52 protein-coding genes and 2 pseudogenes (1 of these 54 only partly in view) are annotated in these 57,549 nt (G+C 58.3%); 20 read left to right on the top strand and 34 right to left on the bottom strand.

The genetic code is table 11. The features are described 5' to 3' along the window. Positions 1 to 47 precede the first annotated feature (47 nt). From C1719_RS16000 to C1719_RS04865, 10 genes and pseudogenes are all read right to left on the bottom strand, one after another. A pseudogene (locus tag C1719_RS16000) lies at positions 48 to 449 on the bottom strand (type IV secretory system conjugative DNA transfer family protein); the annotation flags it as partial. A 61-nt stretch (positions 450 to 510) separates the two neighbouring features. Continuing rightward, positions 511 to 732 (bottom strand): annotated as a pseudogene (locus C1719_RS16180) (PrgI family protein); the annotation flags it as partial. Between the two features lie 12 nt (positions 733 to 744). Then, a complete protein-coding gene (locus C1719_RS04920; protein ID WP_245874370.1) occupies positions 745 to 936 on the bottom strand; it encodes a hypothetical protein in 192 nt (63 codons plus the stop codon). 968 nt (positions 937 to 1,904) lie between these two features. Then, a complete protein-coding gene (locus C1719_RS04905) occupies positions 1,905 to 2,420 on the bottom strand; it encodes a hypothetical protein (protein WP_102374114.1) in 516 nt (171 codons plus the stop codon). A 439-nt stretch (positions 2,421 to 2,859) separates the two neighbouring features. Continuing rightward, entirely contained in the window at positions 2,860 to 3,108 is a 249-nt protein-coding gene (locus tag C1719_RS04895; RefSeq protein WP_102374113.1) for a MerR family transcriptional regulator, read from the bottom strand. A gap of 78 nt (positions 3,109 to 3,186) precedes the next feature. Continuing rightward, on the bottom strand, positions 3,187 to 3,405 hold the full coding sequence (locus C1719_RS04885; RefSeq protein WP_102374112.1) for a helix-turn-helix domain-containing protein: 219 nt from the start codon (positions 3,403 to 3,405) through the stop codon (positions 3,187 to 3,189). Between the two features lie 349 nt (positions 3,406 to 3,754). Continuing rightward, on the bottom strand, positions 3,755 to 4,210 hold the full coding sequence (gene tnpA, locus C1719_RS04880) for an IS200/IS605 family transposase (RefSeq protein ID WP_102374111.1): 456 nt from the start codon (positions 4,208 to 4,210) through the stop codon (positions 3,755 to 3,757). Between the two features lie 548 nt (positions 4,211 to 4,758). Next, a complete protein-coding gene (locus C1719_RS04875) occupies positions 4,759 to 5,175 on the bottom strand; it encodes a hypothetical protein (protein ID WP_180963481.1) in 417 nt (138 codons plus the stop codon). 273 nt (positions 5,176 to 5,448) lie between these two features. Next, positions 5,449 to 6,063 (bottom strand): L-2-amino-thiazoline-4-carboxylic acid hydrolase, encoded by a 615-nt coding sequence (locus C1719_RS04870; protein WP_219717807.1) that lies wholly within the window; start codon positions 6,061 to 6,063, stop codon positions 5,449 to 5,451. Beyond that, positions 6,044 to 6,286 carry an AbrB/MazE/SpoVT family DNA-binding domain-containing protein gene (locus C1719_RS04865; protein WP_097770648.1) on the bottom strand — a complete coding sequence of 81 codons (243 nt, stop codon included), beginning with the start codon at positions 6,284 to 6,286 and terminating at the stop codon, positions 6,044 to 6,046. The genes C1719_RS04870 and C1719_RS04865 overlap by 20 nt, the downstream gene beginning before the upstream one ends. A gap of 171 nt (positions 6,287 to 6,457) precedes the next feature. Between C1719_RS04865 and C1719_RS04860 the strand changes: the two genes are divergently transcribed. Next, positions 6,458 to 6,676 carry a hypothetical protein gene (locus C1719_RS04860; protein WP_003828964.1) on the top strand — a complete coding sequence of 73 codons (219 nt, stop codon included), beginning with the start codon at positions 6,458 to 6,460 and terminating at the stop codon, positions 6,674 to 6,676. 515 nt (positions 6,677 to 7,191) lie between these two features. On the opposite strand, the gene C1719_RS15845 is transcribed toward C1719_RS04860, so the two are convergent. Continuing rightward, on the bottom strand, positions 7,192 to 7,761 hold the full coding sequence (locus C1719_RS15845; protein ID WP_219717804.1) for a radical SAM protein: 570 nt from the start codon (positions 7,759 to 7,761) through the stop codon (positions 7,192 to 7,194). Continuing rightward, positions 7,733 to 8,122 carry a hypothetical protein gene (locus tag C1719_RS15840; protein ID WP_219717802.1) on the bottom strand — a complete coding sequence of 130 codons (390 nt, stop codon included), beginning with the start codon at positions 8,120 to 8,122 and terminating at the stop codon, positions 7,733 to 7,735. Before C1719_RS15840 ends, C1719_RS15845 begins: the two co-directional genes overlap by 29 nt. A 130-nt stretch (positions 8,123 to 8,252) precedes the next feature. Between C1719_RS15840 and C1719_RS04845 the strand changes: the two genes are divergently transcribed. Beyond that, the gene (locus C1719_RS04845) at positions 8,253 to 8,561 is read left to right on the top strand and encodes a winged helix-turn-helix transcriptional regulator (RefSeq protein ID WP_245874367.1); all 309 of its coding nucleotides are present in this window, start codon (positions 8,253 to 8,255) and stop codon (positions 8,559 to 8,561) included. 336 nt (positions 8,562 to 8,897) lie between these two features. On the opposite strand, the gene C1719_RS04835 is transcribed toward C1719_RS04845, so the two are convergent. Further along, positions 8,898 to 9,155 carry a hypothetical protein gene (locus C1719_RS04835; protein ID WP_102374106.1) on the bottom strand — a complete coding sequence of 86 codons (258 nt, stop codon included), beginning with the start codon at positions 9,153 to 9,155 and terminating at the stop codon, positions 8,898 to 8,900. Between the two features lie 573 nt (positions 9,156 to 9,728). On the opposite strand from C1719_RS04835, the gene C1719_RS15835 reads away from it, so the two are divergent. From C1719_RS15835 to C1719_RS04820, 3 genes are all read left to right on the top strand, one after another. After that, a complete protein-coding gene (locus C1719_RS15835; RefSeq protein ID WP_219717800.1) occupies positions 9,729 to 10,103 on the top strand; it encodes a hypothetical protein in 375 nt (124 codons plus the stop codon). Positions 10,104 to 10,668: 565 nt separating this feature from the next. Next, the gene (locus tag C1719_RS04825; RefSeq protein ID WP_102374104.1) at positions 10,669 to 11,304 is read left to right on the top strand and encodes a GyrI-like domain-containing protein; all 636 of its coding nucleotides are present in this window, start codon (positions 10,669 to 10,671) and stop codon (positions 11,302 to 11,304) included. A gap of 175 nt (positions 11,305 to 11,479) precedes the next feature. Continuing rightward, the gene (locus C1719_RS04820) at positions 11,480 to 11,734 is read left to right on the top strand and encodes an AAA family ATPase (RefSeq protein WP_180963480.1); all 255 of its coding nucleotides are present in this window, start codon (positions 11,480 to 11,482) and stop codon (positions 11,732 to 11,734) included. Positions 11,735 to 11,852: 118 nt separating this feature from the next. On the opposite strand, the gene C1719_RS04815 is transcribed toward C1719_RS04820, so the two are convergent. Further along, complete coding sequence (locus C1719_RS04815; protein ID WP_102374103.1) at positions 11,853 to 12,161, bottom strand: TfoX/Sxy family protein; 309 nt, start codon at positions 12,159 to 12,161, stop codon at positions 11,853 to 11,855. A 124-nt stretch (positions 12,162 to 12,285) separates the two neighbouring features. Further along, positions 12,286 to 13,134 (bottom strand): Abi family protein, encoded by an 849-nt coding sequence (locus tag C1719_RS04810; protein WP_245874570.1) that lies wholly within the window; start codon positions 13,132 to 13,134, stop codon positions 12,286 to 12,288. 594 nt (positions 13,135 to 13,728) lie between these two features. Between C1719_RS04810 and C1719_RS04805 the strand changes: the two genes are divergently transcribed. Then, complete coding sequence (locus C1719_RS04805) at positions 13,729 to 14,400, top strand: hypothetical protein (RefSeq protein WP_102374101.1); 672 nt, start codon at positions 13,729 to 13,731, stop codon at positions 14,398 to 14,400. 1,477 nt (positions 14,401 to 15,877) lie between these two features. Here the strand turns inward: C1719_RS04805 and C1719_RS04795 are convergent. The 9 genes from C1719_RS04795 to C1719_RS04750 form a co-directional block, all read right to left on the bottom strand. Next, positions 15,878 to 16,795, bottom strand: a complete 918-nt coding sequence (locus C1719_RS04795) for a formate dehydrogenase accessory sulfurtransferase FdhD (protein WP_180963479.1) — start codon at positions 16,793 to 16,795, stop codon at positions 15,878 to 15,880. Positions 16,796 to 16,965: 170 nt separating this feature from the next. After that, entirely contained in the window at positions 16,966 to 17,571 is a 606-nt protein-coding gene (locus C1719_RS04790; RefSeq protein WP_102375927.1) for a 4Fe-4S dicluster domain-containing protein, read from the bottom strand. Positions 17,572 to 17,583: 12 nt separating this feature from the next. Beyond that, positions 17,584 to 20,331 carry a molybdopterin-dependent oxidoreductase gene (locus C1719_RS04785; RefSeq protein WP_102374098.1) on the bottom strand — a complete coding sequence of 916 codons (2,748 nt, stop codon included), beginning with the start codon at positions 20,329 to 20,331 and terminating at the stop codon, positions 17,584 to 17,586. Between the two features lie 261 nt (positions 20,332 to 20,592). Beyond that, entirely contained in the window at positions 20,593 to 23,214 is a 2,622-nt protein-coding gene (locus C1719_RS04780; RefSeq protein WP_180963478.1) for a winged helix-turn-helix domain-containing protein, read from the bottom strand. Between the two features lie 226 nt (positions 23,215 to 23,440). Then, the gene (locus C1719_RS04775) at positions 23,441 to 24,907 is read right to left on the bottom strand and encodes a helix-turn-helix transcriptional regulator (protein WP_102374096.1); all 1,467 of its coding nucleotides are present in this window, start codon (positions 24,905 to 24,907) and stop codon (positions 23,441 to 23,443) included. Between the two features lie 147 nt (positions 24,908 to 25,054). Next, positions 25,055 to 26,644 (bottom strand): FAD-binding protein, encoded by a 1,590-nt coding sequence (locus C1719_RS04770; RefSeq protein ID WP_180963477.1) that lies wholly within the window; start codon positions 26,642 to 26,644, stop codon positions 25,055 to 25,057. Between the two features lie 13 nt (positions 26,645 to 26,657). Further along, entirely contained in the window at positions 26,658 to 27,239 is a 582-nt protein-coding gene (locus tag C1719_RS04765; protein WP_102374094.1) for a cytochrome c3 family protein, read from the bottom strand. Between the two features lie 327 nt (positions 27,240 to 27,566). After that, positions 27,567 to 27,902 carry a hypothetical protein gene (locus C1719_RS04760; protein ID WP_102374093.1) on the bottom strand — a complete coding sequence of 112 codons (336 nt, stop codon included), beginning with the start codon at positions 27,900 to 27,902 and terminating at the stop codon, positions 27,567 to 27,569. A gap of 597 nt (positions 27,903 to 28,499) precedes the next feature. Further along, positions 28,500 to 30,194, bottom strand: coding sequence for a DUF2075 domain-containing protein (locus tag C1719_RS04750; protein WP_102374091.1), 1,695 nt, complete (start codon positions 30,192 to 30,194; stop codon positions 28,500 to 28,502). Positions 30,195 to 30,550: 356 nt separating this feature from the next. On the opposite strand from C1719_RS04750, the gene C1719_RS04745 reads away from it, so the two are divergent. From C1719_RS04745 to C1719_RS04735, 3 genes are all read left to right on the top strand, one after another. Next, positions 30,551 to 30,970: a peptide deformylase gene (locus tag C1719_RS04745; RefSeq protein WP_102374090.1), complete on the top strand. Its 420-nt coding sequence runs from the start codon at positions 30,551 to 30,553 to the stop codon at positions 30,968 to 30,970. A 309-nt stretch (positions 30,971 to 31,279) separates the two neighbouring features. Next, the gene (locus C1719_RS04740; protein ID WP_102374089.1) at positions 31,280 to 32,419 is read left to right on the top strand and encodes an aromatic amino acid transport family protein; all 1,140 of its coding nucleotides are present in this window, start codon (positions 31,280 to 31,282) and stop codon (positions 32,417 to 32,419) included. A gap of 9 nt (positions 32,420 to 32,428) precedes the next feature. Then, a complete protein-coding gene (locus tag C1719_RS04735) occupies positions 32,429 to 33,994 on the top strand; it encodes an amidohydrolase (RefSeq protein WP_102374088.1) in 1,566 nt (521 codons plus the stop codon). Between the two features lie 526 nt (positions 33,995 to 34,520). On the opposite strand, the gene C1719_RS04730 is transcribed toward C1719_RS04735, so the two are convergent. Beyond that, on the bottom strand, positions 34,521 to 35,003 hold the full coding sequence (locus C1719_RS04730) for a flavodoxin (RefSeq protein ID WP_102374087.1): 483 nt from the start codon (positions 35,001 to 35,003) through the stop codon (positions 34,521 to 34,523). A gap of 131 nt (positions 35,004 to 35,134) precedes the next feature. Here C1719_RS04730 and C1719_RS04725 point away from each other — a divergent pair, with 131 nt between their 5' ends. Continuing rightward, positions 35,135 to 35,575, top strand: a complete 441-nt coding sequence (locus C1719_RS04725) for a peptide deformylase (protein WP_245874365.1) — start codon at positions 35,135 to 35,137, stop codon at positions 35,573 to 35,575. Between the two features lie 17 nt (positions 35,576 to 35,592). Here the strand turns inward: C1719_RS04725 and C1719_RS15660 are convergent, their stop codons facing one another. After that, positions 35,593 to 35,760 carry a hypothetical protein gene (locus C1719_RS15660; protein WP_180963476.1) on the bottom strand — a complete coding sequence of 56 codons (168 nt, stop codon included), beginning with the start codon at positions 35,758 to 35,760 and terminating at the stop codon, positions 35,593 to 35,595. Between the two features lie 239 nt (positions 35,761 to 35,999). On the opposite strand from C1719_RS15660, the gene C1719_RS16370 reads away from it, so the two are divergent. From C1719_RS16370 to C1719_RS04680, 8 genes are all read left to right on the top strand, one after another. Next, complete coding sequence (locus tag C1719_RS16370) at positions 36,000 to 37,391, top strand: DUF2130 domain-containing protein (protein WP_102374085.1); 1,392 nt, start codon at positions 36,000 to 36,002, stop codon at positions 37,389 to 37,391. Positions 37,392 to 37,681: 290 nt separating this feature from the next. Then, complete coding sequence (locus C1719_RS04710; RefSeq protein WP_102374084.1) at positions 37,682 to 39,094, top strand: helix-turn-helix transcriptional regulator; 1,413 nt, start codon at positions 37,682 to 37,684, stop codon at positions 39,092 to 39,094. 262 nt (positions 39,095 to 39,356) lie between these two features. Continuing rightward, positions 39,357 to 41,144: an FAD-dependent oxidoreductase gene (locus C1719_RS04705; RefSeq protein ID WP_102374083.1), complete on the top strand. Its 1,788-nt coding sequence runs from the start codon at positions 39,357 to 39,359 to the stop codon at positions 41,142 to 41,144. Positions 41,145 to 41,508: 364 nt separating this feature from the next. Continuing rightward, positions 41,509 to 42,129, top strand: coding sequence for a hydrolase (locus C1719_RS04700; protein ID WP_102374082.1), 621 nt, complete (start codon positions 41,509 to 41,511; stop codon positions 42,127 to 42,129). A gap of 38 nt (positions 42,130 to 42,167) precedes the next feature. Further along, positions 42,168 to 43,730: a glycine betaine ABC transporter substrate-binding protein gene (locus tag C1719_RS04695; RefSeq protein WP_102374081.1), complete on the top strand. Its 1,563-nt coding sequence runs from the start codon at positions 42,168 to 42,170 to the stop codon at positions 43,728 to 43,730. Between the two features lie 97 nt (positions 43,731 to 43,827). Continuing rightward, positions 43,828 to 44,592 carry an ABC transporter ATP-binding protein gene (locus C1719_RS04690; RefSeq protein ID WP_102374080.1) on the top strand — a complete coding sequence of 255 codons (765 nt, stop codon included), beginning with the start codon at positions 43,828 to 43,830 and terminating at the stop codon, positions 44,590 to 44,592. After that, positions 44,589 to 45,257 carry an ABC transporter permease gene (locus tag C1719_RS04685; RefSeq protein WP_102374079.1) on the top strand — a complete coding sequence of 223 codons (669 nt, stop codon included), beginning with the start codon at positions 44,589 to 44,591 and terminating at the stop codon, positions 45,255 to 45,257. Before C1719_RS04690 ends, C1719_RS04685 begins: the two co-directional genes overlap by 4 nt. Beyond that, entirely contained in the window at positions 45,254 to 46,147 is an 894-nt protein-coding gene (locus C1719_RS04680; RefSeq protein ID WP_102374078.1) for a DUF5996 family protein, read from the top strand. Before C1719_RS04685 ends, C1719_RS04680 begins: the two co-directional genes overlap by 4 nt. A 78-nt stretch (positions 46,148 to 46,225) precedes the next feature. Here C1719_RS04680 and C1719_RS04675 read toward each other — a convergent pair whose 3' ends face one another. After that, on the bottom strand, positions 46,226 to 47,566 hold the full coding sequence (locus tag C1719_RS04675; RefSeq protein ID WP_102374077.1) for a dihydrolipoyl dehydrogenase family protein: 1,341 nt from the start codon (positions 47,564 to 47,566) through the stop codon (positions 46,226 to 46,228). 203 nt (positions 47,567 to 47,769) lie between these two features. On the opposite strand from C1719_RS04675, the gene C1719_RS04665 reads away from it, so the two are divergent. Further along, a complete protein-coding gene (locus tag C1719_RS04665; RefSeq protein ID WP_146007839.1) occupies positions 47,770 to 48,186 on the top strand; it encodes a hypothetical protein in 417 nt (138 codons plus the stop codon). 30 nt (positions 48,187 to 48,216) lie between these two features. Here C1719_RS04665 and C1719_RS04660 read toward each other — a convergent pair whose 3' ends face one another. The 4 genes from C1719_RS04660 to C1719_RS15530 all read right to left on the bottom strand — a co-directional run bounded on the left by C1719_RS04660 (position 48,217) and on the right by C1719_RS15530 (position 50,760). Further along, positions 48,217 to 48,993, bottom strand: a complete 777-nt coding sequence (locus C1719_RS04660) for a rhomboid family intramembrane serine protease (protein ID WP_245874364.1) — start codon at positions 48,991 to 48,993, stop codon at positions 48,217 to 48,219. A 125-nt stretch (positions 48,994 to 49,118) separates the two neighbouring features. Further along, entirely contained in the window at positions 49,119 to 49,538 is a 420-nt protein-coding gene (locus C1719_RS04655; protein ID WP_245874362.1) for an MGMT family protein, read from the bottom strand. 151 nt (positions 49,539 to 49,689) lie between these two features. Then, positions 49,690 to 50,118, bottom strand: a complete 429-nt coding sequence (locus tag C1719_RS04650; RefSeq protein WP_102374074.1) for a DUF3788 domain-containing protein — start codon at positions 50,116 to 50,118, stop codon at positions 49,690 to 49,692. Positions 50,119 to 50,175: 57 nt separating this feature from the next. Continuing rightward, complete coding sequence (locus C1719_RS15530; RefSeq protein WP_180963475.1) at positions 50,176 to 50,760, bottom strand: helix-turn-helix transcriptional regulator; 585 nt, start codon at positions 50,758 to 50,760, stop codon at positions 50,176 to 50,178. A 111-nt stretch (positions 50,761 to 50,871) separates the two neighbouring features. On the opposite strand from C1719_RS15530, the gene ettA reads away from it, so the two are divergent. Next, positions 50,872 to 52,551 carry an energy-dependent translational throttle protein EttA gene (ettA, locus tag C1719_RS04635; protein WP_102374073.1) on the top strand — a complete coding sequence of 560 codons (1,680 nt, stop codon included), beginning with the start codon at positions 50,872 to 50,874 and terminating at the stop codon, positions 52,549 to 52,551. Positions 52,552 to 52,732: 181 nt separating this feature from the next. Here the strand turns inward: ettA and C1719_RS04630 are convergent, their stop codons facing one another. The 3 genes in view from C1719_RS04630 to C1719_RS04620 are tightly spaced (at most 4 nt apart) and all read right to left on the bottom strand, a layout consistent with a single transcriptional unit that may run on beyond the window. After that, complete coding sequence (locus C1719_RS04630; protein WP_102374072.1) at positions 52,733 to 53,791, bottom strand: nucleoid-associated protein; 1,059 nt, start codon at positions 53,789 to 53,791, stop codon at positions 52,733 to 52,735. A gap of 4 nt (positions 53,792 to 53,795) precedes the next feature. Further along, on the bottom strand, positions 53,796 to 56,510 hold the full coding sequence (gene fdhF / locus C1719_RS04625; RefSeq protein ID WP_102374071.1) for a formate dehydrogenase subunit alpha: 2,715 nt from the start codon (positions 56,508 to 56,510) through the stop codon (positions 53,796 to 53,798). Further along, positions 56,503 to 57,549, bottom strand: partial view of an NAD(P)-binding protein gene (locus tag C1719_RS04620; protein WP_102374070.1) — the 3' portion only. It continues 792 nt past the right edge of the window; only the last 1,047 of its 1,839 coding nucleotides appear in the window; the start codon falls outside the window, past its right edge; it ends in the stop codon at positions 56,503 to 56,505. The genes fdhF and C1719_RS04620 overlap by 8 nt, the downstream gene beginning before the upstream one ends.

Here is a 57,549-nt window from a genome sequence, read left to right as displayed (position 1 = left end):
AACACCATGTCGAGCGGGCTCATGTAGCCCGGGTCGTCGCGTGCGTCGGCGAGCGAGAGCAGCGTGAGCAGCCCGTCGAGGTTTCGGTCGGCGGGCTCGCAGTGCATGACGAGGTAGGCCGTGAGCGCGGTGTAGACCAGGCGCTCGGCCTTCTCCCAGTAGGGGTCGCCCTTGTGGTCGGCCTCGCCCTCGGTGTTGGCGACGATGCCGCGGGCGAAGCGGATGACGCCCGCCTCGTCGCGTATGTAGGCTATGGGGTTGAAGCGCATGGAGCGCGTGAAGTCGATGGTGTCGAACGCGCGGATCTCGTAGCCGAGCTCCGCCAGCGCGCCGCCCATCTCGCGGATGAGCGTGCCCTTCGGGTCGGTCACGAAGAAGCTGGCGTTGGCCTGCAGGAGGTTCGGCTTGACGTAGTAGCGCGTCTTGCCGGTGCCGGGTCCTCCAACCACGAGCACGTTGTCGTTGGTGTCGGTGGAGAGGTCGAACCTGCGGCTCACGAGGCGGATGCGCGCGTTGTCNGAACCCGGCGAGCCAGAACGGCATGCTGCAGAGCATGATCGGGAAGGCCGCGTCCGCGACGTCTGCGTGCAGGCCCAGGTGGACGAAGGCAGCCGCCCCGACCGCGTTGCCGAAGCCGAGCGACACGCATGCGAGCGTGCGCAGGCTCATCTTCCCGACGATCTTCTCCTCGTACTCCCCGATGTCCTTCTGCACCGGTATCCGGAGCGCCATCCGCGACGCCCCCTATGCCGGCAGCCAGGACGTGTCCAGCTGCCCGAAGTAGACCGACGCGGCGATGATGATCGCGCCGCCGGCGATGGTGGATATGGCGGTCGCGATCTGCGGGCCGCCCTGCTGCTCCCTGATGGCCAGGCCGAGCGAGACCGCTCCCCACACGACCAGGAAGCCGCCGAGGAAGGTCACGCAGCCCGACACGAGCTTGANGCTGCGCCAGCGGCTCGGGAGCCTTCTCGTGCAGATGGGCCCACTCGCCGCTGCGGCACTGCTCCGGCGTCGCCTCGCACATGTCGCGCATGGCGCGCTCGAACCTCTCGGGCTCCTGGGCGATGGCACCGAAGCTCCAGCTCTCGAAGCCGGTCCACGCGTCGCCGTCGCGCTTGAGCGTCCACCACTCGTCGCCGCCGTTCACCTGCTGGATGAACGCGAGGTCGCGGTAGCAGAACCCCTGGCGTATGGCCCAGTTGCCCGAGCCGAGCGCCTCGCGGAGCCTGTCAACGCTGTCCGTGCGGGAGAACTCGTAGGGGTACCCCTCGAGGAACGGGTCGTCCTGCCAGTCGAAGCCGCCGACCTTGAGCCAGCCGTTCTCCTGGCACTTCTCCACGAGCTCTTCGTGCTCGCGGCCGGTTATCCTTTCGAAGCCGTCCATGGGCCCTCCGCCTTTCGTTTGTTGCTTGGCGGGCGGCGTCCTCGCGATGGGGGCACGGTGCGAGTCGGAGCAGGCGTGCGTGCTGGCGCGCCGGCGCCGCCCAAGACGTGTATAGCGATTTCGATTGCGGCGGCGACCGGGGCCGCCCGCGATGGGTCGAGCTGGGTCGAGCCGTCCGCGCCTCCACGGGAAGCGCACAAGCTAGCCGCGCCGGCGCCTGTCCCTTCCGCCGAGGTAGACGGGCCTGCAGGTCTGGGAGATTCTGCTCGCGATCGCCTCTGCCGTTACGCGCTCGCCGCGCCTTGCGAGCCTGTCCGCCAGCGCGCCCGGCGCGTAGTTCGACGTGACGATGGTCGGGCGCATGTCCTCGTAGCGCGCGTCGAGCACGCTGAACACGGTGCCNGGGCGGCGCCGCAGTGCGGGCACGTCCTCGGCTCCGGCTCGTCGAAGGAGAGCCCGGCCGCCCGGGCCTGCTCCAGGGTGATGAGTCCCGCTCGGTCCATCGGGCGCCCCTTCCTTATCTTCTGAAGTCTTCGTTATCCCTTTTTGATATTGGGTGGCATATCGTCAGGGGTTTGCCTGACATCTCGTCAGGGGTTCGGGCTGCGAACCCTGACGGTTCGTCACCCTTGTTCGCGGCGAACCCTGTCATTTCGTCACCCTTTCGCGCCGGGAACCCTGACGAATCGTCAGGGGTTGCCAGCGCTCCGGGCGGCAGCCTCTCGCGCACGATGCGGTACCGCTTGGTGGCGTGCCCGCGCGCCGGGGCGTGCACGCCGCATTCCTCGATGAGGCCCCGGTCGAGCAGGTCGCGGATGGCGCGGTGGGCGCTGCGCTCCTGCACGCTGAGGAAGCGGGCCAGGCCGCCCTTGCTCTCGAAGTAGTCGCACCCGGCGTCGCAGAAGCCGAAGATGCGCGCGTAGACGAGCAGGGGAAGGCCGGAGAGGCCCAGGTCCGCCATCATGAAGTGCCGTACCGCCGTGAACTCGCGCGGGGAGGGGCCGTCGCGCCCCCTCGGGCCTGCGGCCGCCATCGGCGCTAGCCCCTTCTGGGTGAGCCGACGACNTTCGCGGCGAACCCTGTCATTTCGTCACCCTTTCGCGCCGGGAACCCTGACGAATCGTCAGGGGTTGCCAGCGCTCCGGGCGGCAGCCTCTCGCGCACGATGCGGTACCGCTTGGTGGCGTGCCCGCGCGCCGGGGCGTGCACGCCGCATTCCTCGATGAGGCCCCGGTCGAGCAGGTCGCGGATGGCGCGGTGGGCGCTGCGCTCCTGCACGCTGAGGAAGCGGGCCAGGCCGCCCTTGCTCTCGAAGTAGTCGCACCCGGCGTCGCAGAAGCCGAAGATGCGCGCGTAGACGAGCAGGGGAAGGCCGGAGAGGCCCAGGTCCGCCATCATGAAGTGCCGTACCGCCGTGAACTCGCGCGGGGAGGGGCCGTCGCGCCCCCTCGGGCCTGCGGCCGCCATCGGCGCTAGCCCCTTCGGGGTGAGCCGACGACGCTGTTTCGCTCGCCCCATGCGACGAGCTCGTCGTGCAGCACGATGCCGTCGCGCGTCTTGCCGCCGATGTAGCGGATCGGGAACGGGTCGTCGGGGTCCTTGGCGAGCCGGTACATTGCGTCGCGGCTGATGCGCAGCATCGCGCACGCCTCGTCGGCGCCGAATATCGCGTTGGTCGATGCGATGAGCCTCACCTGGCTCCTGCTAATGCTCTTGGTCATGGTCGTCCTCGAGCTCCTTTCGTCTCGAGGCTTTCTCGCATGCCCGGCCGCGGTCGGCTCCCGGGGCGGTCGCCGCCGTCATTTCCTGCCGCTCCTCGACTCGATGTAGGCGTCCACTGACGCCCTCGACACCAGGAGCTTCCTGCCGAGCCTGTACGAGTCGACCTCTCCCGACCAGATGAGGTCGTATGCCTTGTTTCGGCTTGCCCTCATGTACTCCTGCATCTCGATTACCGTCATCCATTCGCCGCGATCTTGGTTGCCCTCGGGCGCGGCGCATTCGGCTGTGCGTGCCATGGTTCCTCCAATCTTCCCGTGCGGCACCGCGCGAGCACACCGCACGGCACCGTGTCCCTTTTCGTCTGCGCGACGATTGAACCGCCTGATGGCGATTGGTGGGCACGGCGCGAGCGGAGACGGGTCGAGGTGGGTCGAGCTGGTCGGGCCTTCACGAAACGGCCATGAGCCGCATGCCTTAGCTCGCGGCTAAGTCCTTGAAAAATCAGGGCCACCCGCATAGCGGGTGGTTTGCTCTTAGGGCATAACCCGTGGAAGGCCGGCGCGCGCCTAAAGACGCCGGCCTTCACGCTGTTCAGGCCCTATTGCCCTTGACCCGTGGCGAGCCGGTCGAACCGGCGGGCCCCGGCTACTTCTTGAACGGGTCGGAGTACTCCTTGACGCTCAGCTTGTCCAGCGCGATGTCGGCGGCCTCCTGCTCCCTGATGTACTTCGCGATGGCCGCCTCGTTGAGCCCGACGGTGGAGACGTAGCAGCCCTCCGCCCAGAACCTCCTGTTGCCGAACTTGTACTTCAGGTTGGCGTGCTTGTCGAAGATCATGAGCGAGCTCTTGCCCTTCAGGTAGCCCATCACGCTCGACACGCTGTACTTCGGCGGTATCGCCAGCAGCATGTGCACATGGTCGGGCATGAGGTGCCCCTCTATTATCTCGACGCCCTTGTACACGCAGAGCCTCCTCAGGATCTCCCCTATGTCGGACCTGATTTGGCCGTAGATGGCCTTTCGCCTATACTTCGGCGTGAACACGATGTGGTACTTGCACATCCACTTCGTGTGCGAAAGGCTGTAGGCTTTGTTGGCCATAGCCGAACACCACCCTTCCTTCTCGGATTCTTGACGGCCTGAACAATCGTCAATATCCGGCGGGAGGGTGGTTTTGTAAAGCAGGTTGTCGTCCGCCCGCATAGCGGGCGGTTTACTCGGCGCGGCTACGCGCGCGCCAGACTGAAGTCATTAAGTAAAAGGCGCCCATGCGGGCGCCTGCCTAGTGGCTGGAGTTGTTCGGTTGTGGTTGGAATGCCTCTCTTCCGCGGTGCTGTCGTCCGGGGTCCGGCATCTGTCGTTCGCCTCTTCTGTCGTGTTTGCTGTTGCGTGTTCTGCGAGCGACCTTGCGCGGGCCTGCCGGCCCGTTGCCCCAGGTGCACCCGGGTAAATGGTACCCATGCGTTGAGACATAATGTGGCTAATAGGATGATTATGCTGCAAAGGGATGGGTGGGCGGTGAAACTGGTTTTGCGCCACCAGCCTAAGCAGTTGTGGGTAAATCAATCAGCGTTTCAACGATGTCCTGCATTCATGTGAATACAGGCGAATGCAGGCCAATGCAGGACGATCTTTGCGCCAAATAGAGCCTACCCATTGAACTTGATGCCGAAATCAGCGACTTTCGACAAGAATCTCTCGTTATCGCGATTGGTGAGAAGCTTCTTTTGCATATATCCTATATATTCAATATTATTAATTCCTTCACGCCCGCGATATTTTCCAACTTCCTCACCCTTCAAGGTAGCACTGAAAATAACCTGATTAGGGAGATCGATAAACAGGGGGAGCACACGCTCCTCCCTTCCCGTCGATAGTTCTTCGGCGCGAAAAGAGTCAATAACAATAGGTAAACCGTGATGTATGTGCTTGGCAAGTGAATAGGTTTTTGCGAGAAAGAACTCGGTAGCTTCGCTTCCAATATAGGGACTGTTGTTGGTAGTAAAAAGGTCCGCGTAATCTTCGACGGAATCACTTTCATTAATTGTGCGGCGCACATCCTTCATAGTGGCTAGCACGGCCGCATTGAAAGCCGCTCTGTCCTCGCTAAGCTCTTTATCAATTGTTTTTGCATCTTTGAGCTGTTCGTCGATACCGTCGATTTGGTCCGAGATATTGGTTATCTCTCGATCAATTGCTTCAAGGTCGGCATAGTCCTGACGTGCAGCAAAATATCCTCCAGGGTTATTTCCCTGGAATCCGCAAGCTTATTGAATTGATTTTGGAGTTCGCGAATCTCCAGGTCGAGCTCTTCGATCTCCTTTTGATATGCGTCGATCTTACCTCACTTTTAGAAAATGAAAATCGCAATATGGCGAACCATTTCCTAATGTGCCAGTTCGTTCAAAACGAATTTTGGGTAATAAACCTGAAAAAGAAATATCATCATTTTCACAATACACACAACATAACTCTGGACAATCATACATTTTTGTTAGTTCCCAATAAATGCAATTATGCAAATTGAAGTGTATCTCTTTGCCATTACATTTAACCCATTCCGTTGTCCAACCGTCATCGGGAAAATTTTTTCGCATATGCTTTTTTACACCTAACCGATAGATGGTATATGCAAAAGGCATACTTCCTAACTTTTTCATTTCTTCTTTTTGAACGTTTGCGGCTTTATGGGTTTCGTTTCTAACATATTCTAACGCTTCATTTTGGTTTATACCCTCTCCTCGAAGTGCCTTGTAATAAGCCAACGTTGGAAATAGCTTTAATTGCAAATGATTTTGAATTGCGGCGTTATTGCGATAGTCGGCGTTATTCAGAAGTTCTTGATAAATTTTTTCTGCTTGCTCAAAAATCAGCTTTTCTTTTTCTTGCCCAAACTGTTGAATACAATCCACTTCTAAAAAGGGAAGCGTAGTTTCATTTAGTTTCATCATCATTTCCTCCCTTGAAGTGGCCTAAACCTTTCAAAATCTTTACAGCAACCTCTTTCATTACATCAGCTTTGACTACAGCTATTCCTTGTTCCTCATCGCCTAAAACGAGTAGCGTGTCTCCGGGATTTATGTCAAATATTTCTCGCGCTTCTTTGGGAATGACAATTTGTCCGCGCTCCCCAACCTTAACAGTTCCAAATATGTGCTTTCCTTTTGGCATGGACATTGTGCAGCATCTCTCTAATGCATACTTTTCATACTTGCATGAAAAGTATGCACCACTTCAAGAAAACTGTCAAATCGCCTTTACTGATTACGGAATAATGGGGATAGCCGTCTTTCATATTGTGGTGTTACTTTATGGCACATGAGCATTCTACCAGGGGATGTTGCAGCTATGAGATCCGCAGACGCCATCAAGTCGATACTCGAGGAACAAGGCCGTTCCCAACGCTCCCTTGCCATCGACCTCGGTCTCACCCCGCAGGCGCTAGACCAGCGCCTAAAGTCGAAGACTATGAAGGTGGAGACCTTATGCCAAACGGCGGCGCAGCTCAATTACTCTGTGAAGCTGGTTCCGAACGATGGTGGCGAGAGTATAGAGATCGAGGGTTAACCGATGGACTCCGTCGAATCGCAACTTGTAACGTTATCTAGGGGCATCGAGGAGACATCTAATGCTGGATTGAAACGACCCGATTCCGTTCCACTTTGATAACGGGAGTCGGGCAGATAACGTTCGACTATGAGAATGGATAGGACCGCCTTCGAGTCGTCGTCGGCGGTTGAGGAGTTTGAAAAACCCGGGTCGCGATGCCCGGGCTTTCTCGTTCTCCTCTACTATTCGGTTTTTCCCGGTCCGCGTGCGCCGGCTCCCGCCCAGCGCGGGCCGACCTGGTGCGGCGCGACTTCACCAGCCCCGTCCCCACCTACAAGCCCGTCGGCGACATCACCTACCTGCGCACCGCCGCGCATGGCAAGGCTCACATGAAAGCTGGTGAAGTCTCGGGGTATCACAGCGAAGTGAGGTGAACCACAACCGGCTACAACACGGTGAGCCATCCGGAGGAAGGACGCTGGGAGACCAAAGTCATCGGCGGTCACTGGGAATAGGCATAGCAGGCCGATGCTTCACAAGTGCCGAAGATTGGTCCGGTAGCTGCGCAGGCGCTCCTCGCCTATGTTGCTGATGACGGAATCGATGGCATCTATAATCTGTTTGCGGTGATAAGGCAGGCTTCCGCGTAGCATCACCGGGTTCGACGCCCCGAGCATGGCGAACTCGGCCGGGATATCGAGGAGGCGCACCAGCTCGCGGATCTCCTCATATTTCTCCACCTCCGTCTCTTCCTCCCACTGTCCTTCCTCTATCTCGCGATAGAGTTCCGAGCTTTTGTAGATGGTGAGCATGTTCGCACCTATGAGCCAAGGATGTGTTTGGTTGCAGACTTCGGCTGTGGCTCTTGCGCCCACGATGCCGCGTCCCTTGCCGCTTATGCCCGCAAGGTAGAAGAACGCATAGCCGATGCCTGCCGCATCAAGCCGTGCGCATTGCTCGACGATGTCTTTCGATTCGTAGCCTTTATCCATGAACGCTAGCGCCTCGTCGTCCCCCGTCTCGATGCCTATCGTCAAGCCGTCGAAGCCCGCCTGTGCAAGTGCGGCCAGCTCCTCATCGGTCTTTTGCGTCACGTCGGTCACGCGGGAGAAGCAGCCTATGCTCTTTAGCCGAGGAAAAGAGCGGTGGGCAAGCTCGGCAATGTCCAGAAGATGATGCGCGCAAGCCGAACGGATTGGCACCGGCGAGAAATATGCGGCTCGCGTTCGTCTCGTCAAGCCCGAACAAGTGCTCTTCGGCCTTGTGGAGCGGGTCGTGGAACCAGGTCTGCGCCTCGAGCAAGTCTGCCTCCATCGTCTCCAAGGGCGTCCGTCGGAACTTGAAGGGCAGATCCTCATAGAGCGTGCAGAACTTGCACTTGCGGTGCGTGCATCCTGCCGTCGCCTCGATGATGAGCGAGTCCGCCTCGTAGGGCGGCCTCCAGATGGTTCCCGTGTAATGCATATCAGCCTCCTAGTTTCGCCTTGTGGGATGTTTCAATGCAATCATCCGCATATTGCTGCTATCTTTGAAGTACTGTCTTTTTATGGAGCGCATCAAGGAGGGAAGAGTGGTACGAAGGCAAGGCGTTGAAGTGGAGAGGTGCAAGTCCGTCTCCACCATCCAGCGCATGATCGGCGGCAAATGGAAGATCGAGATACTGTTCTATGTGGCGCTCAAGGACGTGCGCCATTTCGGGCAGCTTCGGCGCTGCATCGGCAACATCTCCGAATCGACGCTCTCTAAGCAGCTCAAGGAGCTGGTGGACAACGGCTTTCTAGAACGGATAGATTACGGCGAGATCCCGCCACGGGTGGAATACACGCTGACCACGCGAGGCGAGAGCTTCGTGCCCATCCTTCTTGCCATGAAGCACTGGGGCGAAGAGGAACTGGGGCTTTAGCTTTTGCATTCATGAAGCGGTGCGGGATTTCAGCCTCTGGAAAGGACCTCGAATGTCTGTCTTTCCATCCGAAGCAAAGCTCCTCTTCCATTGCATCAAGGTAGGTGATGCTATCGTCAGAAGGTTTTCCGCAATGAACTTTAAGATAGCATTCGCATTCAGCATCATGATGGTCGGCAAGCCAAGCGCGGTACTCCTCGCGATTCTGAGCAACGCAGGCGTTTCGGGGAGTTTCGTCTCCTCGTTTTGTCGGCATGTTGTGCATTTCCTCGATTGGCACAGTCCTCTTCTGTCGAATCCATTTTCCTATTGTCATTTGTGCGGTTAGTCAATGGTTTACGACTTGGTCACTTGCACTAGGTATTCGAAGAAGCGCCTGCATTCCGTCGCGTACATGTTGAGGGTGCTCTGAGTCAACGCCGAGCGCATGGACGCCGACCATGCCGCGACAACCTTCATGTCGGCGGCGAGCATCTCCGTGGGCCCTCCGCAATGCCGGGCGAAGGAATTGACGGCCGCTTTCATTTTCCTGGGATAATAGCCCATATTCGCGCAGCATTCGTCGATGCGTTCTTGCAGCTCTTCATCCGTCATTTTCGCACCGATCGCTCACCCTGAAATACCAGCGCCGACACAACGTTCCACTTTAGGAATAGATGGAAACGGGGCGCGAAACCAGATAGAATCGTGTAGGAAAGGTCGGCAAACGGTTACGACAAAAGTCCGAAGAGGCCGGATTTTCGAAGTCGAACGTTATCGGATTTCCGCGGCCTTCAGGCGGTTCTCGAAGTCGAACGTTACGTTTTCGACGGCGGCCTAATTAAACGTTATGAGATGAGAAACGACCAACCGATGGACTCGGAGCTTGACCTGTTGCTTCCTGATACCGAAAACGACGCGGGCGGGCCCCAGGGCGCCCCGCGAACCATTGAGCGCTCGCCGAGAAATCTTATCGGAGAGGCTCGCTTGGCGTTCGACGCCGGTTTGCTAATCTCATGCCTGACAGTTCTGGTCACCATTCCGGATGTTTGCGCGAACCTGATTGACCCCAGTAATAGAGATGGACAGCGAAATTGGTGCACGAGGTATCTCGGGTTTCCTAGTACCCCTGTGGTTGACGACATCGACAGATCTCGCAAGCAAAGTCGAGACCATATCGAGCGAACGATGAACGCGCTCATACGGGAAGACAACTTCACCGCATCCGATTTCTGCCAGCTGCGAAACGCCGTGCTCCATACCGGATCTTCGGTCGTTGACGGCGCGGGCGCAAAATACTCGCCGTTCCATTCGATCGGTATACAGGTCTTCGACAACGACAGCCAGCTGGTCGTCGGATATGGATCCACCAGCTCACCAGAGTCGGATGGGGTTGAGAACGACTGCCGCATAAAGATCAGCATCAACTTAACTGCCCTGCTTGCGCGCATGGAAAGGGGCGTTGAAAGGTTTTTGAGCGAGTATCCTGAGCTCGATAAGGAGAAAGGGAAATGGGAGTACCTGACTTGGGGAATCGTTGATTTTCGAGCTCCGATCCACTGAGGGCTCCTCTGTTCGTGAAGAGAAGCGAAGGAGCCTTATCGAGCAGTGCCAAAGCGTGATTAGGGGCATGCGCGAAGCCGCCTGCGACGATTCTTTCAGTCATCGCTCTTGCGTATCCCTCCTGATCTGCGGGAACGCAAGACGATAAAGCCACAGGCTACAATTCACTTCGCTAAACAGGCGCCAAAGAGGGAAAACAGCCGTTTTGGCATCCCTTTCGAGCGGTTTCGGACCTCAAAGCCTTGCCGTTTTTGTCCCCGGGACAAAAATGAAACTGCGGGCTCGCGGTTTCGAAATAGTTTGCGAATTTGTCCCAGGGTTTGTCCCAAACGCCTACGCGAGGACACGCGGAGGGATTCGACGGCAAGGTGGACAAAACCGACAACCAAACTAGACCCAATTGGAATGGCGCCGCGTCAAAAGAGCGTGAAAGAGTGGGAATAGAACAGACGTTCGATTCTGTGTTATAATGACTGCCAATGGGCGCGGTTTCCTTCGAAGCCCCGCCCATTGCTATATTTGAACTGATATCGGCGAAAACCTAAGCTCATGGAGGGCTGTTGCGATGACATACGATTTCAAGAAGGAGTTCAGGGAGCTCTACAAGCCGTCGAGCAAGCCGAATGTCGTAACCGTTCCGCCCATGAGCTACGTCGCCGTGCGGGGCAAGGGCGATCCCAATGCCGAGGGCGGCGAGTGCCAGAACGCGTTGCCGCTGCTCTACGGCGTCGCCTATGCCATCAAGATGTCGAAGAAGGGCCCGCGGGAAATTGAAGGCTATTTCGACTTCGTCGTGCCGCCGCTCGAGGGCTTCTGGTGGCAAGACCGCGCCGATGGCGAGATTGATTATGCGCGGAAGGACGACTTCAGCTTCATCTCATGCATCCGCCTGCCCGATTTCGTCACTCGCGAGGATTTCGACTGGGCCGTTTCGGAAGCCGCCGCCAAAAAGAAGCTGGACTTCTCGGCGGTTGAGCTGCTGAGGGTTGACGAGGGCCTTTGCGTTCAATGCATGCACACCGGGCCCTACGACGGCGAACCGGCAACCATAGACGCCATGCGCGCATTCGCGGCGGAGCAGGGCTACGCCCCCGACTTCTCCGAATCCCGCCTCCATCACGAGATCTACCTCTCCGACCCACGCAAGTGCGCGCCGGAGAAGCTCAAGACCGTGATCCGCCATCCCATCAAGGCGATGTAGCGAAACGAGCGGCGCCGCGCGCTCCGGCTTTTGGGGTTTAGCAATTGCCGGTCCATGTTAATCGGGCAGGCTGCCCAGCCTCCCAGCGAAAACTTGCGCGGACCGTGGGCATATTGCCTTCTCGGTTTCGAAACTTTCAAATAATTAGAGTTTCGAAACCGAGAAGGAGCGAATGATGACTTGGGTAGACCGCAATGCATACATGGAGCGGCTTTGGGCACTCGAAGGCACCCGAAACATCAAAGTGATCACGGGGATGCGCCGCTCCGGCAAGTCCGAGCTTATGAAGGCGTTCTCCGCCTCTGTTGCTCAGAAGGATCCGTCCGCCAACAACATCTACATTGACCTGCTGGATCTCGACAACGAGCCGTTGCTCGAGTACCACGGTAAGCGCCATAACTGCCGCGTAGGGTACCCGAAGACTTCCTAGGAGGTCTCCTGGAGGAGTCCTAGGAGAGCTTCGGTTTCTAAGCGTGGTGATGGCGCAATCGCCATATGAGCAGGCACGGGTGATTGATGCCGGCGACGATATGCAGACCCGCGGGAATCTACGCCCGGCGCTTCCTCGGCTCGGGCAGCTCCTGAAGCACGCCCTCCACGATGGTGCGCACGGCGGCTTTGTCCTCCACGTCCACGAGCAGCATCTCCGCAGCGCCCTCGTAGGGCACGGCGGGCACCGAGAGCAGCGCGCGCGAGGACTCCGTGCTCTTCACCAGAAAGCGGTCGTCGTAGACGCCGCCGAAGAGCTTGCCCGACGCATAGAGCAGATACTCGCCCATCATCTTCCGATGCGAGACCTCCGGCACGTCGGCCAGCAGGTCGAGGACGTATTCCAGGTATTCTGCGCTTGACGCCATGCGATGCCCCTCCCTTAATTGACCCAGGTATCACCCGTCTCCTACAGCGAGTGAATATAAAAATAGGGCAGAGTCGCTTGCGCAAGTCCGCCCCTAAAACCGTGAAGGTTTTGCTATCTGCAGGCTATTCTACCAACCCGAGCGATTCTGTCAACCTGCGAAGAAACTCGAGCGCGGAGCGAGCTGCGGCGTCGGGCCCCTTGTCGGGCAGCGCCTCGGTTTCGCCGTCGGCCCTGGCGAACATCTCGGCGAGCTCGGATGCGGCGCGCGAGCGCGAGGAGCCCTCGGGTACCAAGCCGGAGTGCGCCACGAGCACGGTCGCGACCTCCTGCATGGCCGTATTCCCCATCCACTTCCTCCTGGTCGCCTTGGGAATTCCCACGGCGGCGACCCTTCGGGAGACGCCGCTGGACGCCGAGCCCCGGGCGGCGCCCCTCTCGGCGAAGCAGTTGATCAGGCACGAGCCGTGCGCGGCGCAGTTGCGGACGGACTTCACGCGCTTGAGGTCGTAGTGGGAGGCCTCGAGGCGCCTGTCGCCCCATCGCCTGGCGCAGAAGCGCACGAAGTCGATGAGGGTGCCGAACGAGGTGAGCTCAAGGAAGGCCCAGGCAGGCATGTCGCCGGAGTACTTCGCGTAGAGGCTCGAGCTGTAGGGGCTGCGGCCGCTCATCTTGAGCTCGCGCAGGCGGTACTCCCTGTTTGCAGTGGTAAGCGATGCCATGTAGTCGGCCACGATGGCGTAGCCGTCCTCTCCGCGGTCCTCCATCTCGCGAAGCAGTGTCACCTTCTGGAAGTGCTCGATGTCGAGCGTCATGCCGAGCAGGGCGTGGCGTAGCTCCTGGTCGAGCGCCGCGAGCAGGCGCAGCTGGCCGAAGTCGAGGTCTACGTAGCGGCCGTCGCGCGGGCCTCCCTCGTATTTCGAGAAGAGTTTGCGGTAGGATGCGAGCTTGAAGAAGTTGCACTTGTCGCGCAGGTAGTCCGTGGCCTCTTCCTCGGAACACAGCTCGAAGGCTACGCCCTTCTGCTTGAGGTGCTCTATCTGCTGCTCGATCGTGAGGATCGGCTTCCTATCGTGTAGGGTTCGGCCATGCTCGTTCTCCTGTCATAAAAAGTATTGCCTATTTTACCAGCATGTTCTCGACATTCGGTGGAGGCCTCATCGTCGACTCATGAGCAAGCCGCCTGATACGACTCCCTTTCCCTGCCAGCAGCGCAGTCGCCTGACCTGCGGCTTTGGAATCGCGTTGGAAGCCGCCCGCGACCAATCATTTGCAGTTGTTGCGAGTGGCTTGCGCGTGATGCTGCGGTTGAGTTTCAGAAACGGGCGATTCCGCCCAATCGGGCACCCGAATCACGGCCGGAAGCTCCTTTGGGACAAAAACAAAAACTCAAAGCCCTGAGTTTGAAAAAAGTTTTTGAGGTTGTCCCAACTTTTGTCCCCGAAGCCGACGAAACGCGACATCGCGTCATTCGGCGGCACGCGTTCCGTGTCGATGCCGAAAACTGGGTGTAACTGGAATGACGGGACGGCAGAACCGACGCCATCGAGTGGGAATAGGGGGACGCAATGACAACTTTTCATTTTCAGCTCGAAGATAATGAAAAGAGCGAACTCATTACAGAAGAAGACTATGTTTCTACAGCGGCGTCATGTATTGAAAGTGGAGACTCTTTTTACCGCTTTGTATCCATTGGCATGACCCATGATGTGAGCTTGATGGTGAGCGCTGCCGCTGAATCATGCATGGCATTTGCTTGTGAGTTGTATTTGAAATCGTTTTTGTATATGAATAAAAAACATCCAAAAAGAATGCATGATCTAGATAAGCTATATGATGCGCTTGATCAAGAGATCCGAGACGAGATTTACGCGTTGCATCCAAAAGGTAATTGCCCCGTCGCGCATTTACCTGATTACTTTTATCTTCAGATTCGAGAATGGAGAAAGGGATTTGAAGTTCTCAGGTATCAACACGAACTTAAAGGTCATGCCTGTAATGTCCAGTTCATCATGGAACTAGTAGATACTCTAAGAATCGTTGCGGCAAAACGATGCATCGAAAAAATCACCACTTGTAATACTGATTATATTCATGCGCCAAAAAAGCTCCCTCTTTTTATGCTTTCGCGCACATGTGCTGCAATGGGCTTATACACGTGCTTGACTGATAGTGCAGCATTTCAAGTGATATGTCGCGGGATCGACCCCGACATATATCCTTCAATTAAAGAGCTATAGAGGTACCGGAGATTCGATTTATTGTCTGGCTTTCTGTTTTCGAGCTTGCAGGGCTAAGGCGCCGTGCACAAAGGAAACGCCTTCGATTTGCTCGGCGAAAATGCGGTATTCCGCCATCGACCAAAAGTTCATCTTCTCGGCCCTCTTCTTTCCCATCTTGCGAAGACCTTTCATGGATTATGCGTCAGCCGATAGGAGTTGGTCGCATGGTTCAGGATCGCATCGAGCTAGTTGTTAATGGTTCTGAGATAGGTCGGCGAATAATGCGATCCGTCTTTCTTTCGCATGACGCGCATCAGCTCTTGCTATAGCAGTACGTCTTGAGTGGAGAGCTCCTCGATAAGCGTTGCCCCAAGATAAGGTTCAACCATACCTTCAAAAGCTCCTGCTTGGTTTCCCATGCGCTCGCAGCCATTATCGACTTGATGTCACAGGTGTAGACTTGAAAGAACTCGGAGAGAGTCAGCGTCCGTAGGCTTGATTCAGATTTGAGGCACCGCTCTCATTCCTCCGTTTGCTCCCTGGCTTTAAATCCGCATTTTGTCATTCTCTTGGGCGTGTCATTGGCATCTTTAAATCGACATGACGAGATTCAGCAATTACCCGTTTTGGCCTGTACGCAGTCATTGCGTTTCCTTTCCTTAAGGATGATCTGACAAAGTTCAAACTGCTATAAATGAATGGAAACAAAAAGCGAATGAATTTGAAGATTCAACATGCTGGGAAAGTGTTTAAGTCGACGATAAAATTAGAACTATGTGTTTTAGTTTTTTGATAGACAGATTGAGCAACTGGAATAAGAAGAGCTAGTAATTTGCCCATAAATGGAATAATTGAGAGTTTGTCCGCTCCCATAGAGCATGTTGAGCCTGGAATGTTTTTCCATTTTGATGGTAAGAAGTTAAGCGTCTATCCACATGACCCTTTAGACGAGGTTGAAATAATGGATATCTTTTTCAACGAGACGCAGTCAATTCAGTCTGACTCTCCTAAGGAAGATATCCTGATCAAAGGATCGATAAGGCCGAGCGCCGAAAGCGCTGTTTTCCATGTTTCGCAACGCCCTGGGATAAAGGACCGAGGAATATATTTCGGCGTCGTTGCATATTGGATTATCGAAAATTGTTTCGAGCTTAAAGATGTTTCCATGGTGCGATTTTCGGGCTTATGCGTGGAATCTTTTTGCCCAATGACAAATATTATCCAAATACCTGCGAAGGAACGGTACAGACGCATATAAAAAGATCTACCAGAAGCTGGAGATACACACCAAGCAAGAGCTCATCGATCTCGTATCCGATGGCATGCTGCGCCACTCGGGGAAATAACCGTCAATGGACTCGGGCTTCCAGCTTGGAGATTCACCGTACGGCAAACGGATATCCGTTTGCTGAGCAGGCTGCAAAAACTCGTTGCCGACAAACAAAGGCATATCGCCCGCAACTGCCCCCATCCGATAAGCCGAGCTGTGCAACCTCTAACAAACCCCGAGCGCAACCTCCCCGGAACACGATCCAAGCACGCGAGTAGCCTCCCACGAAGCGCCCTGCACCTCGAGTCGCAGCCCATCGCCGCATCCGCGCACCTCGGCACATCCGAGCGGATCGTTGAACACTCGCATCGAATCGGGGTGCGCGGAGCAGATGAGGGTAAGCCCGTTTTTGCGTGCAAGTTCGATTGCGAGATCGGTGGGCACGGCCTTGGACACGAGGATGGGAATCCCTGCGCGTATCGCCTTCGCTGTCATGTCCGCGGGAGTTCGCCCGCTTGTGAACACCGTTGCCCGCCTGAGGTCAATCCCCTCGATCAGCGCTCTGCCTATCGCCTTGTCGAAAGCATTGTGCCTGCCCAGATCCTCGCAGCAGAAAAGAACCCGATCGCCGAGCGCAACATAGCAGCTGTGCGCGCCGAACGTGCGCCGATGCATGGGCGAATCGCTCGAAAAAACCCGCGCGAGAGAGAACACGTCATCTGCGCTCCAGGGAATCGGGTTCACGGGACGAAGACGGCTCCCTAACTCGCGCTGGAGAGCACCGTGGGTCGCGATCGAGACGGGCTCCGAATCCCTCGCCTCCCCCCGCAGCCTCCTCGACGCCGACGAAGCAAGCGTCACGCGAACCTCCGTCGCATGCCGATTCACGTAGACGCACGCTATATCGCAAACGCCCCCGATGAATCCCTCAGTGAACAAACGCCCTACAACCAGAGCGACAGTATCGGACAAATCGCATATAAGCCGCATCACCGGCCTTCCGTCGAGAAGGACATCCAATGCGCTTTCCGTCTGAACCTCGTCGAACGACTTCTTCCTGCCGCCATCGGCCCCAAGGTGCAGCATGGGGTATCCCGATCTAATCGCATGGTTTCTCTGCACCGAAAGATCTACCGTCTTCATGGGGTCTCCTTGCTCGAACATCCAGGGAGCGCCCAGCCCGCCGCTCGGGAAGGGGGCCAGCGGCAAAGCCGGGCGCGTTGGGAAAGGGCGAACCCGCAGCGGAAAACCGCAACGCCCCACAGCACAACCTGCAGGAGGCATCGCACGGCGCCTCCTGCAATCACACGCGTTTAGGCGTTCGCCTCGTGAGGCAGATACCACACCGAGGGGTTGGTGCTCACATCCGCCTCCAGTTGAAAGCCGTTCGCAGCCTCGGCTTCAGCCTTGATGTCCTCGAGGTCGCCGAACACGCGCGCGCCCGCCGGGCACGCAGCCACGCACGCTTGGGGCTCGCCCGTGCCGTCGATGCGCTCGACGCAGAAGGTGCATTTGTCGACGGTGCCCTTCGGCATATCGACGTACATGACGCTCTCGTACTCGTTGAGCTCTTCACCGAAGTATCCCATGTCGTCCGCACGGTAGTAGCGCGCACCGTACGGGCAGGCCTCGATGCACGTCTGGCACCCGATGCACGTCTCCTTGTCCACGATGACGATGCCGTCTTCGCGCTTGATGCTCGCACCCGTAGGGCAATTCTCCACGCAAGGCGCGATCTCGCATTGCATGCACAGCATCGGCACGATGGTCCGCTTCACATCGGGGAAGACGCCTTCCGTCTCCCGCTCCACATGAGAGCGGCGCACTCCCGGGGGTGTACCGTGCGCTTCCTTGCATGCCACCGAGCACGCATGGCAGCCGACGCATTTTTTCAGATCGATGAGCATTCCGTATGCCATGGAAATCACACCCTACTTCTTCTCGATTTTGACACGAATGAGCTGGTCGAAAGCTGAAACGATATGATCCATGCGCTCGGCTTTCGTACCAGGCAGCAAGCTCACGAGGTTCACGCCCTTGCCGAATGCGATCGACATGGCCTTGCTCTTGCAGTCCCATGTGCCCACCACAGACGAGAGGCATTCGGGATGGATGCCCTCGTTGAGCACGACCTTGCCCTCAACCGAATAGCCGGCGGTCGAGGTGATGACGATCTCGTCTCCGCTCTCGATTCCTTTCGCCTTGGCGGTTGCAGGGTTCATCTCGATGCAGTAGGTCACGCCGTCGTCTTCGTTGACTTCGTTGAGCCAAGGGTTCTCCACCGTCCAGCTGTCGGTATTGGCGGCGTTGGTGTAGTAGATGGGGAACATGTCGAAAGCAGCGTCTTCAACCGGATAGAAATCGCCACCTGGTCGCCATTCGGGCAAGGGAATGTAGTCGTCGGTCTCCCAAGGAATATCGAGCTCGGCAACCTTGGCCTCGACCTTGTCCTTCATTTCGAGCATGAAGTCCCAGTAAAACGGTATGCGCCCCGGAGCGTCGTTCGCCCAGATGTAGACCTCATCCACGGTACGGTCGTGGGTATAGACCCCGCCGTTCTCTTTGAACCAATCGAGCCCGTGCTCCTCGTCGATGTTGGACTTGTACACCGCATCGATGAAGACTTCCTTGTCGAGCTTCTGGGTAAGGTCGGGCATGTACTCTTCTTTGATGCGGTACATACCGGCAAGGGCGCCGATGAAAGCGGCGTTCGACTGCTCGCCCGCGCGATAGCAAAGCTCTCCGTAGATGTCCATGAATCCCGGAACGCCGTCTTTCGGCTCCACGACCGGCTGCCACATGGCAAGCGTCCACGGCTTGGTCATGCCGCCCGGCATGCGATGGTTCATGTACCACTGCGGCAGCACATCCCAGCGCTCGAGATAGGTCGCCTCGGGAATCATGATGTCGCTGAACAGGCTCATGTCGTTCAAGAACAAATCACAGCCCGCAATGAAATCCATCTTCTTGTAAACCTCGGCCTGCTCGTCGGCGTTCGCCCACCATTTGATGGGGTTGCACGCATACCAGAACAGATGCGTTATGGGCTTTGTATGGTAGCGGTCGGGGTCGCTTTGCGCAACATGCACGAAATGACCGTCCTCGGAAAGAGGCTGCAAAGCCGCCATCCCCATGCCTTGGGGCGTATAGTCGCCGTTGTAGATGGTGTCGTAGAACGAATGCGGCGCGCCGAGCATAAGCGACGTGTTGTTGAGGAACCCATCGGGCTCGAAAATAGTAGCGCGGAACCCCGCTTGAGGATTGTCGTCGGTCCAACCGTTGCAGGCGGGCCCGAACCCGATGAAGCCGCCCACGGAATTGCAGCCGCCTATGAGCACGTTGATCATAAGGCAGCTCCATGTGCTCAAAATCGCATGCTTATGGCGGGAGACGCCCGAAAAGATGTCGACCGCCGCAGGGCGATACGGAAGTTCGACGCCATCGACCGTCGTGGTCTGTCCGATGCACGCCGCCTCGCCGAACTCGAGCGCGATCTTGCGCAGCGCATCGGCATCGAGCGTCGTGATGTCGGCCGCCCATTCGGGGGTCATCGGCGCGATGTGCTCCTTGTAAACCTCGAACGCGGTCTTGTACCGCTTGCCGTCGACATCGAACGTACCCTCAAGAGCGGGATCACCCGCCTCGTCGTACGCTTTGGGCTCCCCCGCTTTCTGATCCCAATACATCGACTTCATCGCCTCATCGGACGTGCGCAGCACGCGGCCCGTATCAGGGTCGACCAAAGCGCAGGCGTTCGTGCGCTTGACGAGGAATTCGCGGTCGATGAAGTCGTTCTCGACGAGAACGTTGGCGATCGCAAGCGCCGCAGCCGCATCCGACCCCGGACGAAGGGCCATCCAGATATCGGCCTGCTCGGCGCCTGCGCTCATGTGCGGATCGAAGCTTACAAGCTTGAGCCCGTCACGGCGGCGCTGCGCGAACCGCTCGCACGTCATGGTAAACCCATGGCGGGTCGCAGTGCCCGCTTGGGTACCGAACTGGATCACGTAGTTGGTGTTGTCGTAGTCGGGCATGGCGTTGCCATTGGAGGTGAAAAGAGCCTCCACCACATGGATGCCCGCACCGCAGATGTCGGAAAGGAGGCCTTCGGATGCACCGCACACGCAACCGATCGCAAGCGAGCGCCACACGCTGCCATTGAGACCCGCCACCATAGATGCCCCGCCGACGCATTTGCCTTCGGTCGCCGATGCCGCCTGCAGCGTAGATACGATGGTGTCGTACGCCTCATCCCAGCTGATCTCGACCCAACCCGGATCCTCGTCGAAGCCCTTGTTGGGATTCGTCCGCTTGAGCGGCTTGGTAACGCGGTTGGGATCGTAGAGTTGCATGATGCCCGCTGCACCCTTCGCGCATATGCGCCCGCCGCCGATCGGGCTGTCGGGATTGCCGGTGATCTCCACCAACGTGCCGTCAACGACGTGCGCGAGGATGGAGCAGTTGTTGAAGCACATGTTGCAGGTACTTGGGATCCACTCGCCGTCGTCATGCGACACGGCGCTCTTCACCTGTGCATCCGCTCCCGCCGGTTCGGACCCCTTATCGGATCCCCCCGACGGCGCGCACCCGAGCGCCGTTGCGGCCACGCCCGCACCGACAGCTGCGCCTGCGCCTATCGCGAAGCTACGCCGAGAGATGCTCGCCTCTTTCACCTTCATCTTCTACCTTCCTCTCATCTCGAGCCAAAAGGATTTCCGAACGAATCCGAGCAGAAGAAGGCATGCGTGCCCATGTCTAAGACAGGCGGAATCACAGCCTCCCATCTGGCGATCTCGTCCAAAAAGCCCCCCGCATCCCGCTTGCGCGGACCCCTGCGGGGACGAACTGCATTTATTCTGGGATTGAAAGCGCACTTCGCAAATCACCCGAAGAGGTGAGGGTCGGGGTGATTCGAGTGCCGCCAGAGCGCTTTGACAGAATCAGCCGAGAATGCCAGCTTCGCGCAGGACCGAGATGGCCTGGACTTTAGAGTGGACCCCAAGCTTACCGTAAGCATTTTGGAGATGACTTTTCGCGGTGTCTTTCGAAATGAACAGGTTTGCTGCGGCTTGAGCGACGGTAGCCCCCGACGAAAGCTCTTTGAGAACCTCGAGTTCGCGCTCGGTAAGCGAAAGAGGCGCCTGCGATGCCGAGATCGCGTCGGCGGCTCTCGCAACTTCCCCGAGTACGGCCCTCTCGGCAACGGAAAGATCCGAATCCCCCAAGGCGAGATCAGCCGCCCCCTTGAGATCGGATGCATTCTCGTAAAGCAGCTGGACAAGCCCGCTGCCACCCGCAAGCAAAGCGGCGGCGCGTATATGCGCATGAGCATGATGCAGATGCCCTGTCGAAAAAGAGAAGAGCGCCGCAATGCCGTGAGCTGCAACTTTGGCAGCGCGGTTGCGCTCGGGCAGAGCATCGGCCATACGGCAGACCTCTTCGCAGGCAGCCATATTGCCCATTACGTACTCTCTCATAGCCAAAAACACGCAGGCATGATCGAGCGCACCCGCCTGATTGCACCGAGGAGGCTCGTCCAACCCGAACACGCTGCACCAGTCGCGCATCATCGCAAGCGAGGGAACTGTCATGTACACCGCATTCTCGTTCGAGGCCCACGCGCCGAGAAAGGTTTGCTTCGCCTGAGGCATGCCGAGGCGATAGAGGGCCTTCGCCTTAAGGCAAAGCGCCTCCGTGTCGTAGTGCGACACGATGATGCCGAGGTTGGCCCCCTCGTACCTTTCGTAAAACGCAAGCGCTTCCTCAAAATCGCCTCGTCCGTAAGCGCAAAGCATCTCCGCATAGTAGGCGAACGTGTACATCGGCATGTAGAACCGATCTTTTTCGGCAAACAGGGCATAGGCCTGCTCGCACATGTACTTCGACTTGTCATCAAGGCCCAGCTGAGCATCCAGTACGGCAAGATTGCAATAGAGAGCGCCGAGAAGGCTTGCATTGCCCCGCTCCCGCTGCTCGGCGATGATCGCCTCGAGATCGCGTTTCGAAGCGAAGGGGTCGTCGTAGCAGTGACGCGAAGCAAGAACCTGCTTCATCGTTCCGCGCAGGTACGCCTCGCTTCGCGGGAGCCGTTCAAGCGCAGCCGATGCGAAACAGGCAGACTCCTCGCGGTGGTTCTGATAGGTGGCAAGATAGGCGCGCTGCACCATGCACAAGCCGGAAAGCAGATCGCGTTTCTCGCCCGCCTTCAAGCGCTCGCAGCCTGCCTCCGCTATCTGGATGTACTCTCGGGCCTTCCCGTAATCCGCAGCCATCATAACGGGCAGAGCCAGCACCGCGCATACAAGGGGGTCAGACCTCACCTCCTCTTCGGGCATGAGGTCGGCCCACCTGGTGAGCATGCGATGCGAATCGCTGGTATAGCAGCCCTCCCACTGCCTAAGAATCACGGAACGTGCATGCCCGTAGTCTTTTATCCTGCATGAAAGTTCGACCGCGCTGTCAAGATACCCGTGAGCGTCGAGCCAGTCTCGAGCCCTGAAAGAGAGCTCCTCTACCCTCGCCCTGTCCATCTGGCGAATCCGATCTTCGAGAAGGTCGGCGAACAGGTGATGATATCGATACCACGCCTCCCCGTGACCGTCACGCTCCGTGCGCCCGACGAACAAGCCGTTTCCCATGAGCTCTTTGATGACAGCAGACGCTTCTCCGCGTCCGAGCCCCGTAAGCTCGCACGCCAGATCGACGTTGTACGAATCGACGATAGCCGTAGCTTCGAGAAAGTCCTGCGTCTTTTCCGACAAGCCGTCGAACACCTCTTCCACGAGATAAGCGCGAATGTCGTGGCGCGCGCTCGCAAGGGCTTGCTCCACTTCGTCGGATGATCCCGTGGTGCACAGAAGAGCAATGACGGCGACGCCCGCAGGCCAGCCCCGCAGTGCCTCGAACACCCGCCGCGCGTCGTCTTTGGACAGCCGAACCCCATGCTTGAGCATGGCAAGCCCCGTTTCCTGGGGCGTGAACGCAAGATCCCCCTCGTCTACCGCAAGAAGCTCGCCTCGCACGCGAATTCGAGACAGCGGGATAGGCAGCGTCGCACGCGAGGTGATGACCAGATGCGCGTTTTCCGGCAAATGACGGATGACGTAGCTGATACCTTCGTGAATCTCGCCCGCACCAGAAAGCCTGTGGTAGTCTTCCAAAACCATAACGCAGGGCTTTCCGTATGCCGCAAGCCCCAATATGAGCTCGTCGAGAAACGCGGGCACGGGCCCTTGAAGCGCGAGCATTGCATCGAGCCTTTCGCAGAGCAGCGGATCGGCAACCTCGAGAGCGCCCAGGAAATAGCTCCAAAACCGATCTGCGCCCGAATCGACCTCGTCCACGTGCAACCAGGCGACGGCCGTATTTCCCAGCGTAGCAGACCATGCGGAAACGGCAGTCGTTTTGCCAAACCCTGCAGGAGATATAACCGTCACGATCTTGTAGCCCAAAGCACGCGACATCTTCTCCACCACGCGCTCGCGCACCACCGCTTTATCCGACGGTTCGGGTCTGCGAACCTTGGTGGGCAGCATAGCTATGTATTTCCCAGATTTCGTCACGCTTCCCCCTGACGCCGCGCGATGAACCCATCCCATCTTGCGCCCGAATCCTCAGGCGAATCCCCGTACCGCGATTATAGCACGCGCGATTTTCTCACGATGACGTCCGTAAGATCCGTCCGAAGATCTTCTGCGGCCATTACGCAAAATCGACATTACGACCAACAGCCGGGCATGGTTTCTCGCGAGGCGGCCAAAAGCGCCGAACGAAGCGATCTGCCTTCCCTCACCCCAACCGCTCCTGCACCAGATCGACTAAATCCTGCTTCGAGTGAATATCGAGTTTCTTATAGATGGCCTTCATGTACCACTGGACCGTGCCGTAGGAAAGCGTCAACTTCTCCGATATCCTCTTTTGGCTGTTCCCCTCGATTACCAGACCCATGATCTCGATCTCGCGGGGAGTCAGCCCCGCTCCCCTTCCTATGCTTAGCACGATCTCCTCACGCGACGGTCTCGCAGGCTCACCCGACCTTCCAACCGCATCTTTTTGCGCGAAAGCCCGCACATCCGAGCCGGACGTGATGGCAAAGCGAAAAACCACCACGAACACGCCGATGATGATCACCATGACAGCGGTGATGACCACAAACACAAGAGAGCTGGACGGCACCGTGAAAAACGAGATCAGCTGAAGCGCAAGCGAGCGCTGGATGCCCAGCGGGATCAACCGCGCGACCAAGAAGCCCGATCCAACCACCAGCACCGCCGAAGCGCGCTTTCGATAGGCGAGCCGAAACAACATGATCAGCGAAATAGCCTCGAGGCACATGAGCGCACCCGTGATAGCTGCGCTGCTCAAAGGAGATTGCTCCGCGCCGAGCGCGAGAATGGCAATCTGCCCGAACAGGAGCATGACGGTCGGCGGTATCCACGCCACCAACGACAACCGCTCGTCATCGGGGCGCCTTCGCCATACGAACAGATAAAGCAACCCGAGCAATCCAACCAAGGCGTTGCGCACGAGCAGCGTGTCTGCGGAAGGGTGGCCCAGCGTATTGAAATATACGCCCATGGTCACACGCCCGCAGATGATGCAAAGCACATACGCCCCCACCATCGCGAACGCAGGATCGCGAAAAACGCCGATGCCGTATTCGATCGAACGCCCGCTCTCGACAGAGTCAACCTCAAGCCGATCAGGATCCCCATCCCCCAGCGCACGAAACACAAGCCATAAAACACCGGAAACAGCCGGACCAAAGCTGTCTATGGCAAAAAGAACGTCCCCCATCGCAATGAACACGGATCGGATCAGCACGTGAAGCACGACCGAGAGGACAACCACCAGCCCCGCCTCTGCCCCGCCAAGCGTCGCGATTCCGCATATCCATGCCATGATTATCGCCAGATACCCCACGGCAAGCAGCGATGCGGCGCAGCATGCAATCAGCTCAGCCGAGCCGAAAGATCCCGCCGACTGAAGCAGGGCGAATCCCGCCAACGACAGCATCATCAAAACGAACAAGATGATCCTGTGGCCTTCAATGAACCGCTCCACATACCGCCGACCAGCGATGACAACAATGGACAGAGCTATGAAGGCACCCAAAAGTATGCCGTACCACGTATCGGAAAAGCCACCCTCCCCCAATTGCTCCGGCCACGGGAGAGTGCTCGGCTGCAAGAAGATCCACGTCAGCGAAAAGCCCAGCGCCGCAACGAAGATGCGGGATCTGTTCGCCTTCTCCATTTCAACTTCCCCTCAAACAGCAACATGATAAGCGCGAATCTCTCTGCAGAAAATTATACCCGTAGACAGCGCAAAGGTGAGGCGGCAGTTTCCTCAGACCACTGCCGCCTCACCAGAAGGGAAAACCGTATTAGCCGATCCCGCCGACTACGCCATATACTCCTCTACCGCATGGCTCGCAGCCCAATAGCCCGAAACACGACCCCAAAGCTGCGTCGAGCCGGGTGCGATGCTCACATCGTAATACGGACCGAAAAGCCCGCCGGCATCCGAACCGCCCGCGTACAAACCGGGGATCGGCTTGTAGTCGCTTCCGATAACGCGCGCGTATTCGTCGACCTTCAAGCCGCCGACGGTGTTATAGAACGCAAGCATGGTCTTGAAGCCGTAGAACGGCGGCGTCTGAACCTTGCGCAGGTATTCTGGATCCTTGAGAAAATCGGCGTCTTTGCCTGCATCCACGTATCCGTTGAACTTCTCGATCTCAGCTGCCGCAGCTTCCGGGTCGAGGCCGAGCTGCTTGGCCAGGTCCTCGATCGTATCGGCTTTGAACACGCGCGGGTTCTCGCGCGTCAACGCGTCGTCGATCTCCTGTTGGAACTCGGGAACGGGCGTACCGGGTTCGAAGTAGTTGGCACGGCGCGTCACCACGCCTTCGTCCATGATCTTCTGCACGAAGTCCTGGTCGATGATCGTATACACGTGCTGCTGCTGGCTGCAGATGTTGCCGGAAAGCGTCCAGTCCTTGATGACGCTCTCATCGCAGAAGCGACGGGAATCTTGGTTCAAGAAGATGGTATCCGCCTGGTTGCATCCGCAGATAGTCAGCGCGCCCTTGTTGTAATGGCCCGGAAGGACGGGGCTGCAGTAGTTGATGGCAGTGGGGTGATGCAGCAGAGCGCCAAGCTCGAGGCCCATGGTGATGCCGTCGCCGCGCTGCGTTCCCATGGTGCCGCGAGCGATAACGTTGTCGTAGCTCACGTGCGTAAAGCTTTCGAACATCTCGCGGTTCGCCGAGAACCCGCCGGTGCAAAGATCGACGGCCTTCGCATTCACCTGGATCACCATGTTATTGCGGCTCTTGCACAAAACGCCGGAGATAGCCCCGCTCTCGTCAGTTAGCAGCTTGAATGCGCGAGCATCGAAAATAAACTGCACTCCTTGGCTCTTGCCGAGTTCGTACATGGTCATAACGGCGTTCATGCCGCCCGACATCTCATCGGGACCCTCGTCGTATTTTCCGCGCGCGTTGAACGTAACGCCCTGGAACTCCGAAGTCCACGTGCGAACCTCTTCGCCCGTATCAGAGAACCGGCGCGTGATGATGGTGTTGCCTGCATAGCGATGATACGCAGAAAGAGAATCGTAGAACGTATCGACTTCGCCTTGAGCCTGCAGGGCATTATCGGTGCCGACGGCTATGTGCCCGATGTTTTCTACGTAACGAGAATTGCCGCCCACCCCGTTTTCCGTCACCACATCTACCAAGATGACCTTCGCACCCAACTCAGCAGCGCGGTTCGCCGCACAGAGGCCAGCGGTGCCGGATCCGCATACGCAGAAATCGCACTCGTAAACTTCGGACGGCTCAATGCTTTCGTCGATTTCCTCGACGCTATCGGGTTCCTTTGCATAGGCAGCCTGCGTTCCGACCGCCAAAGGGGCGGCAGCCAGAAGACCCGTTCCCAAAACCGCAGAACCCAGCAAGAAATCGCGACGTGATACCTTTGCTCCCATCTTTCCTCCCTTCCTATTCGTATCCATCCCAACCCTCGGGCAGCTCGCCAAGGTTGTGGCATTCAACGCAGTTCAACGTGGAAGTCTCGTGCATGCTATGGCACTCGCCGCAATCGACTTCACCGCGATGGTTGTCGTGAACGTTGTATTTGGCATCTCTGTTGTACACGGTAGACTCGCCGTCCATGATGGTGCTTTCCTTGATCTTGTCCCAGCTGGGGTGGCATGCCTCGTTCAAACACATCTCGCGCGTCCCTACGTTGGATTCGGACGACTCCACCGGCTCCTCAAGAGTCCCCACCAGCTGAGCATCGGCATCGTCATGACAATCGGCGCAGGTGTACCCAAGCTTCTGGTGCATGGTTACAAGGTGGTCGTCATCGCCCGAAGAATAGCTCGCCACAAACGGGTCGTCCGGATTCTCGGCGATGATAGCATCCCAATCAACGCCCCCGTCGCCAGCGGAATCGCTTTTCGATCCGCCAGGAGCGCATGCCGTAAGCGCCAAGGCAAGCATAGCCGTCAGAGCAACAACCGCAAGCAGCATTCGCAGCTTCGCGCTTTGCGACGCAATCCCCTCTTTCTTTCCCAACATCTCTCTCACCTTTCGAGTCCAAAGTTCTTCTTGGTCCGACCATCGGCTGCCCGCCTCATCACCCCTAACTTCCTACCTCGCCTTCATGGGCCTCAAGGCCGATGGATTACCAAGGAGTATGGCGAAGGGGCCACGGGTACGAAATCCGCATATTTCATGGTGAAAGGGGTTTGATCGTCAGACCAAAACACCCCATATTTGATGGGGGTTAAGGTGCTGATCTTGGGATTTAAGGCTCTTAAGGTGAATACCTGTCCGAAAAAAATCCAAGCTCTAGAGAAAACGCATCAAAGATCGCCTCGGCAACGACCAATTCCCGGTACCGGCTTAGAGGGAGAGACGCGCGCTTTCTCCCTTTCTCTCCAGCTCCCGATTCGCATAATTCATATGCCACCTTAACTTCTGCATCACATCGAAGCGAGCGTTCGGCATAGCCTCTTGTTTCATCCGCTCAAAGCCCGCTGCAAGCACCTCTCCGCAGTACGACCAATTCGAAAGGTAGTTAAGGTAATAAACTCCATCAAAATCCTGGTTAACGAAGACGGATAATTCCTCGTCCTCCAGCAAGTAACGTGCCGTGCCCTCGGCAAGCACTACCCGAGGAAAGATCGCCAAACAATCCTCTAAATAGTGAGCTTCAACAAGAGCCTCGCCCCATACCATCCTTCATCCATATAGGCAGAACCGATCGTTATCCCACCCCGAAGCAGCCACCCAACGCAATCTCCGACACATGAAGACTAAATGTTGCAGATAGCTCGTAAAAACAAAACAATCATCCGATGCTGCTTCTCGATATCGTCCGAAAGAGGCAATGCAACAACAAGATTGTCAGAAAAAATACGAAAACGGATTTCCGCTTCCTCCTTGAATATCTCCCCCGCTATCGAAGTACTGAAGGCATAAAGGTTATGAAAGATATTGAGCGTTTCATCCGCATGGACTCGATCCTTATCCTTTGAGTAGTCCCCAGTACATCGAGGTACGCCATAAGATACAAGCTTGATTCCCTGTCGTAAGGATCAGTTGCGCAACCAATGTTCATACAACAACCAGCTTTCGTTGCTCATGCCAGGTCGAAAGCATCGTGCCATTCGCCATGCTTCGATACAGAACACGTATTCAAAGAGACGGGCGTTCGCGTAAGACAAAGCGCCCTAGATGCCTATCGGCATTCGTCATCCGCAGTAGCAAAGCAACCGAAACGGCAGACGATCCAAGATGGGCAAAGATGCAGCAATCGATTCTTTCATCCTGTGGCTATTCGATCACCTCGAAATACTGGCTAAAATGCTTCTTTAGCCCCTCATCGCACACATATACATGCGTCCCGTAAATTCCCCTAGTCAGCAGAACGTAGTAGATGTTTTTGATGTATTGGGTCAGCTCTTCTTGCGAAGCAGTCGCATAACCGTTCCTGTCGAAATAACCGTTCTTATTCGCTTCCAGTTTTCCAGTTGACGAATTCAGCTTAATGTCGTTGCCAATGACGACGTACGCATAGCTCAGATCGTATCCCTGCGTTGAGTGGATGCACCCGACCTCGCGAGCAACGGCAGGATCGTCTACGCCTTTTCCAACCCAGTTGTCATAAGTGCAATTCCATCGCTTTTTGACGCCGTCGATTTCGATATCGTATGCATCGGGATCGTTTTTGGACACCCACTTCCAAGCATACCCAGCAATCATCCTGCTCAAGGTATGCTTTTCGCAGGTCTCCTCAAAGCTCGCAACAAAGTCTTCGAACCTCCCATGCATCACGATTTCGTACCCCTCAAACGTTCGTGGCTCAGGATCGGCATCGGCGAGAACAGAGGCAATGTAGTCGAGATAGTCTTTTCCGCCCTTAACTCGCATTTGGCTATCAAGCCTTATCGGACTGGAAACAGCATCGCCAAGAGCAGATCGAACAGCCTCCCTTCCAACACACGAGGGCCCTACCGTCTGCAGGGGATCGTAAAAGAAAACAGGTAGCTTCACCTGATCGAGTATCCATTCGATTTGATTTGCCCCCTTAGGCAAACCAAGCTCTTCGTTTACTTTGTCGAAATTCCCGAACTGAGTACCAAGGTTCACCCTCCGCTTTAACCGATGGGCCTCATCGGCAAGGACGATATCGAAACTTTTCGCGTCCCTTCCCGCATATCGATAATCGGGCTTGATAAGATCGGCAGGGCCGATTATGTCATCAGCGTTCATACCGCTTACGCTAGCGAGCGATTTCTTGAGGGTATTCCGAAGCGATGTAACCGGTTCGACAATCCGAACGTTCATCCCAGCATACTTTGGATTGTCTTTCAGGGCCTTCAGCAAGTAGATCGCAAGGATCGTCTTTCCGGTTCCAGGCATTCCCTCAACCACGATGGGCTTCGCATCGTCAAGACCTCCTTCGATGGCTTCGAGTATCTTATCGAGCGCAACCCTTTGGTCGGGGGTCAACCCTTTATAGGGCGAATACTTGAACACCTCGGATTCTTCGATTTCGTCAATCGTGTGTTCAGCAAGCTCCAGACGCCTGAGCTCTTCCCAGAGATCATTGAACATGCCTGCATACTGAGCTTTCGAAAAGTAGTTCGTATCAGTCATGCCATCGTTCTTGTTCGTTAATCTGTATCTGCCGTCGGCGTGCATAAGACCGATAAGGCGATGTTCGTAATCGGTTACAGCGGAAACGTTGAACTCTTCATTGAAGATGATATTGACGCTGGCAAAGTCTTTCTTTTCCTCGTTTGCGCCGTGCTGGTTTATCCGATTGGCAACACTCGTCGTTTGACCGACGTAGGCAGTGTCCTCGTTAGCCAATATGTACACCATCGGCCAGTTGACTATCTTATCCTCAGCTAGGTTTAAAACAGCCATATCGATACGTTCGCCATAGCGGAAAGGGCATCTATCGATAACGAACGACGAGCCTTTTGGTGGTTCTGGAACGAATTCGGTTGGAACAACATTCATGAATCTGCGCCTCTCGGTATCGCCTTATACCTCCGAATGAAAAGATCACCAGTCAATGCCATTCTATCGCAAAACGCGATTGTGCAGCATATACGCCATCGGCAAGAAGGATCAGGCGGTGATCGCTCTATCATCCGAGAAAACGAAGAGGCCAAACCGAGCTTGCAGCATCGAAGCCCTGGTCTTTCTCTTGAAAGAAATCGCGCTTGCATTTCCAGCAGAGAAGGGACCGACTTCCCTGCCGTCGGTTCAAACCGATCAACAAGCATTCGCCTTCGTGCTAGAATTCACCAGGAAGCCAACGCGCTTTCACCTAGCGAAAGCGCGGGAATCACCCCACCCAAGACAGGAGCACCATGATCAAGGAATTGGTAAAAGACGAAGCGATCCTCTCGCAGCCCTGCGAGGCGGCAACGGCCGAAGACGAAACCGTAGCGCAAGATCTGCTCGATACCATCGCGTCGCTTGAGGGCGCTGCATGCTTGGCCGCCAACCAGATCGGCATAGCCAAGCGCGTCATCGTGTATCTCGACGACAACGACCAGCCGCACGTCATGTACAACCCTGTGCTCAAGCAAGCCCTCGGCGCGTTCAAGACCGTCGAGGGCTGCCTCTCCCTCGAAGATGAATCCAAAGTGACGCGTTACGACCGCATCAAGGTCGCCTACGACGAGCTCGTCGACGGCGCGCTCGCGCCCCGCAAGAAGGATTTCACGGGGTGGACGGCTCAGATCATCCAGCACATGATCGACCACTGCAAGGGCAAACTGGTTTAGCGCACCGCGCAAGAAGGTACACCTTGGCCAAAGCCCCGAACAACCCTGATAGAGAACGGTGGGCGCGTGCGCTCGCCGCAAAGAGCGCGCGCCCGACAACTCCGCGGGCGATCAACGTTCCCCGCGCAGGCATAGGTCCGAACAAGGCGTCGGGCCACAAGGGCGGTATCAGCCGTCAGGGCTCCAAGCGCGGCTGAACCCCTCGCCGCGCGCCCTGGTCAAGCAACCCCTCATTTCCGAAGCGCCCCTATGCGGTGTACAATGCGAGGTTGCGTTTGGCATTCGATAGACAAGAACGGATTTCTACCCATGGAGAAAAAACTCACGGTTTGGCAGGCAGCCTGCATCATCACCGGATACGGCGTGGGCAGCGGCGTTATGACGCTTCCCTACCTCGTGAATCGCGCCGGACTCATCCCCGGCCTCGCCATCATGCTTGCAGCGTTCTTCTTCAGTTACTGCATGCACATGATGCTCGCCGAAATCACCATAGGAAGCGGCAAGGGCACGCAGGTCATCTCGGTGTTCCGCACGTACCTGTTCCGCGGCAAGCACGGCAACGTGTTCGTTATCGCGCTGTTCGTCCTCACCACGCTCGTACTCATCACGAACCTCGCCGCCTATGTTGCCGGCGGTGCCGAGATATTCCAAGCGGCGGGCCTTCCTCCCTTGGCAGCCCAACTCTTGTTCTACGTGATCGCTGCAGCCGTCGTGTTCTTCGGGCTCAAGGTGCTCGGCGTGAGCGAGGCCATATCGGTCAGCATCATCATCGTCATCGTGGCGATACTCGGCGTTGCTTCGCTCTTCAACTGGCATAACCCGCTTCCCTTCGATACCGTAGGCCAGCCTAACGAGATTCTCGCCTTCTTCGGCATGGCCATGTTCTCGTTCGTCGCATTCTTCAGCGTGCCGCAAGCCGTCGAGGGGCTCGATCGCGATCCCGCAAAAGTGCGCAAGGCAATACTTATCGGGCTCGGACTCAACCTCATGTTCATCGTCGTCATCGTCACCTGCTCGCTTGCAAGTTCTGCACGCATCACCGAACTCGCGATGATCGGCTGGTCGGAGGGCATAGGGCTTTGGGCCCAAGTACTCGGATCGGCATTCACCGTGCTCGCCATGCTCACCACCTACTGGTCGATCTCGCTCGCACTGTCCGACATCATCGAAGAGCAGACGAAGTGGAATCGCCGCCTGTGCTGGCTCATCGCAACCCTGCCCTCGCTCATCCTCGTGCTCTTGAACCTTGGCGGATTCCTTGACATCATGCGCACTGCCGGCGGCCTCATCGCCATCATGATGGCGTTTCTCGTGGTGCCGGCGTTTCGTCGCTGCCGCCGCCAAAACGGCAAGCTGCTCCTGTCGGACGCTCTAGCCAGCACCCCCATGCAGGTTATCGTGCTGCTAGCGTTTCTATTCATGGCCATCGGCAGCGCAGTCGGCATTTAAGGAGCCGCCATGAAGACCGTTTTCGTCAACGCAACCTTCCACACCATGGAAAGCGAAACCGACGCGCATCGTTCGATGACGGTCGAGGACGGCGTGATCGTAGGGTTCGATGAGTCAGCCGACGGCCCGAACGTGCAGACGATCGACCTCGCAGGCGCACACGTGTTCCCCGCTCTCATCGATTCGCATCTGCATATGCTCGAAGCCATCGCGCTCGCAAGCATGGGAGAGCAGATCTGCAACATCGTGAACGGCCGCGTGGAACCGCACGACCTCGCAGGCGTCGAACGGGAGATCCGCTCCTATGCCGCGAAATCGAAGCCCGGGTCGCTTCTGATATTCAGCAACTACGTTTCCGCCGCCATGGACGAGGGGCGCCTGCCCAACCGCTACGAGCTCGACGAATGGGCGGATGGCGCGCCCGTTTGGATCATCAACATCGACGGTCATTCGGGAGCATGCTCATCCGCCCTCCTCAATGCGCTCGAGCTTGGGGACGTCGCACCCGACGGCATACTTTCCGGCCCCGCCCACGATGCGAACCTCGGGAAGTTCACCGACCACTTGGCCTCGAGCATCACGCCGGTCGCCCTTGCACACGGCATCGCGCACTTCTGCAACCAGTGCGCCGCCTACGGAATCGGCACCGTGTGCGCTCTCGAAGGCACCGACGACAGCGAACGCGACCGCATGGCCGAACTCACCGCGTTCCTCGCGCAGCGCTTCCCCTTGGATGTCCGCATATTTCCCCAGTACATGGATGAGGAGAAACTCGAAAAAGTGCTCCCCCGCATGGACGCGAAGCGCGTAGGAGGCTGCATGAAATGGGAGCTCGACGGCTCGGTTGGGTCGCGCACGGCCGCGTTTTCGGAGCCCTATGCCGACGGTTCTACCGGCTCGCTCTACTTCGACGATAACGAACTCGCACGCACCATCGAAGGCTTCGCAAACCGCGGGTTCATGGTTTCGGCACACGCTATCGGCGATGCAGCCATCGATCAGCTGGTGGGCATCTTCGAGCGCGTGCCCGGGCGGCATCGCATCGACCATTGCGAGTTTCCCTCAGAGGATGCCGTCGAACGCGTCTGCAAGCTGAAGCCCTTCGTTACGGTGCAGCCAGGCTACGCCTGGATCGACAAACGGTACCTGCACGGCTACGAGCGCTATTTGAGCGAAAGCCAGATAGCGAGCCAAATTCCCCTTGCGCGGCTGGCCGAAGCGGGCGTACCCCTCTGCGGATCGACCGACGCGCCCGTGCAATCGGTGGATCCGTTTCTGCAGATGCGCGGTATGCGCGAGTTCTACGTGGAAGACCAGTCGCTCTCAGCGTACGAGGCGCTCAAAACATACACCGTCAACGGCGGCGAAATGCTCGGCGAGAAGAAGGGCGTCTTGCGCGAAGGATACGAGGCGAGCTTCTTCACCTGCGCCGAAAACCTGCTCGAAATCGAACCGTCGGACCTCGAGGGCATGCGCGCGCAGAGCATGTGGCTCCACGGCAAGCGATACAAACCCCTGCCCGACGGGCTCGGGGCGTTCGTGCGCCTGCTTACGACGAAACCGAAGAAAATCTAGCGCGCCTGGGGCGGCAAGGCACAGGCGGGGCACGATAGCGCCCGCGATCCGCTTTGCCGTCTGCAAGCACCCTGCCGCCCGCAGACGATAGCGCACTTGCAAGCAATGCGCGTAGTCGAAACCCGAACTGCAGCTTCGCGATCGAATCGCACCCACCTGCCCAACAGCGCACCAACCCAAAACCGCGACACGAAGCTGCGCCGATCCGAAATCGCAACCCAAACCGCCGATTTTCGCCGAAATGAACCGATCTGAAGGACTGGTTCTCGCAACAGGCAGACAACATGCAAACGGCATGCGACGCGCTCTGTGTCTCATCGCAAAACACCAGATCACAAAGCTGTATTTTCCTTCCGCATTGCAATGGGTCGCAATATTCCTCATCCGAGGATCGAGCGCCCCGCAAATTAGGACCGATTCCCTTCAGATCGGTTCATTTCGGCAGAAAATCAGAAGTCGGGACACAAAACTCATTCGAGCCCGTAGCCGACGGCGCCCGCAACCAGCCCCGCCGCTCGCAAACGCCTTACAGGTTCAAGCCCTCAACCCACGCCCGCATGCTCGCCGTCGATACATTGTTCAGCAGTTTGACAGGGCGCCACGAAACAGAGTCGGGACAGAGCGCCTGAAGCACCTCGCCCGTACGTCCGACGCCGCTTCCACCCGACGTGCAGAACGGCACGATCGTCTTTCCCGAAAAATCGTACGCCTCAAGAAACGTGTTGATGATGGTCGGTGCAACGTACCACCAGATGGGAAAGCCGATGAACACCACATCATAGCCGTCCATATCCGCCACGACGCTTCTGATCGCAGGTCGCGACGAGGGGTCGTTCATTTCCACGGTCGAGCGGCTCGACTTGTTCGTCCAATCAAGATCGGCGGCGGTATAGGGCTCCTCGGGCACGATCTCGAAAAGATCGCCGCCCGTTGCTTTCGCCAACGATTCGGCTACGCCCTCGGTTACGCCGCTGCACGAGAAGTACGCCACCAATGTTTTCTTGCCCATTGCTTCCTCCTGTTCGATTGCTTTCCCTGCGATTGTAGAACCTGGAGCGGACTCGAAGTCAAATGGAGATTTCCGCAACACTGGAATCCGAAAAAACACGCGGGACGAAACCGACCTACACTAGAAAAACCATGTATCCTTTATCGCAAGATCGGAAGCCCATGATCAAGCCCATCATGACCAACCAGCTGTTCCTCGCCCGCCCGTCAGAACCCGCAGGCCCAAGCGACGCTCCGACAGCGCAAGACCTGCTCGATACGCTCGCCGCACACAGCCACGAGTGCGTGGGCATGGCTGCGAACATGATCGGCATGCTCAAGCGCATCATCGCCTTCGACGACGAGGGAACGTACCGCATCATGTACAATCCCGAGATCGTCAGCCGCGCCGGCGAATACGCCGCCGACGAGGGCTGCCTTTCCCTTGCCGGACGCCGCCCCGCCACGCGCTACCGCACTATCAAGGTGCGCTATCAAGACGCCGAATTCCGCGAGAAGACGAAGACGTACACCGGCTGGACCGCGCAGATCATCCAACACGAAATCGATCACTGCGACGGAATCGTCGTGTAGGGGCCTGCCGCAAACCGCTACGCAGGGCGCCGATAGGAGGCGAACAGATCGATGAGCGCATTCGCTTTCCCCTCGATGCTCGTCATCGCCTCCGCTTCGCGCTTGCGTTCGATTTCCTCGAATTGAATGAAAAGAGCACGCTCCCTTTGTAGTTCGTCGACGAATTTCGCCGTATTCTTTGCCATACCGTCCACCATTCTTATCTCGTTTCCATTGCGATGAACAATACTGCTTATTTACACAGTAGCTATACCTATATCGGTACAGCTACGCCACATCAAGGATCCGTCGCTCGCCGAGAAGCGCCACCCCCATCCGCCAAAAAGCCACCGCTTGACCCCAATTCGGTACACATGCACATGCGCGGACTCGTCTACAATACCGATCAACACACAAGTCATTCGAGCTTGGAGGAAAAGAACCCATGAACGAAATCAAATGCCCGAGCTGCGGACAGGTTTTCACCGTCGACGAATCCGATTACGCTGCAATCTTGCAGCAAGTACGCAATCACGAATTCGATAAAGCCATTCGCGAGCGCGAACAGGCGATGGAGCGCGAGAAGGAGCAGGCCGTACAGCTTGTCCAGCAAAAACTCGCCGCCCAGAACCAGAAAGAGCTTAGCCAGAAGGATACCGAGTTCTCCAAGCTGAACCTGCGCGTCCAGGAAGAGCTCAATCAGAAGAGCTCCGAAATCGAACGTCTCAAAGCACAGATACAGGCCTTCGACAAAGAGAAGCTGCTTGCCGTGCAGGAAACAGCCGCCAAGCTCGAAAAGGAACGCGACGCACTGCGGGCTCAAATCGAGGCCTTCGAAACCCAAAAGCAGCTCGCGGTACGCGAAGCCGTCTCGAAAGCCGAGCGGGAGCGCGATGCGCTTGCCAACGAAGTAAAGCTCAAGGAAAGCGAGAAGGCTCAGATCGAGGCGTCGTACAAAGAGAAGATGCACAGCGAGATCCTCTCGAAGCAAGAAATCATCCGCTTCAAAGACCAAGAAATCGAGCGTCTTCGCGACATGAAGGCGAAGCTCTCCACCAAGATGGTCGGCGAAACCCTCGAGCAGCATTGCGAAACCGAATTCAACAAGCTGCGCGCAACCGCTTTCAAAGGAGCCCAATTCGAGAAGGACAACGATGCGAGCGCAGGAAGGAAAGGCGATTACATTTTTTTTTTCAAGCAGAAGACGGCATACGAGATCGTCTCCATCATGTTCGAGATGAAGAACGAGAACGATGAGACCGCAACCAAGCACAAAAACGAGGATTTCCTCAAAAAACTCGATAAGGACCGCACGACCAAAGGATGCGAATACGCCATCCTCGTTTCGCTGCTCGAACCAGAAAGCGAACTCTACAATACCGGCATCGTAGATGTAAGCTACCGCTATCCGAAGATGTACGTCATCCGGCCCCAGTTCTTCATCCCCATGATCACGCTTTTGCGCGACGCGGGCATGAACTCGCTTGAATACAAGGCGCAGCTGCAAACGCTGCGCAGCCAGAACATCGACATCACCAACTTCGAAGAGCAGATGAACGATTTCAAGACGGGATTCGCGCGAAACTACGAACTGGCCAGCCGCAAGTTCCAAACCGCCATCGACGAGATCGACAAGACGATCGATCATCTGCAGAAGACCAAAGACGCGCTGCTGTCCTCCGATAGAAACCTACGCCTGGCAAACGACAAGGCGGAAAACCTCACCATCAAGCGACTCGTGCGCAACAACCCCACGATGAAGGCCAAGTTCGACGAACTCGAAAAAGAAAGGCGCCTCGGCGAGGCGAGCAGCGAAATCCCTGAAGCATCCGACTAGGCGCAGCCGACAGCTGCCCGATTAAGAAAGCGCGCCCATCCTTGCGGTCGCGCAATTCCGCAGACGTCTGCCTCGGGTTCGCATAAGATCGCCTGTTGACGCCCGCCGCTTCTCGGTGTGCGATTCTGCCAGCTAGACGCAAAATCAACCTCTGTGATAATCCGAGGTTTTCCCGATGCCGCATGATGTGTTTTGGCAGAAACGATCGCCGCGGACGGTACGGCAGACAAAGGTCGGCCCTGTGATATAATGAGGCGCTTCTGGAACGAAAAGAGGGAGGCTTTGGGTTCGTGAACATCCGCAAAGGGCAAGGTGTGCCCGCGGTGCGCAGCGGCATGACGGTTCTCGCAGTGGCGTCTCTGTTCCTCCTTTTGCTTCTCTTCGCAGACTCCAGCCGACTTATCGCCTCATCCTCCCCGCTCGCAAGCGCGTTTTGGACGGTGTTTCGCTCCGCCCTGGCCTCGGCGCTCGCAACGTCTGTCCTTCTTACGATTTTAGCCGCCCTTGGCTTCGCCTTGCGCCGCAATCTCTGCGCAGGATTCCTCGCAGCCAGCGCCATCGCCATCCCCGTCGCCCTGTACGGAGACGGCGTCGCCGTAGCCGCTGTGATCGCAGGCATCTTTTTGGGCATGGGCTTCAGCTTCGCCATTGTCGGCATCGAGGCGGAGCTCCATCGCTTTTCGCGCTCCCAGGCTCTTCTCATCGCAGGTGCGGGGCTTTTCCTTGCCGCCCTCCTGAAACTGCTCCTGGTGCTGGCCTTCCCGAACCGCCTGGGAACTGCCGTCTGGTTCGCCATGTACGCGATGGCAGCGCTCCTTCTCGTCGTCTCAACGCGTCCAGAGGAAACTCCCCTCGACGACGCTTCAACGCCTGCATCTAAACACGATCTGGGCGAATTCCTCCAAAACAGCTGGATCAACATCGGTTGCCTGCTGCTCTGCGTGTTCACCATCGGCTGCATGTGGGGCGCCAACAGCGAGTCCCTCGTCATTCGAAGCGACGCCGGCGAGGGTGTATCCATTGCCAGCACCCTCGGATCGCTGGCTGCGGGAGCGATTCTTCTTGCCGTTGGCGTCATCGCAACCAGAGGGAAAACCGCCGCCGCGGTATCCGCAGGCGACGTCCTGTGCAAAATCGGCTCGCTGGCCTGCATATCGCTTCTCGTCGTTGCATGGCTCCTGCAGACGAGCGGCCTTGACACGTCAGGCCCATCGGCAAGCTTCAACCCCGTGCTCGGGTTCTGCGACGCGGCCATCGGCGCAATATTCCTCACGTCGTTTTCAAGAGAATCATGTTCGCGCGCTGCTTTGCCGTTGGCTGCATGCCTCGTCAATGCCGTCGTACTCGGGTTCGCACTTCTCGTCATGAGCCTTTACCCGTTTCTGGAAGACGCTCTGGCTCTATCCATCAGCGTCTCGCTGCGCATCGTCTTCCTGACAATCGTCGCATTCTCGCTGCTGCGCCGACGCCCCCAGCGCGAAGACGGCGAAGCCCGCCGCAGAGAGCAGGCGCTCGCCGTCCGCTACGGCCTCTCCGAGCGTGAAACGGAAATCCTCATGTTGCTTCTCGAAAAGCGGTCGGCACCCTACATCGCCGAAAAGCTGTTCATTTCCAGCAACACCGTGAAAACCCACATCCGGCGCATCTACGAAAAGACCGACGTCCACTCCCGCGAGCAGCTCATCGATCTCTTCTGGCGATGATCGCACGGGGTTTTTCTTTCCTCTGAAGCAATCTGACCTGGCTATTCTTTCTTGTCACCCGTTTTCGGGTGACAAGAAGCGCTGCTTTCATACCCCCTGAACGATGGTGCCCTCCCACCGCCGGATCCATACTGGCCCCGTCGCACGCTCCGCTGCATCCCAACCGTTGGCGCAAACGAACAATGCACGGCCAACGAGCCGACGGGATAACACGGCGCCTTATGCGGCATTTGATCGCAACTCAAGAAAGGGGATCGACATCATGAAGACACCGAAAGCAGAGCAGAAGGCCCTCGCGAAAGAGGGCGAGTCCCGCGGGTTGTCGCGGCGGGCGTTTCTTACGGGAACCGCGCTTTTGGGCCTGGGCGGCGCCGCAACCGCCCTCGGGGGCTGCGCGCCCCAAAGCACCGCAAGCAGCTCCGAAGCCGCGCCTGCGAATGCGAGCGCCTCGGCCTCAGGCACTTCGGAATATCCCTGGCCCGACGCGCCCGAAGCCATCTCCGAAGATCAGATCGAGGAGACGCTTGAAGCCGACGCCGTCATCGTCGGCCTGGGCGTTTCGGGCGTTGCCGCCTTCCGTTCCGCCGCGGAAGAGGGTCTCGACGTCATTGCCGTGGAGAAGGGCGCCACGCCGCAGTGCCGCTCCGACAACTACTGCTACGTCAACGGATCCCTCAACGAGAACCTGGGCCTTCCGGAACTCGACATCGACGAGCTCGCCCAGGAGGAATGGGGCAACTCGGGCGGCTACTCCGATTATCGCATCGTGCGCAAGTTCTTGCAGAACGAATCAGAGGTATTCGACTGGTGGGCCGCAGGCGACCCGGACATCTACTACCCTGCCTCCCCCGAGGAAGCCGACGCCATCAACGGACAGTACCTCCAGAAAAGCCTCGAGCACCCCTACGCCGTTTCGTCGATGAGCTATCGCGATGCCGACTGGACCGAGAACAAGGCGTTCTACCCCGTACGCATTTACTTCACCGACCACGAGCACGTGGTGAGCGAGAACGCCCAGCGCGCAATCGATGCCGGCGGTCAGGCCTTCTACGGCCATTTCGCCGAGCAGCTCATTACCGACGAGGACGGCACGGTGCGCGGCGTCTATGCCCGCAACGCCGAAACCGGCCAGTACAAGAAGATTACCAGTCGCAACGGCGTTATCCTTGCCACAGGAGGATGCGAAAGCGACGAAGGGATCATGGCCAAGTTCTACCCGACCGTGGTGAAGGTGGGCAACCTCAACCCATGGCCCAACTACGACGCGGAAGGCAACCTCACCAACACAGGCGACGGTTACCGCCTTGGCGCGTGGGCCGGTGCCGACTTCAGCCTGAACATGGCGCCCATGTGCCATGTCATGGGCGGCCACGCCGACACGGCGGACATGAGCCTCGTGGGTATGACCACACCTCATCTGCATCTGAATTACAACGGCAAGCGCTTCATGAACGAGGAGATCGATTGCACCGACGTGGAGGTGGCGCTGGAATCGCAACCCCAGGGCAAGTGCTTCCTCATCTTCGACTCGCATCTCGACGAACAAGCGCCTCTGTCCTTCGACCCGGTGAAGGGGCGCGTGCTCGGCCGCGGACCATGGACCCTGGCTCAAATGGAAGAGCGCGTGGACGGCGAGACCGTATTCAAAGCCGAGACCATCGAAGAGCTGCTGAGTTCCATCCCCGGCATGGATGCGGAAAGCGCGCTTGCGAGTATCGAGCGGTACAACGAGATGTGCGCTAACGGCTATGACGACGACTTCCGCAAGTCCGAGAAGTACCTGTGGCCCGTGCAAGACGGCCCCTTCTACGCTCAGCGCACAGGGCTCGGCTTTTGCCTCACCACCATGGGCGGCCTGCGTTCCGACGAAGAGTGCCGCGTGTACAACAAGGACATCAAGCCCATCCCCGGCCTGTACGCCGTGGGCAACATCCAGGGCGACCGCTTCGCTGTGAAGTACCCGTTCAAGCTGCCGGGCATCAGCCATTCCATGGCTATGTACTACGGCTACGTAGCCGGCAAGAACATCGCTGCTGCGCCCCTGGCTTAGCAAGGGCTGGTCGGATCCAGGCTCGCAGCACCTGGTCTCCCGCAATGCACCAGCATCCTCCCGCATCGCCGAGGCGGCCCATCCTCCCGGGCCGCCTCGGCTGTTTGCCGTAATATCGCGTATGCCCAGAGGGTCGAGAAATCCCCCCCCCGAGCAGCTCCCCGGAGCAAGGGGCAACCGCATATTCGATCTCGCCCATATCGTTCACCTCTTTCAGCAACGGTCAACCATTTCAACGGGCCGCACATTCTTACGTCACGGTAACAAGACAGCGACACAGGCAACGCTTCACCTGAAAGCGGCAGGCGCAAACTACAATTCCATAAAAGGTAGCATCAGGCTCCCAATTGAAAGGAACGCCGCCATGAGCAACGTCGCGCAGCCGCGCAATCCGCAGACAGACCATCTGCTTACTCCCGAAAACGCAGCCCTTGTCGTTATCGATTACCAACCCACCCAGATCCACTCCGTAGGCTCGGCCCGCGCAAGCGACATCATCAACAACATCGTACTTGTCGCGCGCACGGCCAAAACCTTCGATCTGCCCGTGGTTCTCACCACCGTGAACGTAGCCACCACCCGCAACCAGGATACGATTCCGCCCTTGCGCGAAGTGCTGAGCGATGTGGAATCCATCGATCGCACCACCATGAACTCCTGGGAGGATCCCGCGTTCGTGGCAGCCGTCGAACGCACGGGCAGAAAGAAACTCATCATGTGCGCGCTATGGACGGAAGTCTGCCTCGCCTTCCCGGCGATCGACGCCATGCGCGAAGGTTACGAGGTGTACCCCGTCGTCGATGCCGTCGGCGGCACAAGTCTGCTCGCCCACGAAACAGCCCTGCGACGCATCGAGCAGCAAGGCGCGCAGCTGATCACGATCCCCCAGCTGATCTGCGAGCTGCAGCGCGACTGGGCTCGCGATGAAACGGTCAGGGAATTCAGCGACCTTATGTTCGAAGCCCGCGCCTTCGTGGGCATGTAGAGCGCCCGGGCAACAGCGGATAAACGTCAGCAGTCCCTATGGGTGAAAAGATTCTCGAATACCTGAGCGCCAACGGATCCGAACTGCAGCAGGCTTTTCTGCAGCATATAGAAATAAGCTTCATAGCGTTCGCCATCGCCGTCATCATCGGCGTACCATGCGGTTACCTCTGCTGGAAGCACCAACGAGGCGGCAAGCCGCTGCTCGCATTCTTCCAGATCCTGCGCGTCATACCGAGCCTTGCGATCCTGCTGCTGTTCATCCCCATCATGGGCACAGGCGTGCTGCCCGCGTCGATCGCGCTCGTACTGCTCGCCGTGCCCGCCATCCTCATGAACACGACCGCAGGCCTCGCCCAAGTCGATCCCGCAATCATCGAAACGGGTCTCGGCCTCGGCATGACCGATCGGCAGCTGCTGTTCAAGGTTCGATTCCCCTTAGCAACCCCGCTCGTCCTCGCCGGCATGAAAACCGCCGCGATCGAAATCATCGCAAGCGCCACGCTTGCCGCGAAAATCGGCGCAGGCGGTCTGGGAGAGCTCATATTCACGGGGCTCGGCCTGAACAGAATGGATCTCGTCATCGTGGGCGGCGTGTCGGTGGCGCTCATTTCGCTTGCGGTAAGCCTGCTGTTCGACTTGCTGGAGCACCTGATAAGCACGCACCGACATACAAAAAGGAAAGAAGGATCTATGAAACCCCTGAAACAACTGGTTGCCTGCCTCGCCGTCGTAGGCTTGGCGATAGGCCTTGTCGCATGCAGCGGAGGCGACGGCGCAAGCGGAACCGACGGCAAGGATACCATTCGCGTAGGATCGAAGGATTTCACCGAAAACATCGTGGTGAGCGAGATCTACGCGATAGCCCTCGAAGACGCGGGATATTCCGTCGAGCGCGTTCCCGCAGTGGCAAGCTCGGTCATCCACACCACCATCACGAGCAACGAGATCGATCTGTATCCCGAATACACCGGAACCGGCCTGCTCTCGGTTCTCAACATGGATATGATCACCGATCCCGAAGAGGTGTACGAAACCGTCAAAGACGAATACGACAGGCAGTTCGACATCACCTGGCTCGACTACTCGCAAGCAAACGACGGCCAGGGTCTCGTCATCCGCACTTCGGTGGCCGACCAATACGGAATCAAAACCATATCCGATCTGCAAAAGCACGCAAGCGAGCTGAACTTCGCCTCGCAAGGCGAATTCGATGCGCGCGAGGACGGCCTGCCAGCTCTCGAAGCAGCCTACGGCGCATTCGACTGGAAATCATCGAAAGTCTACGACAACGGCCTGAAGTACAGCGTGCTCTCAAGCGGCGACGGCGACGTATCGCCCGCCTACACCACCGAAGGCCAGCTCACCAACACCGACGAATACACGCTGCTGATCGACGACCTGCAGGTATGGCCTCCTTACAACCTCGCGCCCATCGTGCGCAACGACGTCCTGAACGCGAACCCCGAAATCGCCGACATCCTCAACAGGGTGAGCGCAACCCTCACCACTGAAAACGTGACGGCGCTGAACGCCGCCGTCGATGTGGACAAGCGCGAATACGAAGAAGTGGCTCGCGAATACTACGACTCGATCAAGTAGCACCGAAACAGGAAGACCGATGGAAGGCACCGAATCCCGGCGAGTCGCGTCGGGCAAAGCGGGCTTTGCCGAAAGAAAACGATAGGAACGCGCAACCATGAAAGCCATTGAAATGATCGACGTGACGAAGCGGTTCCCCGATGCGAGCGCACCGGCCGTAAACTCCGTTTCCCTCTCGATCGATGAAGGCGAATTCATCACCATTCTCGGCACATCGGGATGCGGAAAGACCACCCTCCTCAAAATGGTCAACCGCCTGTACGAACCCACTGAGGGAACCATCATGCTGTTCGGCGAAGACATCTCGACGGTTGACAAGGTTGTCGTGAGAAGGCGCATCGGATACGTGATCCAGCAGGTAGGACTCTTTCCCCACATGACGATCGCCGACAACGTCGCCACAGTGCCCAAGCTTCTCAAATGGGAGAAACCCGCCATCGAGCAGCGCGTCGACGAGTTGCTCGAAGTGGTGGGGCTTGACCCGCATGAGTACCGGAACCGCTATCCCTCGCAGCTTTCGGGCGGCCAGCAACAGCGCGTGGGGCTCGCCCGCGCGCTCGCCGTCGATCCGAAGATCATGCTACTCGACGAGCCGTTCGGCGCGATCGACGCGATTACCCGCACCAACCTCCAAGACGAGCTCCTTCGCCTCCACAGGGACCTGCGCAAAACGTTCCTCTTCGTCACCCACGACATCAACGAAGCCTTCAAGCTGGGCGACCGCGTCATCGTCATGGACGGCGGACGCGTACGCCAGTTCGACACGCCGCGCAACATCGCGCTCAACCCCGCAGACGATTTCACCGCATCGCTCATCGCCTCGGCACGCGAGCAGGAGCGCTTTTGGGAGGAACTCCAATGATCGATTACCTTCTCACCTATCCCGACAAGCTGCTCACTCCCCTGCTGCAGCACCTCGAACTGCTCGTGATCACGCTCGTCTTATCGCTTGCGGTCGCGACGGTTCTCACTATCGCGTCGATGTATTCGAAAGCGCTCGCGCGGTTTCTCACCTACCTCTTCTCGATCATATACTCCATCCCGAGCTTGGCATTGTTCGTGCTGCTCATCCCCCTGACGGGGCTGGGTGCCACCACGGCCCTCATCGTGCTCGTAACGTACAACCAGTACCTTCTGCTGCGCAACTTCCTCGCCGGCCTCGAAGGCGTCGATCCGGCCGTCATAGAGGCTGCCACGGGCATGGGCATGAGCACGATGCAGATACTCGTGAAGATTCGGCTGCCGCTGGCCAAGAAGGTCCTCTTCACGGGAATCCGGCTCTCCGCCGTCTCGACGATCGGCATCATCACCATCGCCGCGCTCATCAACGCGGGCGGCATCGGCACCCTGCTCTTCGATGGCTTGAGAACCATGAACACCGTCAAAATCCTCTGGGGTGCGATCCTCGCAGGAGGTCTCGCCATCGCCGCCGACGCACTCTTGAAACTGGTCGAAAAGCGACTGGGCGGATGGGGCCAAACGCACCCGGCAACCTTGAAAGAACCTTCGATTAAGGAGACACCATGAAAGCAATCGCATATTCGTCCTGGGAAAGCACCGCGCAGACGATCCATCTCGTTTCGCAGATGCTCGGCAAGTTCAAACTCGCCGAAATGCCCGCGCAACCCGAATGGCAGCAAGTTACCTTGCCGCTGACCGCACAGGGATTTACCACCGGCCTCGTGCCGTGCGCGAATGCCGCATGCACCGTGACGATCGACCTCTTCGATTCGACCGTCGCCGCCGTGAGCACCGATGGGAGGCACAGCTCCTTCGAATTGCGCGACGGACGCTCGATTGCCGATTACTACGCCGACTTCCAGCGCATGCTCGAAGAGATCGGCGCGGATGCCCGCATCAATCCCGTACCCCAGGAAATGGGCATCACCACGCCCTTCGACGAGAACGACGAACCGCGGCGCTACGATGCAGCCGAAGCCCGCGAAGGCTTCGGCATGTTCGCCTTCGCCTATCGGGCCATTCTCGGTTTCCTTTCGGGATTCCGCTGCAAGACGGCGCTGCCGAGCCTGTTCTGGGGGACGTTCGACGTAACCGGCGTTCTGTACAGCGGCAAACCTGCACCCTTCCCCGGCGAAGGCATCATCGAAAAGGTTGCTTTCGACGAAGAACTCATCGAATTCGGGTTCTGGCCGGGCGACGAAGCAGAAGACGATCCAAGCTTCTTCGTGCTGCCCTACCCCTTCGTCGAGGAGGATCTCTCCCATACGCTCAAAGAGTCGTCGCTCGGATTCTACAGCACGGAAAAGGCCGAATATTTCTTGCCGCTCGAAAAGGCGCTTGGCTCAAGCGACCCCGAAACCGAAATCGCAAGCTTCTTCGAAGAAGCGTTTCATGCGCTCGCGAACAGGGGCGATTGGAAGAAGAAGGAATGGTTTACCGCACCGCTCTTTGCGTAGGGAAGCATGCACCCAGATATGCGGAGCCCCGTGCGATGAGAATCGGCACGGGGCTCCGTTTCGTCTTGGCAAGCCGCGCTACATAAGCGAGGACAGGTCGCTCGCAAGCGTCGGCGAACCGAGAATCATTCGATCGAGATCCTTGCGCACGATGCCGCTGTCGATGAGTATCGCCAGGTGGTTTATCAGCGCGTCGGCCTGCGAGCTCAAGGCGCTGGCGCCGACAAGGCGCTCGCCTTCGCGCACGATCTTTACCTTCGAAACGGGTTCGCCGATGCGCCGATAGGTGAACCAGCCCGCGATGTCCCTATCGTCGAGCCTGTACCGTTCAGCATGATCGGCTGTCTCCGTTGCACCCACTCCCACCTGGGCAAGCTTGGGGCTTCCATACACTATGGATACGATGGGCGGATACGCGATCGGCTCGGCTTCGTCTCCCAGGATGCGCCGAGCGAGGTAGGCTCCCTCGAACGAAGCGGTCGGAGTGAGCTTCGGGATCTTCTTGGCAACGACATCGCCGACCGCATAGATCGCAGGGTTCGACGTTTGAAGGAACCCGTCTGCGGCTATGCCGTGCCCGTCGTATTCGACGTGGGCGTTTTCCAGATCGAGGGCCTCCACGTTGGGGATCCGCCCCGTGGCGCCCACAACGCAGTCGAAGCGCTCTGAGTAGCTTTGCGCCCCTTCGATCTTTCCCTGCACCGAAAAGCCCTGCCCTTCTTCCGATATCGATTCTACATCCACATCGAACGCGAACGCGATCCCCTTGTCTTCGTATGCCTTCACCAGACTGCCGACAAGTTCGGCATCGAAGCCCTTTAATGGACGGTCGTTATGATGGATGATGGTGACTTCGCTGCCAGCCGCATTCGCGATGGCTGCAAGTTCGAAGGCGATGTAGCCCGCGCCGAGAAACGCCATGCGCTCCGGCAGCTCGTCCATATCGAGAAAATCGGTGCTCGTAAGAAGGAGCTCCTTGCCCTCGACGTTCAGAATGCTCGGACGCTGTCCTGTCGCAATGACGAAAGCATCCGCTTCGATGACGTCTTCGCCCACCTCGATGCGCGCATCGCCGATAAATCGCGCCGAGCCCTCGATGGCATCGATACCGGACTCCTCGACGCCTTTCTTGAACGATTCCGAAAACGGCTCGGTATACGAGCGCTTGAAAGCCATGAGCTCGGGCCAGTCGATCGATTCGATGCGAGAAAACCCCTTTCCGATCATCTGGTTGTTGCGCTCCACCACCTCCATGCCGCTCACGAGCATCTTCTTGGGGTCGCAACCCCGATTAGGGCACGTGCCGCCCCATAGATCGTCCTCGATCAGGGCAACCCGCTTCCCGCCGGCTTTAAGCGCATAGGCTGCCGCAGCGCCGCCCGGGCCCGATCCGATTACCACAACGTCGTATTTATCCATCGCTCACTCCCAAAAGGCCGCAGCGGTTTCCCGCCGACAGGGTTCGAATGCCGTGCATGTTCTCAGAGTGCGCGAAAAAAGGCGCAGGCGCAATGCACGGGCGGGTATCGCTGCCGAAACGTAAGCGTTTAGATTACATAACGAAACGGGCACAGGAACGCCCTGCGCTCAATGATGCCGAAAGCCCGTGGTAGGGTTTCAGCATGGAATACGATTCGTCGAACAGAGCAGCGAGAACGCCGATGCCGAACAGGAGGCCTAAAGCCCTTACCGTTATGCGCTGGGTGCTGGTTTTCGCCTGGGCCGCCATCATACTCGCATTCGGAGCAAACCTCGGCGTGCCGGTGCCTTTCGGAAACGTCTTCGGGTTCGCGGTGCTTGCCATCGCGCTCGTCAACGCCCTGTGGCAGCACATGCCGCTCGCCTCGGCATGCGTCGTCGCAGCCGTCTGTGCGGGATTTTTCGGAGTCGGGTTCGAGGCGTTTGCGTTTTTCGGTTTCGGAGATGCGGCTTCACCGGGAGATTGGCTCGGAGGCGCACTCGGTGCGGCGGCAGGCGCCGCCATAGGCTACCCGCTCATCAAGAAGGTGGATACGTTCGTCAGCCCCAAATGGGAGTAGCGCGCAGTGCGGCCGCCATCCACAGCAGCGCTACACCGTCGAGAACACCAGCCACCCGAGCGCGCCGAGCCACACCGCGGCCACGATCAGCCTGACGATGTTGTTAACCCGCAAGTTCTTGCTCGGAATCACGAACATGGCGATAAGCCCGCCGAGCGCGCCGCCCAAATGCCCGCTGATGGAGATGCTCGGCACCAAAAACGTGTACACGACGTTGATGGCGATGATGCTTACCATGCTTTTGCTGTATTGCGAAAAGTAACGGCGGTTTCCTTTATGGAGCAACCCGAGCAGCGCCACTGCCACGAAAAGGGCGAACACGCTTGTCGATGCGCCCGCGCTCACCGCTGCCTGCCCTGGCACGAACACGCTTGCGGCATAGGATATCGCGTTGCCCGTTATGCCGCCGATGAAATACAGCAGGATGAAATTGCCGCGCCCGAGCACCCGTTCAAGCACCTCGCCCACGCTGTAGAGCGCAACCATGTTGAACGCCAAATGCATCAGATCGACGTGCAGGAACATCGGCGTGACGAACCGGTACAGATCGGCAGGCGATTGGATAAGCGGCGCATACATGGCGCCCATGTCGACGAGCACGGTCGTGGGAATGCTCACCCTGAAACCGGCGAGAACGGCTTCGATTGCGAACATGGCCACGTTGACGGCGATGAGGATCAGCGTGACGATGCGAAACCTGTTCTGCTGGAAAAAGCTCGGCTTGCTCGCCGCCATCATCTTCTTCAGCTGTTCTTCGTCAATGACGGTTCGGTTGATGTTTGGATCGTTATCGACTCTAATCGGCAAAGCTTGCTCCTTGGCTGCGCAGTACAATCGCATCATGGTACCACGGCACGCGGGCCCAGTCGCCGCCAACCGCTCCCCGTAACCCATTCGTCAGAGGCGCAGCGAAAGCGACGGGCTCGGGTTGCCTATAGCAGCGAAAGCTGCTCGGGCTCCGATTCTCCCGAGTCGGGCTCGGGCGGCCAGCGGTGCTTCTTCATGTCGATGGTTTCCGCATCGACGAAAGTAACGCCCTCGCCTTCGAGCATCTGCCGCTGCTTGTCCTTGCCGCCGAATGCGTATGAGGGCGCAAGGGTTCCCTTGGCGTTGACTATGCGATGGTACGGAAGATCCCATTCGCTCAGGGCCCGGCTCATGGCAAAGCCGACTTCGCGCGAGGCCCTCGGATAGCCCGCAAGCTCGGCGATGGTCCCGTACGTGCAGACCGTCCCCGCAGGCACGCGCGCCACCTGCTCGTACACGCGCTCGAAAAACACCTCGTCCATTTCGACCAAACCTGAAGGCCTGCCGCCTTCGGCTTCTTTAACCTCTTTGATTTCTTTGAACACACGGCCCTCCTCGTTTGGGCATATGGTAGCACGATCGGGTGAAGTCGGTGATTCGCCGTACGGCCAAACGCTCGGCTGCGCACGGCTCGACCGCCGAGCCCCCGGTTCACACCCGCCCGATTGTCAGACGCCCGACAGGCACGCCGCCCGCCTACCGCTTCGGCTTCCGCCGTGTCCGAACGAGCTGTTTGACGTCGTCGAGAATATCGCCATCGGTAACACGGATCATGAGCCATCGCTGATTCATCAACGGCTTCGTCTGCTCGAAGAGATCCCGCACATAGGGAGTGCATCCGCCGAGAACATCGAGCGCCTCGTCGTATTCTTTTGCACCGATGACCACAAGCGCGATGAAGAAGCCGTCCATGGGATACAGGGTGCATAGCGCCCGGCCCGCTTTCCGGTATTTCACGTTCCAACCCGGCTGCCCCGAGCATCCGCTGTAACTTACTTCGGGCTCCACCTGGTAGCCCTCCCGAAGAAACGCATTGAGCTCGCCCCAAAGCGGGGTGCCCACGAAAGCGTCGATATCAGACAGACTCGGCTCCTGGTCGGGCTTGTACCGTTCGATCCATTCCATTGAAACCTCCTTGTGCGTTTACCGCAATTCTCCCGCACCATACCTGACAGCTGTATGTCATATATGCGGAAGGGGGTCACTTCCTTTGTTCGAATTTCTCCCGAACCTCTGCAGGCTGCACCACTTCGACGGCGCTTCCAAACGATGCGAGCATATCGTAGAGGTATTCTCCGTCGGGATATCGGGTGAGCACGTGAAGCCCGCCCTCATCCGACGACTCGATGGAGTCGATGTCGAATTCGTCGTACACCCTTGCTGCAGCAAAGGGCTCGAAAACCAGTTCGAGCAAAACGTATTCGTACGATCGGGGCCAGACCGACCGAACAAGACGCCCAGTTTTCCGAGGACGTCCTCCCCCGTCGCGCATCCCGGCAAGCTCTGCAACCCGAAGAGAATCTCAGCCTGCTCGTCCTTCGACAGGACCGCCTTGTCAAGCACGAAGCCGTCCACAAGCGATACGCCGCCTTCGGATCCACGACTCGTATACACGGGGATGCCCGCCTGCATGAGCGAATCGATATCGCGGTGGATGGTGCGTACCGACACCTCGAAGTGCTCGGCGAGTTCCTTCGCCGTCATCTTATCGCGGCTCATGAGCAGGTAGATGATTTTGAACATGCGGTCGATTTTCATGCGATTCATTGTACCCCATGGCCGCAGCTTGACTGCACAATGCAAAGACGACCTCGAAATCCGACTCCACTCATGCGACAATATCCAAGCAACAACAACCTCGAACTCAGGAAACACAACATGGCAGAATTCATTTACCAAATGTATCAGGCACGCAAGGCCCATGGCGACAAGGTCATCCTCGACGACGTGACGCTTTCGTTCTATCCCGGCGCGAAGATCGGCGTCGTCGGACCGAACGGCATGGGCAAATCGACGCTGCTCAAGATCATGGCGGGCATCGAAGAGGTCACGAACGGCGACGCGCGACTCACACCTGGCTACACAGTCGGCATTCTCGAGCAGGAACCGCCGCTTGATGAAGGGAAAACCGTCATCGAGAACATCAAGCTCGCTTTCGGCGAGATCCTTGCCAAAATCGAGCGCTTCAACCAGATCGGCGAAGAGATGGCCTCGCCCGATGCCGATTTCGATGCCCTCATGGACGAGATGGGCCAGCTGCAAACCGAAATCGACGCCGCCAACGCCTGGGATCTCGACAGCCAGCTTGCCCAAGCAATGGATGCGCTCCAATGCCCCGACCCCGATGCACCCGTCAAACAGCTTTCGGGAGGAGAACGCCGTCGCGTAGCGCTCTGCCGCCTGCTGCTCGAAGCACCCGACCTCCTGCTGCTCGACGAACCGACCAACCACCTCGACGCCGAATCGGTGCTCTGGCTCGAACAGTTCCTCCACACCTACGAAGGCGCCGTGCTCGCCGTCACGCACGACCGCTACTTCCTCGACAACGTGGCGGAATGGATCTGCGAAGTCGATCGCGGGCACCTTTACCCCTACAAGGGCAACTACTCCACCTACCTCGAAACCAAGGCGAAGCGCCTCGAATCGCAAGGGCAGCAGCAAGCCAAGCTCGCCAAGCGCATGCAGTCCGAACTCGAATGGGTGCGCAGTTCTCCGAAAGCGAGGCAAGCGAAGAGCAAAGCACGCCTTGAGCGCTACGAGCAGATGGAAGCCGAAGCCCGCTCTGCCAAGAAGCTCGATTTCGCCGACATCCAGATTCCCGTCGGTCCGCGTTTGGGCTCGAAGGTCATCGTAGCCGAGCACCTGCACAAGGCGTTCGGCGACCGCGTGCTCATCAACGACCTCTCGTTCACCTTGCCCCGCAACGGCATCGTCGGCGTGATCGGCCCGAACGGCGTCGGTAAGACAACGCTGTTCAAGACGATCGTCGGCCTCGAGTCCCTCACAGGGGGCAGCCTTGAAATCGGCGAATCGGTCAAGATATCCTACGTCGATCAAAACCGCGAGGGCATCGACCCGAAGAAAAGCCTTTGGGAAGTCGTCTCCGACGGCAACGACTACATGATGGTGGGCGAGACGGAAATCCCAAGTCGCGCCTACGTAGCGAGCTTCGGATTCAAAGGCTCCGATCAGCAGAAGCCGGCAGGCGTGCTTTCGGGCGGAGAGCGCAACCGCCTGAACCTGGCGCTCACGCTCAAGCAGGGCGGGAATCTGCTTCTGCTCGACGAACCCACCAACGATCTCGATGTCGAAACGCTTTCAAGTCTCGAAGAGGCCCTTTTGAACTTCCCGGGATGCTCGGTCGTCGTCAGCCACGACCGTTGGTTCCTCGATCGCATCGCCACGCACATCCTGGCATGGGAAGGCACCGACGAAGACCCCGGCAACTGGTACTGGTTCGAAGGCAACTTCGAATCGTATCAGGAGAACAGGATTTCCCGACTGGGGCCCGAGGCCTCGAAGCCCCACCGCCTGCACCGCAAGCTCACGAGGGATTAAGCTTTCTCGCCGCAGAGAGAACCAAACTGCGGCCGCAGGGCGGCAACGCCGCGCTGCATAAGCTTTGGCACCGAAAGAGCGCCCGCGCATCCGGTCGGATGCGCGGGCGCTCTCGCTTTTCCGAAGGCGGCCGAATCCCGCAGGAAAACGGCAGCAGAGCAAAATCCGAGCGGCGGCTGCGCTATCGGTTCTCGATCCTTCCGATGTTCTTGAGTTCGATCGAAATCAGGCCGTTCGGCTCGCTGACGAACTCGATGAACTCGGCACTCTGACTGTACTCGGCGGGAAACGTGATCTCTATGCCGGTATCGGTTCTGATCTTATGGTTCTTCGCCACGCGGTCGGCCACCGCCTTTTCAACCACAACGCGCTCGGGGATGGCCTCTTCGGCCACCGCCTCTTCGAAGCGCTTCTGCAGCGCATCGTCTTCGAACACCTCGCGACCCAGTTCCTCGGGGTACACCTCGTCGGAGTCCCGGGCGTTTTCGGCAACGTAGGCCTTCGCCTTCGAGACGGCGACCGCCGAGTTCGCACCGTATTCCTCGGCTACCTCCTCGACGATACGCGCAACCGCATTGAACACCTCTTTGCCCGACGGCCCCATCGAGCATTGCAGCAGACCGTCGGGGATGAGCCAGCGCTCCTCGCCCGCAATCGTGCGCGCCTTGTCGCTGAACGCCACGTTGAGCGAGCCCGATTCGACGAGCGCATAAGACTGCACCTTCTGCGATGGATTCGGGAGGATGGCATGGTGGCGCTCTATCGCAGTACGCACGTCGCCGCTCTCGCCGCGGCCCACTTCGTGCATGAACGCCTGACGGCTCTCGAGCATCAGCATCGCGAAATAGCGCTTGCCCCGACCTTCGAATGCCGCGTCGATCTCTTCATCGGACATGTCTCCCACAGCCGCCTTGGTTTCGTCTTCGAAATCAACCACGAGCACGTCGGTCGAGGCGGCCTTCTCCATGCGTCCGAGCTCCCCGGCAACGAATTCCGCCACCTGGATGGATAGATCCACGAAATCGCGTTGTCCGCGAAAGTAGCTTCTGATCTCCTCGGCAAACATGCTATCGGGCGCAAACTCGCCGCGCTTGTTGTCCAGGTTGCCGAGCGCGTGCTTCGCATGCCCCGCAACGTATCGCTTTGCGTTCTTGCTTGTAAGGTCGAGTTCCTCCTGCGACATCACATTCACGCACGATACGAAATCGAGTACGTGCAGAATCGCGTGGTTGATCTTCATGTAGCTAAACCCTTTCTATCCTCACCGCGCACACCTTGTACTCGGGAGTCTTCGATATCGTGTCGAGTGCAGCGATCGTGAGCCAGTTGCTGTTCCCATCCTGGAAATGAAACGGCATCCACGTTTCGCCGGGCGACGTTTTTTCCGACACGTGCGCTGTGGTCTCTATCTCGCCGCGCCGCGAGGCAACCTTCACCCGATCTCCGTCAGCGATGCCGAGCTCAGCCGCATCGCGCTCGTTCATCTCGATGAACGAGCTGCCAGCCACTTCGTTGAGCCCCTCGGCTCGTCCCGTCATCGCACAGGCGTTGTAATGATACAGGATGCGACCCGTCATCATGATAAACGGATAATCTTCATCGGTTGGCTCGGTCGGCTCGCGGTACCCCGCAAGCGAATAGGCGCCGGCGCCGCGCGAGAACTCGCCCACATGGAGGATCGGCGTTCCAGGATGATCTGCGCTCGGGCAGGGCCACTGCAATCCGCAACCGGCAACCTCGTCCCCATCGAGGCGCGCATGGCTCACGCCTCCGTAAGGGGGCGTCGTGAGCGCGGCGATTTCGTCCATGATCTCAGCGGCGCTCATGTGCGGCTGGGCATACCCCATGCGATTCATGATCTCGGTGAAGATATCGGTATCGAGCATCGTATCGCCGTCGATTTCAACCGCCTTGCGCACGCGCTGAACGCGGCGCTCGGTGTTGGTGAACGTGCCCTCCTTTTCCGCATAGCTCCGCCCGGGCAAAACGACGTCGGCGAACTTCGCAGTCTCGGTCATGAACAGCTCGTCAATCACCAGAAACTCGAGCGATTCGAGCGCATGGATGACATGCCTCGTATCGGGATCGGTGCGCACCGGATCTTCGCCGAAGATGAACATGCCCTTTATCTTGCCATCGAGTATCGCCGGGAAGCATTCAGTGGCCATAAGCCCTGGCTCATGACTGAGCCGGACACCCCACGCCCGTTCGAACTTGGCCATCGCTTCAGGGTTCGCGAGCTTCTGATATCCGGGAAAGTCAGCCGGCGCCGCGCCCATATCGCATGCGCCCTGCACGTTGTTCTGCCCGCGCACCGGGTTCACGCCGCAACCGGGACGGCCGAGCTTGCCCGACACCATTGCGATGTTCGAAAGAGACATCACGCCGTCGGTGCCGCTTGAATGCTCGGTCACGCCGAGGCAGTACACGATCGACGCCTTGTCGGCATTTCCGTACATCCTTGCTGCTGCAACGAGGTCGCGCGGATCGATGTTGCAGATCGCAGCCACCCGCTCGGGCGTATATTCCTTTACCATCTCGGCAAGCTGCTCGAAACCTTCGGTGCGCTCTTCGACGAACGCCTCGTCCGCAAAGCCCTCCTTGATGAGCACATGCACCACGCCGTTGGCGAAGGCCACGTTCGTACCGGGCTTGAGCTTGAGATGGATGTCGGCACGCGCTGTCAACCCGATGTCGCGCGGATCGACCACGATGAGCTTGGCGCCCCGCTCGACCGCGGCGCGGATCTGCATGCCGAATACCGGATGCGCTTCTTCGGGGTTCGAGCCAACGAGCATGATGACATCCGACTCCTGCGCGATGTCGTCGATGGAGTTCGTCATAGCCCCCGACCCTAACGTTGTTGCCAGACCGGCAACGCTGGGGGCGTGTCAAACACGTGCGCAGTTATCGATGTTGTTCGTTCGAAACGCCGTGCGGGCCATCTTCTGGAACAGATAGACATCCTCGTTGGTCGACCGCGAGCAAGCGAACGCCGCAAGCGAGCCTCCCCCGTATCCATCGCGCAAACCCGCAAGGCGACGGGCCACCAGATCGAGCGCCTCGTCCCATGTGGCGGCTTCGAATTCGCCTGTGAGCGCGTTTTTCACCAGCGGCGTGCGGATGCGATCGGGAGAATCCACGAAGCCGTAGCTTGCCGACCTTCCCTTCACGCACAGAAGCGATTTGTTGGACGGACCCGCAGCGCCTTCGGCATCGACGATCCTGCCGTCTTCGACAACGAGGTTGAGCTGACAGCCGACTCCGCAATGAGGGCACGTCGTGAGCACCTTGGTCGCATCGTCGGCATAGTAGCTCGCACGGCGTTTGGTCTTCAGTGCGCCCGTAGGACACGCCTGGGCGCAGTTGCCGCACGATTCGCAGGCGCTCTGCTTCCAGTCGCTCCCGAACGGAGCGTCGATGACGGTACGCACACCGCGCCTGCGCGTTTGCAGCGTATGGTTGCGCGCCGCGTTGTTGCAGGTGCCCACGCACCGCTGGCAGGCGATGCAGAGGTTCGGGTCGTAGATGAGAAAAGGATTGCCATCGAGCACGGGTTCCCTTTTTCTAACCGGAGAAAACGCCGGCTTCGAAACGTCGTATTCGTCGCAGAGCCTTTTGAGCTCGGATTCGTCTCCCTTGCTTGCCGCGAACAGATCGTCTGCCGCCTCGGCTTCGAGATCGGCAACTATCAGCTCGAGGGCGATGCGGCGATACCCGGTGAGTTCCCTCGACTGCGTTACAACAACCATGCCGTCCCGCACAGTCGTCGTACACGCGGGAACAGGCCGATCCTCGTCTCGCACATCGACAACGCATACGCGGCACGAGCCGATCGCGTTGCGCCCCTTGAGATAGCAGAGCGTCGGAATGCGAACGCCCGCCGCTTCGGCGGCATCGAGAATGGTAGCCCCCTCGAAAACTTCGACGCCTATCCCGTCTATCGTCACGTTATTCATACCGTTGCCTTCCTCCTTCAACCGTCCCGCAGCCAAAATGATCGCAACGCAGGCATCTGCCGCATTCCTGCTCGACCTCCTCAAGGCTCATCGAACCTTCGACTTCGAGAAAATCGAGCCTGCGAACGCGAGCCGGACGCTCGGCGATTTCCACACGGCCCCTGGGCGTGCGATCGTTGGACTGAGGTACGGGAGCTTCGATACCGCAATCGAGCGTATGATGGAATCCCAGATATTCGTCGATATTGCGCGCGGCAACCTTGCCGGCGCCTATCGCGCGGATCGCCGACGACGGCCCGGTCTGGCAATCGCCCCCCACGAAAACACCTTCAAGTCCTTCGGCCTGTAAAAACTCGTCGGCATCGAAACAGCCCCACGTGGTCTTCATGCCGAATTCTTCAAACGGCTCGGCTGCAACGCCCTGCCCCACGGCCATGAGCACCGCATCGGCCTCTACGCGCCCATGCGGCTTGTCGGCCGCGACGGGGGCGGGCCTTCCGTCTTTCACCGGCCCGATCATCTGCGGCTGCGTAACGAGCGCCGAGCAGCATCCGCTCCCATCGACCTCGATGCCCACTGGCGATTCGAGCACCACCATCTCGACGCCCTCCGCAATGGCGCTTTCGATCTCGGCGGGAAGCGCCGTCATATCGTCTTTGCGCCTGCGGTACACCACCGACACCTCTTCGGCTCCAGCTCGCACCGCCGTGCGCGCGCAGTCCATGGCAACGTTGCCGCCACCGACAACCGCAACCCGCTTGCCCGTGAAATCGGGATATGCCCCATCGCCGATCTCGCCGAGCAGTTCGACCGCCGACGCGACGCCTTCGGCCCTGGCGTTATCGACCCGCAAAGTCTTGCCGGTCTGCGCACCGACGGCAACGTAGACCGCGTCGTACGCCTCGACGAGATCGCGCATCTCGTTCGCCCCGATCTCTTCGCCGCAACGCACTTCGATGCCGCCGACGGCCAAGATGCCCCTGACATCCTCGTCGAGGCGCTCGCGCGGAAACCGGTAGGCGGGAATGCCGTAACGCAG

It is taken from the genome of Raoultibacter massiliensis, from assembly GCF_900199545.1.
GTDB classification, from domain to species: Bacteria; Actinomycetota; Coriobacteriia; order Coriobacteriales; family Eggerthellaceae; genus Raoultibacter; species Raoultibacter massiliensis.
This window is presented reverse-complemented; position numbering and strand designations above follow the sequence as displayed.

Coding starts and splice junctions, on each gene's coding strand:
- C1719_RS04905 (WP_102374114.1), bottom strand. CDS start 2,420: ATGGCGGCCGCAGGCCCGAGGGGGCGCGACGGCCCCTCCCCGCGCGAG.
- C1719_RS04895 (WP_102374113.1), bottom strand. CDS start 3,108: ATGACCAAGAGCATTAGCAGGAGCCAGGTGAGGCTCATCGCATCGACC.
- C1719_RS04885 (WP_102374112.1), bottom strand. CDS start 3,405: ATGGCACGCACAGCCGAATGCGCCGCGCCCGAGGGCAACCAAGATCGC.
- tnpA (WP_102374111.1), bottom strand. CDS start 4,210: ATGGCCAACAAAGCCTACAGCCTTTCGCACACGAAGTGGATGTGCAAG.
- C1719_RS04875 (WP_180963481.1), bottom strand. CDS start 5,175: ATGAAGGATGTGCGCCGCACAATTAATGAAAGTGATTCCGTCGAAGAT.
- C1719_RS04870 (WP_219717807.1), bottom strand. CDS start 6,063: ATGATGATGAAACTAAATGAAACTACGCTTCCCTTTTTAGAAGTGGAT.
- C1719_RS04865 (WP_097770648.1), bottom strand. CDS start 6,286: ATGTCCATGCCAAAAGGAAAGCACATATTTGGAACTGTTAAGGTTGGG.
- C1719_RS04860 (WP_003828964.1), top strand. CDS start 6,458: ATGAGATCCGCAGACGCCATCAAGTCGATACTCGAGGAACAAGGCCGT.
- C1719_RS15840 (WP_219717802.1), bottom strand. CDS start 8,122: ATGCATTACACGGGAACCATCTGGAGGCCGCCCTACGAGGCGGACTCG.
- C1719_RS04835 (WP_102374106.1), bottom strand. CDS start 9,155: ATGACGGATGAAGAGCTGCAAGAACGCATCGACGAATGCTGCGCGAAT.
- C1719_RS15835 (WP_219717800.1), top strand. CDS start 9,729: ATGAACGCGCTCATACGGGAAGACAACTTCACCGCATCCGATTTCTGC.
- C1719_RS04825 (WP_102374104.1), top strand. CDS start 10,669: ATGACATACGATTTCAAGAAGGAGTTCAGGGAGCTCTACAAGCCGTCG.
- C1719_RS04820 (WP_180963480.1), top strand. CDS start 11,480: ATGACTTGGGTAGACCGCAATGCATACATGGAGCGGCTTTGGGCACTC.
- C1719_RS04815 (WP_102374103.1), bottom strand. CDS start 12,161: ATGGCGTCAAGCGCAGAATACCTGGAATACGTCCTCGACCTGCTGGCC.
- C1719_RS04805 (WP_102374101.1), top strand. CDS start 13,729: ATGACAACTTTTCATTTTCAGCTCGAAGATAATGAAAAGAGCGAACTC.
- C1719_RS04795 (WP_180963479.1), bottom strand. CDS start 16,795: ATGAAGACGGTAGATCTTTCGGTGCAGAGAAACCATGCGATTAGATCG.
- C1719_RS04790 (WP_102375927.1), bottom strand. CDS start 17,571: ATGGCATACGGAATGCTCATCGATCTGAAAAAATGCGTCGGCTGCCAT.
- C1719_RS04785 (WP_102374098.1), bottom strand. CDS start 20,331: ATGAAGGTGAAAGAGGCGAGCATCTCTCGGCGTAGCTTCGCGATAGGC.
- C1719_RS04775 (WP_102374096.1), bottom strand. CDS start 24,907: ATGGAGAAGGCGAACAGATCCCGCATCTTCGTTGCGGCGCTGGGCTTT.
- C1719_RS04770 (WP_180963477.1), bottom strand. CDS start 26,644: ATGGGAGCAAAGGTATCACGTCGCGATTTCTTGCTGGGTTCTGCGGTT.
- C1719_RS04765 (WP_102374094.1), bottom strand. CDS start 27,239: ATGTTGGGAAAGAAAGAGGGGATTGCGTCGCAAAGCGCGAAGCTGCGA.
- C1719_RS04760 (WP_102374093.1), bottom strand. CDS start 27,902: ATGGTATGGGGCGAGGCTCTTGTTGAAGCTCACTATTTAGAGGATTGT.
- C1719_RS04750 (WP_102374091.1), bottom strand. CDS start 30,194: ATGAATGTTGTTCCAACCGAATTCGTTCCAGAACCACCAAAAGGCTCG.
- C1719_RS04745 (WP_102374090.1), top strand. CDS start 30,551: ATGATCAAGGAATTGGTAAAAGACGAAGCGATCCTCTCGCAGCCCTGC.
- C1719_RS04740 (WP_102374089.1), top strand. CDS start 31,280: ATGGAGAAAAAACTCACGGTTTGGCAGGCAGCCTGCATCATCACCGGA.
- C1719_RS04735 (WP_102374088.1), top strand. CDS start 32,429: ATGAAGACCGTTTTCGTCAACGCAACCTTCCACACCATGGAAAGCGAA.
- C1719_RS04730 (WP_102374087.1), bottom strand. CDS start 35,003: ATGGGCAAGAAAACATTGGTGGCGTACTTCTCGTGCAGCGGCGTAACC.
- C1719_RS04725 (WP_245874365.1), top strand. CDS start 35,135: ATGTATCCTTTATCGCAAGATCGGAAGCCCATGATCAAGCCCATCATG.
- C1719_RS15660 (WP_180963476.1), bottom strand. CDS start 35,760: ATGGCAAAGAATACGGCGAAATTCGTCGACGAACTACAAAGGGAGCGT.
- C1719_RS16370 (WP_102374085.1), top strand. CDS start 36,000: ATGAACGAAATCAAATGCCCGAGCTGCGGACAGGTTTTCACCGTCGAC.
- C1719_RS04705 (WP_102374083.1), top strand. CDS start 39,357: ATGAAGACACCGAAAGCAGAGCAGAAGGCCCTCGCGAAAGAGGGCGAG.
- C1719_RS04700 (WP_102374082.1), top strand. CDS start 41,509: ATGAGCAACGTCGCGCAGCCGCGCAATCCGCAGACAGACCATCTGCTT.
- C1719_RS04695 (WP_102374081.1), top strand. CDS start 42,168: ATGGGTGAAAAGATTCTCGAATACCTGAGCGCCAACGGATCCGAACTG.
- C1719_RS04690 (WP_102374080.1), top strand. CDS start 43,828: ATGAAAGCCATTGAAATGATCGACGTGACGAAGCGGTTCCCCGATGCG.
- C1719_RS04685 (WP_102374079.1), top strand. CDS start 44,589: ATGATCGATTACCTTCTCACCTATCCCGACAAGCTGCTCACTCCCCTG.
- C1719_RS04680 (WP_102374078.1), top strand. CDS start 45,254: ATGAAAGCAATCGCATATTCGTCCTGGGAAAGCACCGCGCAGACGATC.
- C1719_RS04675 (WP_102374077.1), bottom strand. CDS start 47,566: ATGGATAAATACGACGTTGTGGTAATCGGATCGGGCCCGGGCGGCGCT.
- C1719_RS04665 (WP_146007839.1), top strand. CDS start 47,770: ATGGAATACGATTCGTCGAACAGAGCAGCGAGAACGCCGATGCCGAAC.
- C1719_RS04650 (WP_102374074.1), bottom strand. CDS start 50,118: ATGGAATGGATCGAACGGTACAAGCCCGACCAGGAGCCGAGTCTGTCT.
- C1719_RS15530 (WP_180963475.1), bottom strand. CDS start 50,760: ATGAATCGCATGAAAATCGACCGCATGTTCAAAATCATCTACCTGCTC.
- ettA (WP_102374073.1), top strand. CDS start 50,872: ATGGCAGAATTCATTTACCAAATGTATCAGGCACGCAAGGCCCATGGC.
- C1719_RS04630 (WP_102374072.1), bottom strand. CDS start 53,791: ATGAAGATCAACCACGCGATTCTGCACGTACTCGATTTCGTATCGTGC.